The sequence below is a fragment of the Streptococcus sp. SR1 genome, from assembly GCF_000526075.1.
In the GTDB taxonomy this organism is placed as follows: Bacteria; Bacillota; Bacilli; order Lactobacillales; family Streptococcaceae; genus Streptococcus; species Streptococcus halitosis.
The window spans coordinates 57672-115342 of sequence record NZ_JATR01000008.1 but is presented as its reverse complement, the minus strand read 5'-3'; the positions used below and the strand labels follow the sequence as shown (position 1 = coordinate 115342).

Here is a 57671-nt window from a genome sequence, read left to right as displayed (position 1 = left end):
CACATCAAAAAAATCGTAGAAGAAACAAAAGCACATTACGAAGAAACTCGTTTCCCAATGGACACTCGTCCAACATCTATTGCTGATATTCCTGCTGGATTTATCGACAAAGAAAACGAATTGATTTTTGGTATCCAAAACGATGAACTCTTCAAATTGAACTTCATGCCAAAAGGTGGTATCCGTATGGCTGAAACTACTTTAAAAGAAAATGGATACGAACCAGATCCAGCTGTTCACGAAATCTTCACAAAATACGTAACAACAGTTAACGACGGTATTTTCCGTGCTTACACTTCAAACATCCGTCGTGCTCGTCACGCTCACACTGTAACTGGTCTTCCAGATGCCTACTCTCGTGGACGTATCATTGGTGTTTACGCACGTCTTGCTCTTTACGGTGCAGATTATTTGATGCAAGAAAAAGTAAACGATTGGAATGCAATTAAAGAAATTGATGAAGAAACAATCCGTCTTCGCGAAGAAGTAAACCTTCAATACCAAGCATTGCAACAAGTTGTTCGCTTGGGTGACCTTTACGGTGTTGACGTTCGCAAACCAGCGATGAACGTCAAAGAAGCGATCCAATGGGTGAACATCGCCTTCATGGCTGTCTGCCGTGTTATCAATGGTGCTGCAACATCTCTAGGACGTGTGCCAATCGTACTCGATATCTTTGCAGAACGTGACCTTGCTCGTGGTACATTTACTGAATCAGAAATCCAAGAATTCGTTGATGATTTCGTTATGAAACTTCGTACAGTTAAATTTGCTCGTACAAAAGCTTATGACCAATTGTACTCAGGTGACCCAACCTTCATCACAACTTCTATGGCTGGTATGGGTAACGACGGTCGTCACCGTGTTACTAAGATGGACTACCGTTTCTTGAATACTCTTGACAATATCGGTAACTCTCCAGAACCAAACTTGACAGTTCTTTGGACTGACAAATTACCTTATAGCTTCCGTCGTTACTGTATGCACATGAGCCACAAACACTCTTCAATCCAATATGAAGGTGTTACAACAATGGCTAAAGACGGATACGGTGAAATGAGCTGTATCTCATGTTGTGTATCTCCACTTGACCCAGAAAATGAAGAACAACGTCACAACATCCAGTACTTCGGTGCTCGTGTTAACGTATTGAAAGCCCTTCTTACTGGTTTGAACGGTGGTTACGACGATGTTCACAAAGACTACAAGGTATTTGACATCGAACCAATCCGTGACGAAGTTCTTGAATTCGAATCAGTTAAAGCTAACTTTGAAAAATCTCTTGACTGGTTGACTGACACTTACGTAGATGCTTTGAACATCATCCACTACATGACTGATAAGTACAACTACGAAGCTGTTCAAATGGCCTTCTTGCCAACTAAACAACGTGCAAACATGGGATTCGGTATCTGTGGATTTGCCAACACTGTTGATACATTGTCAGCAATCAAATACGCTACCGTTAAACCAATCCGTGATGAGGATGGCTACATCTACGATTACGAAACAATCGGTGAATACCCACGTTGGGGTGAAGATGACCCACGCTCAAACGAATTGGCAGAATGGTTGATCGAAGCTTACACAACTCGTCTACGTAGCCACAAACTCTACAAGAACGCAGAAGCCACAGTATCACTTTTGACCATCACATCTAACGTTGCTTACTCTAAACAAACTGGTAACTCACCAGTCCACAAAGGCGTATACCTCAACGAAGATGGTTCTGTGAACTTGTCTAAACTTGAATTCTTCTCACCAGGTGCTAACCCATCTAACAAAGCTAAAGGTGGATGGTTGCAAAACTTGAACTCACTTGCTAGCCTAGACTTTGGTTACGCAGCTGACGGTATCTCATTGACAACTCAAGTTTCTCCACGTGCTCTTGGTAAAACTCGTGACGAACAAGTGGACAACTTGGTAACAATCCTTGATGGTTACTTCGAAAACGGTGGACAACACTGTAACTTGAACGTAATGGACTTGAAAGATGTTTATGACAAGATTATGAATGGCGAAGATGTCATCGTTCGTATCTCAGGATACTGTGTAAACACTAAATACCTCACTCCAGAACAAAAAACTGAATTAACACAACGTGTCTTCCACGAAGTTCTTTCAATGGATGACGCACTGAGCTAAGATTCAATTAGAATAGTAAGAAAGCCAGTCAAAATTGACTGGCTTTTTACTATAAAAATCAGAGATCTATCTAATTGTAGATGCACCATATACTTAGTTGTAAACATTAGTTAGTTGATATAAATAGCTCAAAATTGACTGGCCAACTTATAGAATGATCCAAATATGTGTATTTTGAAGTTATTATACTTGAATAGATTGTATTGAGATGTTATAATATAATGGGTAAACTCTAGTTAGTGATAGGGGTTGTCAAAATGGTATGATGTAATCTCTTAGGGAGATTAGAAATAAAAATTTCATATAGAAAAGAGGAGAAGAGATGTCGAAAAGCAAAGCGTTAAACATGCTTTCTAAATTTTCTGCGTTAGCTTTTGCTATTTTAGGTCTAGCATCTGTTTTGATAGGCATTGTTAAAGCAGATAATCCTGTTTCAAAAGAATTGACACAAGTAATTACAGGTATTGATCTGTTAGATGCTTCAGATACTAAGCAAAATGTGAGTTCAGAAGGAGATTTCTCGCTTCGTACGAATTTAGCATATAAGCTTCGCGTGACGTTCGATCTCAAGCAGTACAATGAGAACTTGAATAACGGGGATTATTTTACTTTTGATATTCCGGCTCCCATGACGGTTTATAATGGTAATCAGGAGTTGATTGATCCGGTTACTCAAGTAGCTATAGGAGAGGCAGTAGTCACATCAAATGGTAATGACCAAGGTGGCAAGGCAAAGATAACCTTGAAGAACCTGGATAAATACTTGGCTAAAACTGGAGGAGACAAAGTAAAGGATGTATCTGGTAACTTTTCTGCATCATTTAGATTTTTAAAGGATCAGAAGATGACTTTAATTAATTTTAATTCCTCTTCAATGAAGCAAGAAATTAAACATGTTTATAGTTCAAAAACGATTTCAGGTCCCAAAGTTGGTACTGAAAATTATGCTAAAATTGGGGGACGTGCTACCCTTGAAAGTTGGAACTCTCCAAAACTGGCTGAGATTGGTTCGGTTAGCAAGGGAGATGCATGGTCTACCTGGCGTGTACGTGTAAATACAGAGAAACAAGACTTAGGACAAAATATTGTATTACATGATACTATACCAAATGATGATACTAGTTATACTCCCGCACAGTATATTCCTGAGACTCTAAAAGTGTATAAGGCAAATATCACTGTTGGGACTTCTGCTGTTCCAGATGATGCAGTTTTGCTAACTAAGGGACAAGACTATACCGTTTCGTGGAACGAAAACTATACTTCATTTGATATCATTTTTAAAGATGGAACGACCTCTTATATAGTATCTTATAACACAACAACTCCTAATGATGGAAGTAAAGTAGGAAATAGGGTTGCTCTGTCATTGGCTGACGGGACTAAATTAGCACAGAATACAAGTCGTCCGGGAGCCCTTGATATGACAGCTGAGGCGACTTCCTTGATTTCAGGGACTATCGTAGCTTCTACAGCTTACCAAATTAAGATTAATAAGACAGATGCCTTCACTCTTGCACCTGTTCCAGGAGCAGTTTATACTGTAACTGCAACAGATGATGCAAGTGAAACAACAGAAGTGACTACAAATGAAAAAGGAGTAGCACTGACTAAAACTTATGATCAGAAATGGGAAGGTAAAACTTTCAAGATTAAAGAGAAGACAGCTCCAGCTGGTTATAAGCTAGATGAGAAAGAGTATACAGTTAAACTCGGAGCAGCAGGTTCTACTATTCATCTTAAAGACGAACCTGTTCCAGCTGTATTCAATGTGACTGCTAAGAAAGTGGTAGAAGGTCGTACAGATAAACTTCCTAAAGCAGATGAGTTCACATTCAACCTATACACAGCTGAAAACTTGAAGGATCCAGTAGCAACAGCAAAATCAAAAGCTGACGGAACGATTACCTTTGAGAATATTGAGTTGAAAGGTGCGGGAGCTTATCACTACATCATCAAAGAAGATACTTCTAAAGCAATTGATGGTATCACATTTGATGAGGAAGGCAAGGAAGTTACTGTAACAGCAGCATTCCAAGGTGGAGTATTGACAGCTTCTGTTACTTCAGCAGAACCAACTTTCACTAACACTTATAAAGCCGCTTCAACAAATGCGACAATCAAAGCAACTAAGAAGATTGCAGGTAATAAAGAGCTTGTGGCTGATGCTTATACTTTCGAATTGAAAGAAAAAGATGCAGTTGTAGCTACTGCTAAGAACACTGCTTCAGGAGAAGTTGTCTTCAAGGTCGACTACACAGAAGCAGGAGAGCACACTTACACTATTACTGAAAAAGCAGGAACAGAAGCAGGTGTGACCTACTCAACAGAATCTTACACAGTTAAAGTGACTGTAGTAGATAACGGTCAAGGTCAATTGGTTGCGACTGTAGAAAATCCGGATGCAGAGCGTGTCTTCACTAACACTTATAAAGCCGCTTCAACAAGCGCGACAATCAAAGCTAAGAAAGTCTTGACTGGTAAAGACCTTGTGGCTGATGCTTATACTTTCGAATTGCAAGAAAAAGATGCAGTTGTAGCGGAAACTAAGAACACTGCTTCAGGCGAAGTTGCCTTTAAGGTCGACTACACCGAAGCAGGAGAGCACACTTACACTATCACTGAAAAAGAAGGTAGCGAAAAAGGTGTGACATACTCAACAGAATCCTACACAGTTAAAGTGAACGTAGTGGATAACGGCCAAGGTCAATTGGTTGCTACTGTAGAAGATGCGGACGCGGAACGTGTCTTCACTAATATCTATACAGTACCAGTACCAACAGCTACATCAGCAACACTTGAGTTTACGAAAGAATTGACTGGTCGTGCCTTGGTTGATGGTGAATTCCAATTTGAATTGTATGAAGGTACAAAACTAGTTGATACAAAAACAAACCAAGCTGGAAAAGTAACATTTAAAGCAATCAACTATGATGCAGAAGGTGTTCATACTTATACTGTAAAAGAAGTGAATGCCGGAGCAACTGGTATTACTTACGACACAGAAAAGACTGCAGTGGTAACAGTAACCAAAGATGCAGCAACAAATGCCTTGAAGGCAACTGTTGAATACCCAGCAGGTAGTGTCTTCACGAATAGCTTTAAAGCACCAGCAGTAGAAGCTACGATTGAAGCAACTAAGAAACTTGAAGGTAAAGAACTTGCGGCTGATGCTTATACTTTCGAATTGAAAGAAAATGGTGCAGTTGTAGCGGAAACTAAGAACACTGCCGAAGGTAAAGTAGCCTTTGTTCGTTCATTCGAAGAAGCAGGTACTCACACTTATACCTTGGTTGAAAAAGTTGGTACTGAAGAGGGTGTTGAATACGATAAGACTGAGCATACTGTAACAGTCACTGTAGTTGCGGATGGTCAAGGTTTCTTGACTGCGACTGTCTCATATGCAGATGGTAAAGCAGTTGTATTTACAAATAAATACACTGTTCCAAATCCAACACCGGATCCAAACCCAACACCAAATCCAAATCCAACACCGGATCCAAATCCAACACCGGATCCAAACCCAACACCAAATCCAAATCCAACACCGGATCCAAACCCAACACCGGATCCAGATCCAAATAAACCAGGAGAAAAAGAGGAACCAAAACCAACACCTCCAGCTACGGAGACTAAAGGTAAAGCTGAACTTCCAAAAACAGGTGAAGCAACATCTATCTTCTCAGCAATTGGATTTGTAGTCTTGGAATTGAGTGGACTGGTATTCTTCGTAAAACGTAAAGCTTAAGCTTTCGTAGAAGAAACATGAAACTTGGTAAGTGAGAATTCTACTTCTCTCTTAAACCTGATAGAGAAAGTCTCTAGAAAATTCGTTTTCTAGGGGCTTTTTTGTACTTCAAAATAATTTTTTAAAAATAGTCAAATTTGGTCAAAAAGTTATTGACTTTTACTGACCAATGTGATATAGTAGAAACATAAGGAAAATGACTTCCTTAGAAAAACTCATTTTCAATGATTCTATTTCTTGAAAATGTATAATAGATACCCTAGAAAGGGGTGAGGCCTATGTTAAATCTAACAGACTTTGAAAAGAAAATGATAAAAGGCTTATTTAAAAAAGAAAAACCAGAAGTTATTCTTAGGGTAGCAAGTTAGCTAGTCTAAAATTTTTAAAACAAAGGTCAAAGATAGTCAATATCAGAGATCGCATCTAATTAAGAATAAACGAGGTAAAGAATATGAACAACAACTTTAATAACTTTAACAACATGGATGATTTATTTAACCAATTGATGGGTGGCATGCGAGGATACAGTTCTGAGAACCGTCGCTACTTGATTAATGGACGAGAAGTGACACCTGAGGAATTCGCTCACTATCGTGCAACTGGTCAATTACCAGGAAATGCAGAATCTGAGGTGCAAATGCAACAACACGCTTCAGGTATGAAACAAGACGGTGTCCTTGCTAAGCTAGGTCGTAACTTGACAGCAGAAGCTCGTGAGGGCAAGTTGGATCCTGTTATCGGACGAAACAAAGAAATTCAAGAAACAGCTGAAATCCTCTCACGTCGTACGAAAAATAATCCTGTTCTGGTCGGAGATGCAGGTGTTGGTAAAACAGCAGTTGTCGAAGGTCTAGCACAAGCGATTGTGAACGGAGATGTCCCAGCTGCCATCAAGAACAAGGAAATTATTTCCATTGATATCTCAGGTCTTGAGGCTGGTACTCAATACCGTGGTAGCTTTGAAGAAAATGTTCAAAATCTAGTCAATGAAGTAAAAGAAGCAGGAAATATTATCCTCTTCTTTGATGAAATTCACCAAATTCTCGGTGCTGGTAGCACAGGTGGAGACAGTGGTTCTAAAGGGCTTGCAGATATTCTCAAACCAGCTCTCTCTCGAGGTGAGTTGACCGTTATTGGGGCAACGACTCAAGACGAATACCGTAACACCATCTTGAAAAATGCAGCTCTTGCTCGTCGTTTCAACGAAGTGAAGGTCAATGCTCCTTCAGCAGAGGATACCTTTAAAATCCTTCAAGGGATTCGTGATCTCTATCAACAACACCACAATGTCATTTTGCCAGACGAAGTCTTGAAAGCAGCAGTTGATTATTCTGTCCAATACATTCCTCAACGTAGCTTGCCAGATAAGGCTATCGACCTTGTCGATGTAACGGCTGCTCACTTGGCAGCTCAACATCCTGTAACAGATGTGCATGCTGTTGAACGTGAAATTGAGGCAGAAAAAGACAAGCAAGAAAAAGCAGTTGAGGCAGAAGACTTTGAAGCAGCTCTTAATGCCAAAACACGCATTGCAGAATTGGAGAAAAAAATCGAAAACCACACAGAAGACATGAAAGTGACTGCAAGTGTCAACGATGTGGCTGAATCTGTGGAACGAATGACAGGTATTCCAGTGTCACAAATGGGAGCATCAGACATCGAACGTTTGAAGGATATGGCTCATCGCTTGGAACACAAGGTTATCGGCCAAGATAAGGCAGTAGAAGCTGTAGCTCGTGCTATCCGTCGTAACCGAGCAGGATTTGATGAAGGCAATCGTCCAATCGGTAGCTTCCTCTTTGTAGGGCCTACTGGGGTTGGTAAGACAGAGCTTGCTAAGCAGTTGGCATTGGATATGTTTGGGACTAAGGATGCGATCATCCGTTTGGATATGTCTGAATACAGTGACCGCACAGCCGTTTCTAAGCTAATCGGTACAACAGCAGGTTATGTGGGGTATGATGATAATAGCAATACCTTGACAGAACGTGTTCGTCGCAATCCTTACTCTATCATTCTCTTGGACGAAATTGAAAAGGCTGATCCTCAAGTAATCACCCTTCTCCTCCAAGTATTGGATGACGGTCGTTTAACTGATGGTCAAGGAAATACAGTGAACTTCAAGAACACTGTCATTATCGCAACATCAAATGCTGGATTTGGCTATGAAGCCAACTTGACAGAAGATGCGGACAAACCAGAATTGATGGATCGTTTGAAACCATACTTCCGTCCAGAATTCCTCAATCGCTTTAACGCAGTTATCGAGTTCTCACACTTGAATAAGGAAGACCTTTCTAAGATTGTGGACTTGATGTTGGCGGAAGTCAACCAAACTTTGGCTAAGAAAGACATTGATTTGGAAGTTAGTCAAGCAGCTAAGGACTTTATCACAGAAGAAGGCTATGATGAAGTTATGGGTGTTCGTCCGCTCCGCCGCGTGGTTGAACAACAAATTCGTGATAAAGTAACAGACTTCCACTTGGATCATCTAGATGCCAAACATTTGGAAGCAGACATGGAAGATGGCGTTTTGGTCATTCGTGAAAAAGCCTAACTCAAGATTTTGAGAATAAAAAAGAAGGAACTAGCTAAAAGCTGGTTCCTTTTTGTGTTTAGATAACATGACGCTCAAAGGCATCATCTGAGATTCCTTGTTCCAGGATGAGTTTCGCCCATTCTTTAGCTGAAAAGAGGCTGTGGTCCTTGTAGTTTCCGCAAGATTCGATGGTTGTTCCAGGGACATCTTCCCAAGTAGTGGTTTCAGCAATTTCCTTGAGCGAATCCTTGATAACGGCCGCAATTTCAGCGCTAGTATGGCGTCCCCACATAATCATGTGGAAGCCTGTGCGGCAACCAAATGGTGAGCAGTCAATCATGCCGTCAATGCGGGTACGGATGAGTTTTGCCAAGAGGTGTTCGATAGTGTGAAGGCCAGCGGTAGGGATAGAGTCCTCATTTGGCTGTACCAAGCGAATATCAAAGTTGGAGATGACATCTCCCTTTGGCCCTGTTTCTTCCCCAATCAAGCGAACATAGGGTGCTTTAACAATAGTGTGGTCAAGTTCAAAACTTTCAACAATAACTTCTTTTGACATGGTAGTTCCTTTCAGTTTTCTTTTTTCATTATATCATAAAGGGTGCTGTTGATGGAGTTTGATAAATAACTTTTTGAGACTAGAATGATAATAAAGTCTCTATACATAAACCTCAGAATTATAAAAAAGAATGGAGTAAAGGAAAAGAAAAACTGAGTTCTTTCTAATGAAGCTAGAGCGACTTTTGAAAAGTGGATCAACTTTTTCTGAAATTTCTGTTTAATCTCTGAACTAATTCTGAACTAGATTGGGTATACTGGAGAAAATAAAGATAAAGGAGTTCAGTATGGAACATATGGTGAAAATAGAAGGCGTCTGCAAAAAGCATGGCAGCAAGCAGATTTTAGAAGATATTTCTTTTACAGCTAGAAGCGGTCGGATTACAGCTTTTCTAGGCCCAAATGGTGCAGGGAAAAGTTCGACCTTGAGGATTCTCTTGGGGTTAGATTGGGCGACAGCAGGAACTGCGACTTTTGATGGACAAACCTATCAGTCAATGATTTATCCTCTCAAAACAGTAGGTGCAGCTTTTGACGGTATTGGAGGTCTGCCAAATAGAAAGGTTTACGACCATCTGCATATTATTGCTGCAAGTAATGCTATTCCGAAGTTTCGGATTGATGAGGTATTGGATATGACTGGGATCGCTCATAAGAAAAAGGATTTCTTATCAAGCCTGTCTCTGGGGGAAGGTCAACGCTTGGGTTTGGCAGCAGCTTTGCTGGGTGATCCTCAGTTTCTTATATTAGATGAGCCGACTAATGGGCTGGATCCAAGTGGGATTAAGTGGTTTAGAAAGTTCATCCGTCAGCAGGTTGATTTAGGGAAAACGGTACTTCTATCTTCCCATATCCTATCAGAGGTGCAAATGGTGACAGATGATGTGGTCTTGATTCATCATGGGCGAATTATTGAGCAAGGACGATTGGAAGAGGTGCTGCAAGATTCAGACAGTCTAGAAGATCTCTTCTTTGATTTGACAGAGGAGGTTTAAGATGAAAGAAACGATGTCCTTATTGCATTCAGAATGGTTGAAAATCCGATCAATCAAGGCTTTCAAAGTGAGTGTGGCCCTCATGCTGCTATTGGTGCCTGTCGTATCCTGGTTGGAGGGCCGACAGTATCTGTCTATCGGCTTGGATGCTACGCCTGAGACGGTTCCTAATCTGATAAACGCCATTGATCCGCTGGAATATCTAGGTCTCAACGGGGCTTCTATGGCGGTCATGGTTTTGGTCATTTTAGCTGGAATTTTGGGAGCTATGGAATTTCAGTCTCATAGCTTGAGAACCAGTCTTTTAACCTGTAATAACCGCCTGAAGCTGCTTGTGGGGAAACTCATGACCTTTACTTGCTTTTCTCTTGCCATTAGCTTTTTATCAATTTACTTTAGTTATATGGTCATGCATTTCGCTTTAGGAAAGGAAGGGCTTGATCCGATTCTGCTCAATCAAGCAGCTTGGAGTCTGATTTTGTGGAAAACCTTATCTCTAACCTTATTGGGAATCCTTTCATTTTTGATAGGTTTATTGGCTCGGACCATGCTAGTTCCTCTGCTTTTTCTCGTACCCCAAATCTATAATTTAGGAAACTACCTAGCTGCTCACACGAGTTGGGGAGCTTATTTGCCACAGCCAGCAGGAGAGTTGTTTGCTGCAACGCCAACTTCCCAATATGCTAACAATCCCTTGCAAGGGCTGTTGATACTTGGTGCATGGTTGCTAGTCATCGGCGGCATGGCTTCTCTGCGCTTTTTGAAGACGGATTTAGGAGGGCGATACTGATGATAAAAGCTCTGCTTAGAAGTGAATGGATTAAGTTCCGTTCTTACTATCTCGCTCTTGGTGCAGCCTTGGTGGTTCTGGTAGTCGTTCCTTTTTTCCTGATGAATCTTGACTATAGTCAGACAGCAGTTGGTCAGACGAAGGCTCTGAGCGAGGTTTTGCATGCTCTCTATCTGGCGCAGCCTGTCATCGTCATCTTCACTTCTCTCTATTTTGCCCAAGAGTTTGTCAAGTCTGGGATGCGAACGAATTTTCTAACCGTATCAAATAGAAAGGCTTGGTTGGCTGGGAAATTCCTTTTTCTGGACTTGCTGCTCTTGGTTCTCTACAGTGTCATGATAGGCAGTTGTTTCCTTGTTATGCTGGCTCGTTTTGACCTAAGCTTTAGCTGGTCCTTACTAGGGAAATTTCTTTATTACAGCTCTTTTGGTCTTTTCAGCAATATTTTTCTGGCTTTTTTAACTGCCGGCCTCGCTTTGCTCTTTCAATCTTGGGTTGTGCCGGTGTCGGTGCTCTTTCCTCTCTTGATTGGTCTCAGCCGTTTATTGGCAACGTTCATCAAGGAGGCAAAGTACCTGCCCGATCTGGCTACCCTAAATCTTTTTGAGTATGAAGGGCTTCAGCAGTCAATAGATCTCTCAGGGCTGGGGATACAGCTTTTATGGTTAGCTTTGGTTTGGAGCTCTGCTATATTCTTAACCTTGAAACGAGATGTTCGCTAGAGGTATGCTATAATGGAAATCATGAGACAGTATCGTATTTTGGTGGTTGATGACGACCAGAGCATTTTGAAGCTGGTGAAAAACGTCCTAGAGCTAGATGCCTATGATGTGACGACGCTTGATCGGATAGAAGACCTAGAGCTGACGCATTTTGTCGGATATGACTTGATTCTGCTGGATGTGATGATGGAGCCTGTTAACGGTTTTGAGCTGTGTTCCTACATTCGTCCTCATCTTTCGTGTCCGATTATCTTTTTGACGGCTAAGGAGTTAGAGGCGGACAAAGTGGAAGGACTCTTTCGCGGAGCAGATGACTATATTGTCAAGCCTTTTGGAACCAAAGAATTGCTGGCGCGTGTCAGAGCTCATCTTCGGCGGGAGGAAAGACGTGAGGAGCGCTATTCTGAAATTGCTTCTTGTCAATTTTATCCAGAGCGCTATGAAGTTGCCTGTTTTGGTAAAGTCTTGAAATTTTCAGAGCGTGAGTTTAAGTTACTGCATTTACTTGCTAGCAATCCCAAGCAGACCTTCTCAGCTGAACGCCTGCATACCTTGCTTTACCCAGAAAGCTCAGAAACACAGCTTCGCTCCATCTCAGAATACGTATATCAGATTCGCCAAAAATGCAAACAAGAAGGGTTGCAAGCAATCGCAACAGTGAGAGGAGTAGGCTATAGATGGCAATTAGAACCCGAAATTTCAAAAGCCTAGTCTGGACAACCAGTTTAAAGATCGTCTTTTTTCATGTTTTGATTTTTGTGCTTATAGGTTATGAATTTACGCAAGGAAGTGATCACGTTCTTTTCACCTTGTTCTTTTGGGCAGGGAGCTTGCTGCTGATTACTTTTTATCATATTTTGAAATTGCTCCGAAAAATCGACAGGGAAATAAAAATGCTAACGAGCGAGAAGCTTCTAGAAGAAAATCAAAGCCAGTTTTTTCGGATTGAGGAAATGCTAGAAGTCTATAGCGATTTACGGAGCAGCCACCAAGAAAATGCTCGTCTTCTAGAAAAAGAGCAGCAGCATAATCAGGAGTTGATTTTACAGCTATCAGCGACATCGCACGATTTGAAAACACCCCTAACTGTGATTAAGGGGAATGCTGAGCTCTTGGAGTTGGCGCAGTTGGGCCAGCCACAGGCAGACTATGCTGCTGAGATTTTGCAGGCTAGTCACAAGATGGAAGAGTATTGTGGATCTTTGATTGATTACGCTAAGACTTTTCAGATTGATGCTAATCAGTTCATTCAGCTTTCCTTAGGGGACTTTTTGGCTTATCTACAGGATGATTGGGCACTGTTCAGCAAACAGGAAAGTCATCGTTTCTACCTCCAAGAAGATTGTGAGCTTAGTCTGATTTTGTCAATTCATTTGGACTATCTCAAGCGAGCTTTGCTCAATATTTTACTGAATGCGCTTGAACATGCAGACCAGAATCAAAAGGAAGTGAAGCTGATGGTATCAGTGCAGCAGGATCAGTTGGTTTTTGCTATCTGGAACAACGGTCCAGCATTTTCAGAGGAGATGCTGCTGGGAGCGGAACAGCTCTTTTACCAGAGTGACCAAAGCCGCAATTCAGCTAATCCCCATCATGGTATCGGCTTAGCCTTTTCTAAGCAGGTAGCTCTCTTGCATGGTGGCCGTCTGACCCTGCTCAATCCAGATCAAGGAGGAGCCTCTGTCGAGTTGACAATTTCATTAAAATAAATGAGGATGGAAGATTATAAAAACGCATAATACCAAGTGTCCAAAAGGCTTGATATTATACGTTTGATTTTTTTATTATGTAAAGATTTACTGGATTTTTCTCTCAAATTGAGTTTTTGTCCAGCCTTGTTTATTTACTTACGATACAGGCGATCGTATTGGTAGTATGGGTCAAAGGTTACGTTGATGCCTAGCTTGCGAAGGACATTCTTGTCTTCATCGGTCAAGATGATGGTTGAGTGGGCTTCGCTTCCTTTGAGGTTCCCAAGTTCTTCCATGGCACGCGCAGCATCTGGATTTTCCATAGCTGTGATGGCTAGCGCAATCAAAATTTCATTTGAGTGGAGGCGAGGATTGCGGCTACCTAGATGATCGATTTTAAGACCTTGAATTGGCTTGACGACTTCAGGCTCGATTAGTTTCACTTCCTTAGCGATATCAGCTGATTTTTTGATGGCATTGATTAAGGCGGCAGCTGTAGGACCAAAGAGTTCAGAGTTTTTACCAGTCACGACTTCCCCGCTTGGCAATTCAAGGGCTAGGGCAGGACCACCAGTTTCTTCTGCTTTTTGGCGTGCAGCAACAGCAACCTGACGGTCTGCAGGAGTGATACCGAGGTCGTTCATGAGCAGTTCAATTTTCTTGACAGCAGTTTCTCCGACTTTTTCAGCTTTAAAATCAAGTACAGTCTGATAGTAGCGACGGATGATTTCTTGTTTCGAAGCTTCGATAGCAGATTCATTATCAGTAATAGCGAAGCCAACCATGTTGACACCCATGTCTGTTGGTGAAGCGTATGGAGATTCACCGAGAATGCGTTCCAACATACGTTTTAGCACTGGGAAGATTTCGATATCACGGTTGTAATTGACAGTAGTTTCTCCGTAAGTTTGAAGATGGAAGGGGTCAATCATGTTGACATCATCAAGGTCTGCGGTTGCAGCCTCGTAGGCCAAGTTGACCGGATGATGAAGGGGAAGATTCCAAACTGGGAAGGTTTCAAACTTAGCGTAACCAGACTTGATGCCATTGAGTTGGTCATGGTACATATTGGACATACAAGTGGCCAATTTTCCAGAACCAGGTCCAGGAGCGGTTACGACAATCAAGTTGCGACTGGTTTTGATGTAGTCGTTTTTCCCCATACCTTCTGGAGAAATGATGTGGTCCATATCCGTCGGATATCCTTTGATTGGATAATGAAGATAAGAATCAATTCCGTTTTTATCTAACTGGTTGCGGAAGGCATCTGCAGCTGGTTGGCCAGCGTATTGTGTGATGACAACCGAACCAACAAAAATTCCCAGCTCATTGAATTTGTCAATCAAACGGAGAACTTCTTGGTCATAAGAAATGCCCAGGTCGCCACGCGCTTTAGAATGCTCGATGTTGCTTGCGTTAATGGCGATCACAACCTCAACCTGCTCTTTCAATTCTTGCAAGAGCTTGATTTTGTTGTCAGGCTCATAACCAGGAAGAACGCGAGCAGCGTGGAAATCTTCTAACATTTTGCCACCAAACTCCAAATAGAGTTTGCCGTCAAATTGGTTAATGCGCTCCAAAATGTGGTCGCGCTGTAGATTCAGATATTGTTCAGAACTAAAAGCTTGTTTTTTCATTTTTTTACCTCTGACCTCTATTATAATAAAAAAATGGGAGTTAGGAAACTACGGAGCTAAAAAAGAAATCAAAAAGATTAGGCAAACGCTTGCACTAAGTTTAAAAAAGCGCTATCATAGACTATAGATTATTAAAATAATGAGGTAAACAGATGCAAGAAAAATGGTGGCACAATGCCGTAGTCTATCAAGTCTATCCAAAGAGTTTCATGGACAGTAACGGAGATGGGATTGGTGATTTGCCAGGAATTACTAGTAAGTTAGACTACCTAGCTAAGTTAGGAATTACAGCGATTTGGCTTTCTCCCGTTTATGACAGTCCTATGGATGATAATGGCTATGATATTGCTGATTATCAAGCGATTGCAGCTATTTTTGGGACTATGGAGGATATGGACCAACTCATCGCAGAAGCTAAGAAGCGCGATATTCGAATTATCATGGACTTGGTGGTCAATCATACCTCGGATGAGCATGCTTGGTTTGTCGAGGCCTGTGAAAATCCTGATAGCCCCGAGCGTGACTACTATATCTGGCGGGATGAGCCCAACGATTTGGATTCCATCTTTAGTGGATCTGCTTGGGAATACGATGAAAAGTCAGGTCAATACTATCTCCATTTTTTCAGTAAGAAACAGCCTGATCTCAACTGGGAGAACGAAAAACTTCGCCAGAAAATTTACGAGATGATGAACTTCTGGATTGATAAAGGTATTGGTGGTTTCCGTATGGATGTCATTGATATGATTGGCAAGATTCCTGATGAGAAAGTAGTTAATAATGGTCCTATGCTCCACCCCTATCTCAAGGAGATGAACCAAGCCACCTTTGGAGACAAGAATCTCCTGACAGTAGGAGAGACCTGGGGAGCAACGCCAGAGATTGCTAAGCTTTACTCGGATCCAAAGGGACAAGAATTGTCAATGGTCTTCCAGTTTGAACACATCTGTCTTCAATATCAGGAAGGGCAACCTAAGTGGCACTACCAAAAAGAGTTAAATGTAGGGAAATTAAAAGAGATTTTTAACAAATGGCAGACAGAGTTGGGAGTTGAAGACGGCTGGAATTCCCTCTTTTGGAACAACCATGACCTTCCTCGCATCGTCTCTATCTGGGGAAATGACCAAGAATACCGTGAAAAATCCGCCCAAGCCTTTGCAATCTTGCTTCATCTCATGAGAGGGACTCCTTATATCTACCAGGGTGAGGAGATTGGGATGACCAACTATCCGTTTGAAACCCTGGATCAAGTAGAAGATATTGAATCCCTCAACTATGCGCGTGAAGCTCTTGAAAAAGGCGTTCCGATAGAAGAAATCATGGATAGTATCCGTGTCATCGGTCGTGACAATGCCCGTACTCCAATGCAATGGGATGAGAGTAAAAACGCTGGCTTCTCAACAGGTCAACCGTGGTTGGCAGTTAATCCAAACTACGAAGAAATCAACGTTCAAGAAGCACTGGCAAATCCAGATTCTATTTTCTATATTTATCAAAAACTCGTTCAAATCCGCAAGGAAAACAGTTGGCTGATTCGCGCTGACTTTGAATTGCTTGATACGGTTGATAAGGTCTTTGCCTATATTCGTAAAGATAGAGACCGTCGTTTCTTAGTTGTGGCTAACTTGTCCAATGAAAAACAAAACTTTTCAGTAGAAGGAAGAGTTAAGTCAATCTTGATTGAAAACACTACTGCTAAAGAAGCAGTTGAAAAACAAACCTTGGCTCCATGGGATGCTTTCTGTGTGGAACTAACGGATTAAAATAAGTGAACCTCAAGTCTTTGATGCTTGAGGTTCTTTTACTAAAAAAATATGTAGAAAAGTCTTTAAAAATATTTGTTAGAATTTTCTAAAAAATCTGTCGAAAGCCCTTGCTTTTATGAAAAAATAGGGTATAATGGTGAAAACACTATCTTTAAGGAGATTACTTATGAGATCGAAAAAGTGGCTCTTAGGAGCAGGTGCCGTCCTGAGCACAGCCCTTCTTTTAACTGCTTGTGGGCAAAGTGAAAAGAAGGCTGATGCACCCAAGACATTCTCTTATGTCTATGCTATGGATCCATCATCTTTGGACTATAGTGTGACGAGCAAGAGTTCAACTTCTGACGTTATAGCGAACGTCGTCGATGGCCTTTTGGAAAATGATAAGTATGGAAATTTAATTCCATCGCTTGCAGAAGACTGGTCCGTTTCTAAAGATGGCTTGACCTATACCTACAAACTTCGTAAGGGTGTAAAATGGTATACTTCTGAGGGAGAAGAGTACGCTGAAGTCAAGGCTCAGGATTTTGTTACTGGTCTAAAACACGCAGCTGATGGGAAATCAGATGGTCTTACTTTGATTCAAGATTCTATCAAAGGATTAGCTGCCTACATCAGTGGAGAAAGCAATGACTTTTCTACAGTAGGAGTCAAGGCTGTTGACGATTACACGGTAGAATATACGCTCAACAAGCCAGAAAGTTTCTGGAACTCTAAAGTCACAACTGCGACCATGCTTCCAGTAAATGAAGAGTTTTTGAATTCTAAAGGGGGCGACTACGGTGCGCCAACTCCATCAAGCATCCTTTATAACGGTCCTTATTTCTTGAAATCATTGACTTCAAAATCAGCCATTGAATATGAAAAGAATCCAAATTACTGGGATAAGGACAATGTTAAGATTGACAATGTCAAATTAACTTTCTACGATGGATCTGACCAAGAATCTTTGATTCGTAGCTTTACACAAGGTGCCTATACAACAGCTCGTCTCTTCCCAACAAGCTCAAACTTTGAGTCAACTAAAAAAGAGTATGGCGATAAGATTGTTTACAGTCCACAAGAAGCGACAAGCTACTATCTTACTGTTAACGTAAACCGTCAATCTTACAATAAAACAGCCAAAACAGACGAAACTCAAAAAACATCAACGAAAGAAGCTCTTCTCAACAAGAACTTCCGCCAGGCGCTGAACTTTGCTCTTGACCGTCATTCTTATACTGCTCAGTTGAATGGTGAAGAAGGTGCAGACAAGATTATCCGTAACAGCCTAGTGCCTCATGACTACGTTCAAGTGGGCGAAAAAACCTTTGGAGAGTTGGCGCAGGCAGAGCTCGTTTCATATGGAGACCAGTGGAAAGATGTAGCCCTTACAGATGGCAAGGATACGATTTACAGCCCTGAAAAAGCCAAGGCAGCCTTTGCTAAAGCTAAGGAAGAATTGCAGGGCAAGGGGGTTACTTTCCCAATCCATTTAGATATCCCGGTTGAACAAACAGATGTAATCGCGGTTCAACAAACTAACTCACTCAAGCAGTCTATCGAATCATCACTTGGTACTGAAAATGTCATTGTCGATGTTCTTCAAATGACCGATAATGAAAAAATGAGCATTACGTCTCAAGCCAAAGTTCCATCCCAAAAAGACTATGACTTGAACGGAACTGGTTGGGGACCAGACTATCAAGACCCAGCTACCTACCTCAATATTCTTGATGCCAAGAAGGGTTCTGCCCTTAAACACTTGGGGATTACTCGCGGAAAAGATCCAGAAGTGATGGCTCAAGTCGGTCTAGACGAATATAAGAAACTCTTGGATGATGCCGCAGCTGAAACAAGCGACCTCAATAAGCGTTACGAAAAATATGCTAAAGCTCAAGCTTGGGTATCGGATAGTTCACTTTTAATCCCAGTTGCTTCTTCAGGTGGTTCTCCAACTGTTAGCCGTACTGTACCATTCACAAAAGCATACTCTCAAGTCGGAATCAAGGGAGACCCATTTGTGTTCAAAGGTTTGGAGTTGCAAAATGACGTTGTGACTGCAAAAGAATACGAAGAAGCCTTCAAGAAATGGCAACAAGAAAAAATCAAGACAAATGCCAAATACCAAAAAGAACTTGAAAAACACGTCAAGTAATCTATAAATAGAAAAGGAAGTTGCAGGAAACTGTGCTTCCTTTTTTGTTTTAGACACCAGTTGTCATAAAGGCAGTAACTTTACATTTTTGAATAAATTTGATAAAATATGGTTATGTTATAAAAACTGACATAAAGGAGTGAATGATGATCAAACTGAAAAAAAGACTAATCGGGACAGGTCTTGTCTTAGCGACAGGGATTTTGCTCTCTGCATGTGGACAGTTCAACACAAATACTAGCACTTATTCATCAACATTTAGTGCGAATCCAACAACTTTTAACTATCTTCTAGATTATTATGCAGATAACACTGCCGTTATTACCAATCTCGTAGATGGTTTGTTAGAAAATGACAGCTATGGGAACCTCGTACCTGCTCTTGCGGAGGATTGGTCTGTTTCATCAGATGGTTTGACCTATACCTACAAGCTTAGAAAAGATGCCAAGTGGTATACAGCTGATGGTGAGGAATATTCTTCAGTTAAAGCTCAGGATTTTGTCACTGGGATCAAATATGCCGCGGACAACAAGGGGCAAGCCATGGATCTGATCCAAAATTCAATCAAGGGATTGAATGACTATGTGACGGGTGTGACCAATGACTTTTCAACTGTCGGTGTCAAAGCCTTGGATGATTACACAGTCGAGTACACTTTGACTCGACCAGAACCGTACTGGAATTCAAAGACAACCAATAGTATCCTTTTCCCAGTCAACGAAGAGTTCTTGAAATCAAAGGATAAAGATTTTGGTACCTTGACACCAGACAGCATCCTTTATAACGGTCCATATCTGTTAAAAGATTTCACATCAAAATCTTCGATCGAATATGTGAAGAATCCACACTATTATGACCATGATAAAGTGACCATTGAAAAAGTTAAGTTAGCCTACTTTGATGGGTCCGATCAGGAGATGACCATTCGAAACTTTGAAAATGGCGCCTACTCAATTGCGGGAGTCTATCCAAATAGTTCGAACTATGCCAAGACAAAAGAAAAATACCAAGACAATATCGTTTATAGCCTACAAGACAAGACATCTTGGTACTTTAACTTTAACGTCAACCGCAAAACCTATAATCATACCGCTAAAACAACGGATGAACAAAAGAAATCAGCTCAAACAGCTATCTTAAATAAAAATTTCCGTCAGGCTATCAACTTTGGTATTGATCGAACAGCCTACTCTGCTCAATCTAACGGTGAAGAAGCAGCAAGCAAGACCCTCCGTAATACTCTAGTTCCTCCAACATTTGTCCAGGTGGGAGATAAGACCTTTGGAGAAGTAACAGCTTCTAAGCTTGTGAACTACGGGACTGAGTGGGCAGGTATCAATTTGGCGGATGCTCAAGATGCTTACTTCAACAAGGAAAAGGCCCAAGCAAAATTTGCAGAAGCTAAAAAGGAATTGGAAGCCCAAGGCGTGGCTTTCCCAATCCATTTGGATGTCCCTGTTGATCAGACGAATAAAAATGCGGTTTCTGGTATGAACTCGATTAAACAAACCCTTGAAACAGTACTAGGTTCTGACAATATCGTCATTGATGTTCAACAGCTTTCTACGGATGACTTTGGAAATGTTGCCTTCCTAGCACCAAATCCAGCAGCTCGTGACTACGACCTAAACTTTGATGGTTGGGTTGGTGATTACCAGGATCCATCAACTTATCTAGACCCCTTCAATGCTGAAACTGGCTTCTATCTCAAAATTTTTGGTCTTGATGCCAAGGAAGACCAAGAGCTCATTAAGAGTCTAGGGTTAGATACCTATACACAACTCCTGAAAGAAGCAGATGCCGAGAACAAAGATGTCGCTAAGCGTTATGAAAAATACGCTGAAGCTCAAGCTTGGATGATTGACAATTCTCTAGTCATGTCTGCTATGTCAAATGGTGGTACAGCCTCTGTAACTAAAGTAACTCCGTTTACACGTGCCTACTCCCTAGTAGGTATCAAGGGTGACGGAAATAATTACAAGTACATGAGATTGCAAAAAGACCCTGTTACCAAGAAACAATTTGATGAAGCCAAGGCTAAGTGGGAAGCAGAAAGTAAAAAGGCTATCGAAAAGAGCCAGAAAGAGTTTGAAAATCATATCAAATAAAAACAGAAATGGGGCCCCATAATAAGGGGCCTTGTTTTTGTTTTATCAAGGATTCCGTTAATAGAAGTCATAAATTCAAAATATAGCTAAGAAAAAATGAATGAAAACGCTGATATTAGCAGGAATGGATGGAATTTCTTTCATGATTGTGATATAATAATTATAATTATTAACGTGTATAGGGGATTACCATGAGTAGACGTTCAAAGAGAAATCGTTCAGGAAATGTGAAGCGAAGTATTAACATAGCCTTATTAGCCATTTATTTATTATTGAGTGGCTCTTTGTTGTTCTTAATTTTTAGACATAATATCCTAGCCTTTAGGCATCTCAATATCTTAGCTACTGTTCTAGTTTTACTATCTGCTATCGTAGCTCTACTTTTGATAGTATATAAGAAAGCTGAAAAGTTCACGATTTTCTTTTTGGTACTTGCGGTGTTGACTAGTTCGGTTTCGCTATTTGCTCTGCACCAATTTGTGGGCTTGACTAATCACATCAATGCGACATCAAACTACTCAGAGTATTCGATGAGTGTTGTGGTTTTAAAAGATAGTGAAATTAACAACGTTACCCAGTTGGATAGTGTGACAGGTCCGACTGAAACGGATAATGACAATATCCAAAAATTGATAGCGGATATTAAGACGACTCAGAGCAAAGACTTGGCGGTTGAACAAAGTGCATCTTACCTAGCAGCCTATAAGAGCTTGATTTCAGGTGATGCGAAAGCGATTGTCTTGAACAGCGTCTTTGAAAATATCATTGAAGCAGAGTATCCAGATTATGCTTTGAAGATTAAGAAAATCTATACGAAAAAACTAACCAAGGATGTTGCGGCACCAAAGGTATCTAAGAATCAATCCTTTAATATTTATATCAGTGGTATTGATACCTACGGACCTATCAGTTCCGTTTCACGTTCAGATGTCAACATCTTGATGACTGTAAATCGAGATACTAAGAAAATCCTTCTCACTACAACACCTCGAGATTCCTATGTTCCGATTGCGGACGGAGGAAATAATCAAAAGGATAAATTGACTCACGCAGGGATTTATGGAGTGGACTCATCGATTCATACCTTGGAAAACCTATATGGAGTTGATATTAACTACTATGTTCGTTTGAATTTTACCTCTTTCTTGAAATTGATTGACCTTCTAGGTGGTGTGGATGTTTATAATGACCAAGATTTCACTTCTTTGCATGGGCAGTACCATTTTCCTGTTGGGAATGTCCATCTAGACTCTGAAAAAGCCCTTGGTTTTGTCCGCGAACGCTACTCTCTAGCGGATGGAGACCGCGACCGCGGTCGGAACCAGCAAAAAGTCATTGTTGCCATCATTCAGAAGTTAACATCAACGGATGCTTTAAAGAATTATGACAATATTATTCAAGGATTGCAAGATTCTCTTCAAACCAATATGCCTTTGGAAACCATGATGGACTTGGTTAATACCCAGTTGGATAGTGGTGGTCAGTATAAGGTCAATTCCCAAGACTTAAAAGGAACTGGTAGAACGGATCTTCCATCCTACGCTATGCCAGATAGCAACCTCTATATGATGGAAATTGATGAAAGCAGCTTGGCCGCAGTCAAGGCAGCTATCAAAGATGTGATGGAGGGCAAGTAGCATGATAGACATCCATTCACACATTGTTTTTGATGTGGATGATGGTCCAAAGTCGATAGAGGAGAGTAAAAACCTTTTAAGAGAAGCCTATAGTCAAGGGGTTAGGACCATTGTTTCCACGTCTCATCGTCGGAAAGGGATGTTTGAGACACCAGAAGAGAAGATAGCAACTAACTTTTTGAAAGTTCGCGAAATGGCCAAGGAGGTGGCAGATGATCTTGTCATCGCCTATGGCGCAGAAATATACTATACGCCAGATGTTGTCGAAAAATTGGAAAAGAAATTGATTCCAACCCTCAATGATAGTCACTATGCTTTGATTGAGTTTAGCATGAATACACCCTATCGAGATATACATAAAGGACTGAGCGATATTCTCATGTTGGGGATCACACCAGTTATTGCCCATATTGAGCGCTATGATGCTCTAGAAAATAATGAAAAGCGAGTTCAGGAACTGATTGATATGGGGTGCTATACCCAGGTCAATAGTTCTCATGTTTTGAAACCAAAACTCTTTGGAGAAACCTACAAATTCATGAAAAAGAGAGCTCAGTATTTCTTGGAACGTGATCTAGTTCACGTCATCGCTAGTGATATGCATAACTTGGATCGCAGACCACCTCATATGGAAGAAGCCTATGATATCATTGCTAAAAAGTATGGTGAAGATAAGGCGAAGGAACTCTTCAAAGATAACCCACGAAAAATAATAATGGATCAATTGATTTAGGAGAAACAATGAAAGAACAAAATATGATGGAAATTGATGTATTTCAATTACTTAAAATCCTTTGGAAACGGAAAGTTCTAATTGCACTGGTAGCAATCGTAACTGGGGTAGTAGCCTTTGCCTACAGTAGCTTTATCGTAAAACCTGAATATACTAGTACGACACGTATCTATGTAGTTAATCGTAATCAGGGAGATAAGCCTGGATTGACAAACCAAGATTTGCAAGCAGGATCTTACTTGGTTAAAGACTATCGCGAAATTATTCTATCACAAGACGTTTTGGAGAAGGTCGCAACGGATTTGAAACTGGATCTTCCTTCAAAAGGTTTGGCTAGTAAAATCAAGGTGACCGTACCGGCTGATACACGTATCGTATCGATCTCTGTTACAGATCGTGCGCCTGAAGAAGCAAGTCGCATCGCCAACTCATTGAGAGAGGTTGCAGCTCAAAAGATTATAAGTGTTACACGGGTTTCGGATGTGACGACACTTGAAGAGGCTCGCCCAGCAACCTCACCATCTTCACCAAACATTCGTCGTAATACCATGATTGGATTTCTCGCTGGAGCGGTTGTGATGATTGTCGCGGTTCTCCTTATTGAACTCCTAGATACACGTGTTAAACGACCAGAAGACGTTGAAGATGTTATGCAAATTGCATTATTGGGAGTTGTTCCAAATTTGGATAAATTAAAATAGGAGAGAAAAATGCCAACGTTAGAAATTGCACAAAAAAAATTAGATTTGGCAAGAAAAGCAGAGGAGTATTACAATGCGCTTCGTACCAATATACAATTGAGTGGAAATAACTTAAAAGTTATTTCAATTACATCAGTAAAACCAGGGGAAGGAAAGTCAACTACTTCTACCAATATTGCTTGGGCCTTTGCGCGTGCTGGATATAAGACGCTTTTAATTGATGCCGATATTCGTAATTCTGTCATGTCAGGTGTTTTTAAATCACGTGAAAAGATTACAGGTCTAACAGAATTCTTATCTGGGACAACAGATTTATCACAAGGGTTATGTGATACGAATGTTGAAAACTTGTTTGTCATTCAAGCTGGTTCTGTTTCTCCAAATCCAACAGCTTTGTTGCAAAGTGAGAATTTTAAGACTATGCTTGACACTTTGCGCAAGTACTTCGATTATATCATTGTGGACACCGCTCCTATCGGGGTTGTGATCGATGCGGCTATCATCACTCAGAAATGTGATGCTTCGATTTTGGTGACTGCAGCTGGTGAAACAAATCGACGTGATATCCAAAAAGCCAAAGAACAATTGGAACAAACAAGTAAACCATTCTTAGGGATTGTATTAAATAAATTGAATACCTCGGTTGAAAAATATGGATCATATGGAGCTTATGGCTCTTACGGGAAAAAATAAGAGATAGCTTAGGGAAGATATTATGGAAGAAAAAGGATTGAAGATTACTTTGGCGGTAATCCAGAGTTTTCTTGTCATTATATTAGCTTATTTACTTAGTTTTGTAAGAGAAACAGAGATTGTGAACACCTCTGTTATCATCTTGTTCATTCTGCATTTTGTTGTTTTTAGCATTAGTGATTATGAGCGCGATTTTTTTAAAAGGGGTTATTTGGCTGAGTTTATCAGCACTACAAAATATATCGTTTTCTTTGCTTTAGCTATCAGTATTTCAAACTTCTTTTTAGAAGATCGTTTTAGTATCTCTAGACGAGGCATGATTTATTTTTTGACAATACATTCTATTTTGTTGTATTTGTTGAATCTGTGCATTAAACGCTATAGGAAACGTATCTTTCCAAATTTCAAGGGGAGTAAAAAGATATTCTTGATAACAGCTACTTCCAGAGTTGAGAAAGTTGTAGATAGACTGATAGAGTCGGGAGATATTTTTTGGGAATTGGTGGCGGTCAGTGTTTTGGATCAGCCTAATTTTCAGCATGCATCCGTAACCGTTGTACCTGCAGAGAACATCTTAGACTTTGCTACCCATGAAGTTGTTGATGAAGTTTTTATCAATTTACCAAGTGAAAAGTACGACATCGGGGAGTTCATCTCTCTTTTTGAAACAATGGGAATTGACGTGACAGTCAACCTGAATGCTTTCAATAACTATCTAGGTAGCGATAAAAAGATTCGCGGAATGGCAGGCTTGAATGTCATTACGTTTTCTACAAAATTTTATAAGACAAGCCATGTCATTGCTAAACGTTTCATTGATATCATAGGTTCGATTATCGGACTACTTATTTGTGGATTGGTGAGTATTGTTTTGGTTCCGGTGATTCGAAAAGATGGCGGACCCGCTATTTTTTCTCAAACTCGTATCGGAAAAAATGGTCGACATTTCACTTTTTATAAATTTAGATCTATGTGCGTGGATGCTGAGAAAAAGAAACAAGAGCTCCTTGCACAAAATACCATGCAAGGTGGTATGTTTAAAGTCGATGATGATCCTCGTATAACAAAGATAGGGAGATTTATCCGTAAGACCAGTCTAGATGAGCTCCCTCAGTTTTGGAATGTTTTAATGGGAGATATGAGTTTGGTTGGAACACGTCCCCCAACAGTTGATGAGTATGAAAAATATACTCCTGAACAGAAACGTCGTCTTAGTTTTAAGCCAGGAATTACTGGCCTATGGCAGGTGAGTGGACGTAGTAAAATCACGGACTTTGATGATGTTGTCAAGCTGGACGTTGCCTACATTGATGATTGGACCATCTGGAAAGATATTGAAATATTGTTAAAGACCGTCAAAGTGGTATTTATGAGAGAAGGGGCGAAGTAAGAAATGAAAAAAGTCATAACATATGGAACATTTGATTTGTTGCACTATGGTCATATTAATCTTCTTAAAAGGGCTAAATCGTTAGGCGATTATTTAATTGTTGTGATTTCAACTGATGAATTCAACTGGAATGAAAAACAAAAAAAATGTTATTTTACATATGAACAAAGAAAAACACTCGTAGAGGCTGTTAGGTATGTTGATTTAGTAATACCCGAAGAATCCTGGGAACAAAAAGTTACAGATGTCCATGAATATCACATAGATACCTTTGTTATGGGAGATGATTGGAAGGGGAAATTTGATTTTTTAGAGAAGGAAGGAGTTGAAGTGGTCTATTTACCACGGACTCCTGAAATCAGTACAACTGAAATCAAGAATTCATTGGCAACTAGAGAATATTAAAAACGGAGTTTGAGATAACTATATGACAGATGAATTAGAACAGTTACATAACTTAGAACTTTTGTTAGCTTCAGAAGTGTTAAAAATATGTGAAAAATATAATTTAAAAATCGTGATGCTAGCAGGAACTTTTCTAGGAGCTATACGCCATAATGGATTCATCCCGTGGGACGATGATATGGATTTTGGCATGCCAAGAGAGGATTTTGAAAGATTTAAAGAATTATGTGTTTCGGATTTGGATAGGGAAAAATATTTTCTACAGACAGATCAAACAGATTTGAATTATCCATTTAATTTTGTGAAACTACGTCTCAATAATACACATGTTTCTGAGGAATTTTCTTTAGATGCAAATGTTCATGATGGAATTTATATTGATATTTTTCCGATTGATGATATCTGTCCTAAGCCTTTTAGACGATTCATTCAACTTAAAGGATTTTGGTTATTCCGAAATCTATTATGGATAAAATGTGGATATGGGGACAACGATAGAAAAAAACGATTAGTGTATAAGCTAGCTAAGCTTGTCACACATGTGTTCTCAATACCCTTTTTGAAAAAGATGAAGGAAAAGTGTATATTACTAGGACAGAGTACCAATGCTGATAATGTAGTGGTTAGTGATGGTAGTTATGGAATAAAGAAAGAAACTTTTCCAAAAGTGTGGTTAGACGAAGTTGAAAGTTATTCCTTTGAGGATATAAAATTATGGGGAATGAAGAATTATAGAGCATACTTAAAACATATGTATGGTGACTATATGCAGCTTCCACCTGAGAACCAACGAAATCATCACAAACGAATTAAAATTGATTTTGGCCCATACGTAGAAAAATAGGAGAATTCATAACTTTGGCTAAAAAAGAGATAAAACTTTGTCTAGTGGGATCTAGCGGTGGACATTTAAATCATCTCTATCTATTGAAACCATTTTGGCAGGATAAAGATAGACTATGGGTTACTTTTGATAAAGAAGATGCTCGAAGTATTTTATCAAATGAAAAATGTCATTATTGCTATTATCCGACTAATCGTAATATAAAAAATCTAATAAAAAATACATTTCTTGCTTTAAGAATATTATATAAAGAAAGGCCAGATGTTATCATTTCATCCGGGGCAGCGGTTGCAATACCGTTCTTTTATTTAGGTAAAATCTTTGGTGCTAAAACTGTTTATATAGAAGTATTTGATCGTGTAGACGCTCCGACAATGACTGGCAAAATAGTATACCCTGTTACAGATAGATTCATTGTCCAATGGGAAGAAATGAAAAAAATCTATCCCAAGGCAATCAATTTGGGAGGAATTTTCTAATGATTTTTGTAACTGTCGGTACGCATGAGCAACAATTTAATAGACTAATAAAAGAGATTGATGAATTGAAAGAAGAGGGCGTCATTACGTCGGATGTATTTATCCAAGTTGGTTTTTCAGACTATCAACCTCGATTTTGCAGATGGGAACGTTTTCTTTCATATGATGAGATGAATAACCTAATGGAAAAAGCGGATATAGTTATTACTCATGGTGGTCCTGCTACATTTATGAATGTTATTGCTAAGGGGAAAAGACCAGTAGTTGTTCCGAGAAGAAAAAAATTTGGAGAACATGTGAATGACCATCAGTTAGATTTTTGTAATAGGATTGTTCAGGAGGGATATGATTTAGTAGTCATAGAGGATATTAAAAAAATCCAAGAATACCTGAATCCATCTAGTAGTATTGCCGTTAAATCTAATAATGAATGCTTTGTACAACATTTTTCAAATTTGATTGCAGAATTAGTTGAGTAAAAATGACGAAGAGCATAGAAGGAGACACTTGATGAAAATTTTGCATATTCCAACAGGAGGTTTGTTTTCTGATGGGATTGGAACATTTATATATTCATACCTCGAATACATGGACTTGAGTGAAATTGAAGTGACGATTCTAGCTACTAATAAACCGTTGTTAGAAGATAAATTAAAATTTCAAGTATTAGGTGTTCAGATTGTAGAAATTGAAAGAAAGAAATCCTCAATACTGGCATATATGAGAGAATTCCTTGAACTCTTAAAAGTAGGAAAATACGATGTTGTACATGTCCACGGGAGTAGTGCTCTTATGTCAATTGAATTGTTTATAGCAAAAATTATGGGAGTTCCTGTAAGAATAGCGCATAGTCATAATACAACGTGTAATCATATTCTACTAGACAGAATGTTACGTCCTTTTTTTTACACTTTATATACTCAATCTTGGGCGTGTGGTGAAAAGGCAGGAGAATGGCTTTTTAAGGATAAACGATTTAAAGTTATACATAATGCCAGGGATGTAGAAAAATATAGTTTTAATCCTCATCTTCGCCGAGTATTTCGGACAACACATTCATTAAAAGAAAATACACTTGCATTAGGACATGTAGGCAGATTCAATATTCAAAAAAATCATACATTTCTTCTGGATTTAATGGATGAAATGAAATGTAAGCAGAAGGATGTAAAATTGTTTTTGGTCGGTGAAGGAGAAAAAGTAGAGGATGTTAAGAGATGTGTAAAAGAACGAAAATTGGAAAATTCAATTGTTTTTTTGAATCGGTATTCGGATATGCAATCGTTTATCTCTGCTATGGATATAATGCTATTACCGAGTTTATACGAGGGGTTGCCTTTAGTTGCTATTGAGTGGCAAATTAATGGAATTCAATCTATTCTTTCAACGACAATTTCTGATGAGTGCATCTTCACAAATAGTATCCAACAATTACCAATTGACAACGTAAGTACTTGGATAAAAGCTATTGAAGATTTTTCATATATAAACAGATTGGAAAAATCTAGAGAAAATATTGACCTAGCTCAAAAATCAAACTATGATATCAGAATTGAGGCTAAAAAATTAGAGAATGAGTATAAAAAGTTGATTGGGGAGTAAGAATACAATGAATATATCAATTGTATTATCAACATTTAATGGTGATGAATATATTGTTGAACAGTTAGATACTCTAAGAAATCAAACCCGCCTTGCTGAGGAAGTCTTGATTAGTGATGATGCATCTACAGATGATACTGTTCAAATAATTGAAGATTATATTGCTAAATATAAGTTGGATAATTGGTCTATAAAAAAAAATAAAGAAAATCAAGGATGGAAGAATAATTTTGCCATGTTATTAGAGGAGGCGAAAGGAGATATCGTTTTTCTTTGTGATCAAGATGATATTTGGCATTTAGATAAAATTCAAAAAATGTCTAAGATTATGGAGAATAATGATAAGATTTTGTTGTTAGCCTCTAATTACACACCTTTTTATGTTGGTGATGGTGTCAAGATTAAATTGGATAAAAGTGATTTGGATAATAGTGAGGCAGTGTATCAACCAAATTTTTTAGATAACTTCTTTCATATTAGAAGGCCAGGGTGTGTTTATGCGGTGAACAAAAAGATTATTCCATATTTTTTAGAAATCCGAAGTAACGAAGATGCACATGATGCCTTGTTATGGAGGCTAGCTTCGCTTCTTAATGGGTTATACATTTACTCCTACTCTACTATCGATTTTAGAAGACACGATAGCAACGCGACTGGTAGCAGAGAAAGAAGTTTCCTAAGGAGAAAAGAGCAGGTTATTTATTATGATGATTTGCTTCAGAGATTAGATAAATTTAGTAAACAACATGATTTATCACTTTCAAATGAACAAATTAGTGTTTTGAACGACTACATTCTATGGGGAAAAAATCGAAGAGAATTATTTATGAAAAAGAATGTATTTATATTTTTTAAATTATTTAAATATCATAAGTTGTATTGGTCGTTCAGGTCATATATTACTGATTTTATAGTGTTATATATGAAGGAGTAATTCTAGTAATGTTAAAGAGTATTAGTGAAAGAAAAGGGGGGATTCAAAGTGAGTCCATCAAGAGTTAAAACTGATGTAAAATTGAATGAGTTTCTTTTTGGATTAGCTTTTTATCCTTGGCTAATAGCATGGCTGTTTACTTCGACCTTTTATAAAGATTTTATACATCCCTATGGAATAATAAAAATTTGGGAGTATGTGGGGTTGTTTTTTCTGTTACTTAAATTTATGTTAGGTAAATCTAAGATAAAATCGATAATCATTACTCCAATTATACTTCTTATAGGTTTTATTGTAAGTTATGATAATGGTAACGCCTCCTTTGTAGCATATACTTTGACTCTTATATATTCTTCAAGGGATATTAATTTTCGTAATTTGGTAAGGAATACAATGTTTTGCCAGATTGGAGTTGTAGGAACTGTTGTAGTAAGCTCTTTACTTGGTATTATTCCAAACGAGCTAACCTTAACATATTCAGGAGGTGTGATCCGCTCACGGTATGGGCTAGGTTTTAATTACACATCATTTACTCCGAATTATTTCCTGAGTATATTGCTGGAATATGTGTATTTAAAAGGTGAAAAATATTGGACAATAAAAGAGCTTTTTATTTGTGTACTATTAAATATAGTTATTTATAAATACACAGATACCCGTCTTACTTTTATTATGGTATTTATCCTTCTTTTGATATCGTTTTCGAGAAGATTTATATCAATCAATATGAATTTTAAATTTCTGAAATATTTACTTACTCTTATTTATCCAATTATGGCGTATATGACTTATTGGCTGACAGCAAAATTTGATAGTAGAAATAGTTTATTATCTTTAATAAATAACTTATTGAGTCAAAGGTTGAGATTTGGTCAAGAAGGTTTAAGGAGGTACCCTCTAAGATTATTTGGAACTCATGTTCAATGGGATACTTCGGCAAATTCTTATTTTTATGTAGATTCGTCGTACATCAATATACTTATAAGCTATGGAACAATAATTTTTTTCCTTATGTTAATAAGCTATTCAATTATAATGAGAAAAGTTATAATTAATCAAAATAAAACTTTATTGATTGTGTTAATTTTTTGGTCAGTAAGAGCTTGTATTGACCCACAATTATTTTTATTGTGGTTTAATCCATTTTTGTTTTTAATTGCGAGAACGTTTTTAGATGAAAGAGAGGGAATTGGAGATGATATCACTTATATGCGTATCGAATAATTACGATAAGTTAAATACAATTCTTAAATCATCTTTATCTAGACAAAAAGATGTTAAATATGAACTTATTATAGTGGATTCCAATAAATATGGATTTAATTCTGCTGCTGAGGCTTTGAATTTTGGAGGCAAACAAGCAAAAGGTGATTATCTATTTTTTGTTCATCAAGATATTAGTTTTCAAGATGACTTTGAGTTAGCAAAACTAGAATCTTATTGTAGAAATTTCATATTTGGAGTAGCAGGAGTAGCAGGGGTAAAGAATATTGAGGGAAAGGTCGTCAGTTTTTCAAATATTTTTCATGGGGACCCGAAAACAAAAGCGGCTAGTAAATCTATAAGTACCCCTGTTGAAGTTGATGCAATTGATGAGTGTTTGATTATTATTCCGAAAAAAGTTTTTAGTACGAATCAATTTAGTATAATCGGTCCTACCTGGCATTTATATGGAACAGACTATGCATTACAGATGAAGTTAATCAATTCGCCAGTATTAGTTTTTCCAAGTGAGTTATGGCATGTGTCAGATGGGAAATCTTTAAACCTTAATTATTTTGATGCGATACAATGGTTATTGAAAAAATACTCTAAAAATTATTCAGTAATATACACTTTTTTTGGAGTTTGGCCCAGTAATCCTGTTCTATTAAAATTTAAATGTCTTTATAGGAAATTAAGGTTTTATATTAAGGGAGTGTAATGGAAGTGAAGCTATACGTCGCAACACATAAATCTTATAATCAAGTTCAAGACCAGGACCTATATATCCCTATATTGGTGGGCGCGAATAAGAATATTGGAGAAAAGAATTATTTAAGAGATAATCAGGGAGATGATAATATTTCTGATAGAAACTTTACATTTTGTGAATTAACAGGATTGTATTGGATTTGGAAAAATTCTAAAGATGATATTGTTGGTTTATGCCATTATAGACGTTATTTTGGGAAAAACAAGCGTTTTTTTAAACAGAATTCTATTTTAACAAAGAATGATATTCTAAAACAATTAAATGATTATGATGTAATATTACCATCAAAGGGTATGAACGAGTATAACGGGTATACCGCTGAAGAGTTTTTTAACAAGAATCACGATCATGAAGTTTGGGAAATGTGTAGACAGATTATTTCAGAAAACAATAAAGATTACCTTGATGCTTTTAATTGGTTTTCTAAAGAAAAAACAGGATACTGTTATAATATGTTTATAATGTCTAGAGAAATGATGGATGAATATTGCAGTTGGTTATTTCCGATTCTTTTTGAATTAGATAAGAAGATTGATTACTCAAGATATGATAGTTACAATACTCGTATGATTGGTTTTGTTGCCGAACGTTTAATTAATGTATGGGTACATAAGAAACAACTAACTGTAAAAGAGTTTCCAGTTTTTTCAACAGAAGAACCAGGACTCTTACAAAGAATTCAGAAGAAATTATTTAATAAGTAGTAGTTTATTTATAAAAGTAGATTGTTAATAAATCTTTCAAGGTGCTATTCTCTCTTTTCTAATTAAGTTTTATTGCACTGTCTTTATAAATACTCCTAGAAAGACTAAGTTAATTAAAGATGAAGATTTTAAAGAATTATGTTTATAATTTGTCATATCAGATACTAGTAGTTGTTCTCCCAATAATAACTACACCCTATATTACTAGAATCTTTAGTTCTCAAGAGTTAGGTGATTATGGATATTATAGTTCTATAGTAACTTACTTTATATTGCTCGCTACTTTAGGTGTCGCCAACTATGGGACCAAGGTGATTTCTGGACATCGTAATGAGATTAATAAAAACTTTTGGGGTATCTACTTTTTACAATTAGGTGCTACAATCCTTTCAATCTCCTTATATTGTATTTTTTGCGTTAACCTTCCTTCAATGCAAAACCCAGTAGCCTATATTTTGGGATTGAGTTTAGTTTCTAAAGGTTTAGATATTTCCTGGCTTTTTCAAGGGTTAGAGGATTTTCGTAAAATTACTGTTCGAAATATTACGGTAAAACTCGTTGGGGTAATCTCGATTTTCCTGTTTGTCAAATCTACTAACGACCTTTACCTTTATGTGTTCTTATTAACAATATTTGAGCTATTGGGACAATTAAGTATGTGGTTGCCGGCCCGAGAGTTTATTGGGAAGCCCCATGTTGATTTAAAATACGCTAGGTACCATTTGAAACCAATTATTTTATTATTTCTTCCTCAGATAGCAATCTCTTTATACGTTACTTTAGATCGTACGATGCTTGGAGTTTTAGCCTCTACAAAAGATGTAGGAATCTATGATCAGGCACTTAAATTGGTGAATATTTTATTAACCTTGGTAACGTCATTGGGGAGCGTCATGTTGCCTCGAGTTGCTAATTTATTAGCAACAAACAATCATGAAGAAGTCAATAAGATGCATGAGATTTCATTTCTAGTTTATAATTTGATTATTTTTCCGATTATGACAGGTATGTTGATTGTTAATGACGATTTTGTTCAATTTTTCCTTGGTCAAGATTTTCAAGATGCACGTTTCGCGATAGCAATCATGATCTTTAGGATGTTCTTTATCGGCTGGACCAATATTATGGGAATTCAGATTTTAATTCCACATAATAAAAATAAAGAATTTATGATTTCAACAACGGTTCCCGCAATTACCAGTGTGGGATTAAATTTGTTGTTTCTTCCCAAACTTGGTTATATGGGGGCTGCAATTGTCTCGGTCTTGACTGAAGCCTTTGTTTGGGCAATTCAACTGTTCTTTACTCGCAAATATATAAAAGATGTTCCGATTATCGGATCGATGATGAAGATTATTCTAGCATCAGCTATTATGTATGGCCTCCTGCTAGTTTCAAAAACAGTTATACATTTTTCGCCAATCGTAAATGTTTTAGCATTTGCCGTGATTGGTGGAATCATTTATCTTTTTGCGATTCTATCTCTAAAAGTGGTAGATGTGAAAGGATTAAAACAAATAATTAGGAAAAATTAGAATGCGCAAATATCGAAATATTAACTTAGATCTACTAAAAGTACTTGCATGTGTTGGGGTTGTTCTACTCCATACAGCGATGGGGGGATTTAAAGAGACAGGTTCATGGAATTTTTCGACATATTTATACTATTTAGGAACCTATTCTATTCCTTTATTTTTTATGGTTAATGGTTATTTATTGTTAGGAAAGAGAGAGATTACCTATTCCTATATACTGCAGAAAGTAAAGTGGATTCTGATAACAGTATCGTCATGGTCCGTAATCATTTGGCTTTTTAAACGTGACTTTACAGTTAATCCAATTAAAAAAATTGTGGGTTCTTTGATACAAAAGGGGTATTTCTTCCAGTTTTGGTTTTTTGGTGCGCTTATACTTATTTATATATGTTTGCCTATTTTGAAAAAATTCCTTAATTCAAAAAGAAGTTATTTGTACACTCTATCTGTATTGCTGGTTATTGGTTTGATTTTTGAGTTAACAAATATTGTACTTCAAATGCCAATACAAACATATGTTATACAAACCTTTAGGTTATGGACTTGGTTTTTCTATTATCTTTTAGGTGGCTTTATAGCTCAATTTGACAAAGATATTATCAAAAATAGGTTTAAGAGATGGATGAAAATAATCGTAGTACTTTTGTTCCTGGTTTCGCCTTTAATATTATTTTTCTTAGCAAGAACCACCTACCATAATTTTTTTGCTGAATATTTTTATGATCTTCTATTTGTCAAAGTTGTAAGTTTAGGAATTTTTCTAACTATATTCTCACTTGCATTGAATCAAGATAACAACAAATGGATTGTTTTTCTTTCTAATCAAACCATGGGAGTTTTTATAATACACACTTACATTATGAAGTTGTGGGAAAAACTATTTGGTTTTAGTTTTGTAGGAGCATATTTACTTTTTGTTATATTTACTTTAAGTGTTAGTTTTATTATTGTTGGAATGTTAATGAAAATCCCTTATTTCAATCGAATTGTTAAATTATAAAAAGGAGAACAAAATGTACGACTATCTAATCGTTGGTGCTGGTTTGTCAGGAGTAATTTTTGCTTATGAAGCGACCAAGCGTGGGAAAAAAGTAAAAGTGATTGATAAGCGTAATCATATTGGTGGTAATATCTACTGTGAGGACGTTGAAGGTATTAACGTTCACAAGTACGGTGCCCACATTTTCCATACTTCAAACAAAAAAGTCTGGGATTATGTAAATCAATTTGCTGAATTTAACAACTATATCAACTCGCCTATAGCCAATTACAAGGGCAGTCTTTACAATCTTCCTTTTAACATGAATACTTTCTATGCTATGTGGGGAACCAAGACTCCTCAAGAAGTGAAAGATAAGATAGCTGAACAAACGGCTCATATGAAAGATGTTGAGCCTAAAAACTTGGAAGAACAAGCTATTAAGTTGATTGGTCCGGATATCTATGAAAAGTTGATTAAGGGATATACTGAAAAACAATGGGGACGTTCTGCAACAGACCTCCCACCATTTATCATTAAACGCTTGCCAGTTCGTTTAACCTTTGATAATAATTATTTTAATGACCGTTATCAAGGGATTCCAATTGGGGGTTACAACGTTATCATCGAAAATATGCTGAAGGATTTAGAAGTAGAACTTGGCGTTGACTTTTTTGCCAATCGTCAAGAATTAGAGACTTCTGCTGAAAAAGTTGTCTTTACAGGGATGATTGACCAATACTTTGATTATAAGCATGGTGAGTTAGAATACCGTAGTCTTCGTTTTGAGCATGAAGTTCTAGATGAAGAAAACTATCAAGGAAATGCAGTTGTTAACTATACAGAGCGTGAAATTCCTTATACTCGCATCATTGAACACAAGCACTTCGAATACGGAGCGCAACCAAAGACAGTTATTACGCGTGAATATCCTGCTGACTGGAAGCGAGGTGATGAGCCTTATTATCCAATCAATGATGAGAGAAACAATGCTATCTTTGCTAAATATCAAGAAGAAGCGGCACAGAATGATAAGGTGATTTTCTGTGGACGTTTGGCAGATTATAAATACTACGATATGCATGTGGTAATCGAGCGTGCTCTGAATGTGGTAGAGGAAGAGTTTAGTAATTGAAACATAACGAAGAAAGGTTATTCTATTATGAAAGGTATTATTCTTGCGGGTGGCTCAGGTACCCGACTGTACCCTCTTACACGAGCTGCGTCAAAACAGCTGATGCCGGTTTATGATAAACCTATGATTTACTATCCTTTGTCAACCTTGATGTTGGCTGGGATTAAGGACATTTTGATCATCTCAACACCACAGGATTTACCCCGCTTTAAGGATCTGCTCTTGGATGGTTCCGAATTTGGGATTAAACTTTCTTATGCGGAACAGCCAAGTCCAGATGGACTTGCTCAGGCTTTTCTTATTGGTGAAGAATTTATCGGTGACGATAGTGTTGCTTTGATCTTGGGAGATAATATCTATCATGGACCTGGCTTGAGCAGAATGCTTCAAAAGGCAGCCAAGAAAGAGAAAGGTGCGACTGTTTTTGGTTATCAAGTGAAGGACCCAGAGCGTTTTGGTGTGGTCGAGTTTGATACAGACATGAATGCTATTTCCATAGAAGAAAAACCGGAGCATCCTCGCTCTAACTATGCAGTGACAGGTCTTTATTTCTATGATAATGATGTTGTAGAGATTGCCAAACATATCCAACCAAGCGCTCGTGGCGAGTTGGAAATCACAGATGTTAACAATGCTTATTTGAAACGTGGGGATTTGTCTGTTGAGCTTATGGGACGTGGTTTTGCCTGGTTGGATACAGGGACGCATGAGAGTCTATTAGAGGCTTCCCAATATATCGAAACGGTTCAACGGATGCAAAATGTTCAGGTTGCTAATCTGGAAGAAATTGCCTACCGAATGGGTTATATCAGCCGTGAAGATGTGCTGAAGTTGGCGCAACCACTTAAAAAGAATGAATACGGGCAATACTTGCTTCGTTTGATTGGAGAAATCTAGATGACAGATAATTTTTTCGGCAAAACACTTGCAGTGCACAAGATTGATGCCATTCCAGGTTTGTTAGAGTTTGATATTCCGGTTCATGGTGACAATCGTGGCTGGTTTAAGGAAAATTTTCAGAAAGAAAAGATGCTACCGCTTGGTTTTCCTGAAAGCTTCTTTGCTGAAGGGAAACTGCAAAACAACGTCAGCTTTTCTCGCAAAAATGTTCTCCGAGGCCTCCATGCTGAACCTTGGGACAAGTATATCTCAGTAGCAGATGGTGGCAAGGTTCTGGGTTCTTGGGTTGACCTACGTGAAGGTGAGACTTTTGGAAATGTTTATCAGACCGAGATTGATGCAAGTAAGGGAATCTTTGTCCCTCGTGGCGTAGCTAATGGTTTCCAAGTCCTCTCAGATACAGTTGCTTATAGCTATCTGGTCAATGACTATTGGGCACTTGAACTCAAGCCTAAATATGCTTTTGTCAACTATGCAGACCCAGCTTTGGGCATTGAGTGGGAAAACCTAGAAGCAGCAGAAGTCTCAGAAGCTGATAAACATCATCCACTGCTTAAGGATGTAAAACCTCTGAGAAAAGAAGATTTGTAAGAAAGTTAAGGAATAAAAATGACTGAATACAAAAATATCATCGTGACAGGTGGGGCTGGTTTTATCGGTTCTAACTTTGTTCATTATGTTTACAAGAACTTTCCAGACGTCCATGTGACAGTGCTGGACAAGCTGACTTATGCGGGTAATCGTGCCAATATTGAAGAAATTTTAGGTGACCGTGTTGAGTTGGTTGTTGGAGATATTGCTGATGCAGCCTTGGTAGACAAGTTAGCGGCTGAAGCGGATGCTATCGTTCATTACGCTGCAGAAAGCCATAATGACAACTCGCTCAATGACCCGAGCCCCTTTATCTACACTAACTTCATCGGGACCTACACTCTATTAGAAGCAGCTCGTAAATATGACCTTCGTTTCCACCATGTGTCGACTGACGAAGTCTATGGGGATCTGCCTCTGCGTGAAGATTTGCCAGGTCATGGAGAAGGTCCAGGTGAGAAGTTTACAGCTGAAACCAAGTACAATCCAAGCTCGCCTTACTCATCAACAAAGGCAGCTTCAGACTTGATTGTCAAAGCATGGGTGCGCTCTTTTGGCGTGAAAGCGACGATTTCTAACTGTTCAAACAACTATGGTCCTTACCAACATATCGAGAAGTTCATTCCGCGCCAAATTACCAATATTTTGAGTGGAATCAAGCCAAAACTCTATGGTGAAGGTAAGAATGTCCGTGACTGGATCCATACCAATGACCATTCATCAGGTGTTTGGACAATTTTGACAAAGGGTCAAATTGGCGAAACTTACTTGATTGGTGCGGATGGCGAGAAGAACAATAAGGAAGTCCTGGAACTCATCCTCAAGGAAATGGGACAACCAGCTGATGCTTATGATCATGTGACGGACCGTGCGGGTCACGACCTCCGCTATGCCATCGACGCTAGCAAGCTCCGTGATGAATTAGGATGGAAGCCAGAGTTTACCAACTTTGAAGCAGGTCTCAAAGAGACCATTAAGTGGTACACAGACAACCAAGACTGGTGGAAATCTGAAAAAGAAGCGGTCGAGGCTAACTATGCCAAGACGCAACAAGTAATTAACTAAATGCATACTAAAAAGCAAGAGAACTCAAGGTCCCTTGCTTTTTATGTATGTCGTAATCTTTTATTTTCTTACTTCTTGTTTATAAAACTCTTTAAGTGCATCTTGCCAAGTTGGAATGACGAAACCTGTCGCCTTCGCTTTGGCTAAACTCATGGTTGAGTTGAGGGGACGTTTAGCCTTAGCAGGGAACTTGCTGGAGTCTACTGGTACTACTTCAACATCACTGTCCTTAAGAATTTCAACAGCAAAGTCATACCAAGTGGTGTCTTCAGTTGAGTCATTTGATAAGTGGTAGTAGCCAAATTCTTTTTGATTTTCAGTCAAGTAGGTCATGAACTCAGCCAAGGTACGTGTCCAGGTTGGGCGACCGTGTTGGTCGTTAACTACAGTGAGAGTTTTATGGGTTTTGGCAAGATTTTTCATGGTAAAGACAAAGTTTTTGCCATAATTTCCAAAGACCCAAGCAGTACGGATGATATAATGTTGTGACGTAAGATTTTCAACGAGTTCTTCACCCATTCGCTTGGTACGCCCGTACTCTGTCTGCGGATCGGGTAGGTCATCGACTTCCCATTCTTGTCCGACGGGTTTCTTCCCATCAAAGACATAGTCTGTTGAGATATAGACCAGGGTAGCTCCGTATTTCTCAGAGGCCTTGGCTACATTTTCCGTTCCAGTTACGTTTATGGCAAAATCCAGTTCTTTCCCCTCGTCTTCAGCCGCATCAACAGCAGTGTAGGCTGCACAATGATAGACTAGAGTTGGCTTGACCTCAGCAAAGACTTTCTCAACCATTTCAGCATTAGTGATATCCATTTCGGCCACATCCACTGCAACATAGTTCACATTTCGTTCATCTAGTAAATAACGTAGTTCGGTACCGAGCTGACCATTTGCACCTGTAATTAATATCATTGTCTCCTCCTTAACTTTTCTTCTATCTAATCATAGCAAAAAAATGATAAAAAATCTGATTTTTACCTTTGGTTTGACCGTTTGTATTTTGGAAATCGTAAGTTATACAAATTGGAATTTAATACTATGGCTATCTATCAAAAAAATTTTTTCAGAAAATGCTAAAATCATTCAAAAATTCTGAAAATTCTGTTGACAACTTTCTGAAAAGGGTCTATAATGGGATGTAAATTTTAAAGGAGAAAATGATGAAAAGTTCAAAATTACTTGCCCTTGCGGGTGTGACATTACTGGCAGCTGGTACTCTGGCTGCGTGCTCTGGATCAAGTTCAAGTGCTAAAGGTGAGAAGACATTCTCATACATCTATGAAACGGATCCTGATAACCTAAACTATTTGACAACTGGTAAGGCAGCTACTGCAAATATTACCAGTAACGTTATCGATGGCTTGCTCGAAAATGACCGCTATGGTAACTTTGTACCATCTATGGCTGAGGATTGGTCTGTATCTAAGGACGGCTTGACTTACACATATACGCTTCGTAAGGATGCAAAATGGTATACCTCTGAAGGTGAGGAATACGCAGAAGTCAAAGCTCAAGACTTTGTAACAGGACTTAAATATGCTGCTGATAAAAAATCTGATGGTCTTTATTTAGTTCAAGAATCAATCAAAGGATTGGACGCCTATGTTAAAGGAGAAATTACAGACTTCTCTCAAGTAGGAATCAAGGCCCTTGATGATTATACAGTTCAGTACACATTGAACAAGCCAGAAAGTTTCTGGAATTCTAAGACAACGATGGGAGTTTTGGCCCCAGTAAATGAAGAGTTCTTGAACTCCAAAGGGGATGACTTCGCTAAGGGAACTGATTCAAGCAGTATTCTCTACAATGGTCCGTTCTTACTCAAATCAATTGTTGCTAAATCTTCTGTCGAATTTGCGAAAAATCCTAACTACTGGGATAAGGACAATGTCCATATCGATAAGGTTAAATTATCATTCTGGGATGGACAAGATACCAACAAACCAACTGAAGCTTTCAAAGACGGCAGCTTTACAATGGCTCGTCTCTTCCCAACAAGCGCTAGCTACACAGAGACTGAAAAGGCATTTAAAGACAATATCGTTTATACACAACAAGACTCTACTACTTATTTAGTAGGTACGAATATCGATCGCCAGTCTTATAAGTACACTTCTAAGACAACCGATGAAGAAAAAACATCAACCAAGAAAGCTCTTCTAAACAAGGACTTCCGTCAAGCTCTTGCTTTTGGTTTCGATAGAACGGCCTATGCTTCTCAAGTAAATGGTGCAAGCGGGGCAACTAAACTGCTTCGTAACTTGTTTGTTCCTCCTACATTTGTACAGGCAGATGGAAAGAACTTTGGCGAAATGGTCAAAGAAAAATTGGTGACTTATGGTGACGAGTGGAGCAACGTGAACTTGGATGATGCTCAAGATGGACTCTACAACCCAGATAAGGCCAAAGCAGAGTTTGCTAAAGCTAAGACAGCTCTTCAAGCGGAAGGTGTGAAATTCCCAATCCACTTGGATATGCCTGTAGACCAAACCAATACAACAAAAGTTCAACGTGTCCAATCTTTTAAACAGTCAGTTGAAGAAAACTTAGGATCTGATAATGTGGTTGTCGATATCCAACAACTTCAAAAAGACGATGTCTTGAACATCACTTACTTTGCTGAAACTGCGGCTGGAGAAGACTGGGATATCTCAGATAACGTGGGTTGGTCTCCAGACTTTGCAGACCCTTCTACCTACCTTGATATTATCAAACCATCTGTAGGGGAAAATACAAAGACTTACCTAGGATTTGACTCAGGAACAAACAACGCTGCTGCCAAGCAAGTTGGTTTGGAAGACTACGAAAAAATGGTTGTGGAAGCTGGGGAAGAAACTACTGACGTTTCAAAACGTTATGAAAAATATGCTGCTGCCCAAGCTTGGTTGACAGACAGTGCCTTGCTCATCCCAACAACTTCTCAAACTGGTCGTCCAATGTTGTCTAAGATGGTACCATTTACACTTCCGTTTGCATACTCTGGTAACAAGGGTATGAGCGAAGCCCTCTTGTATAAATACCTAGATGTACAAGACAAGGCGGTAACAACAGAAGAGTACCAAAAAGCTCAAGAAAACTGGTTGAAAGAAAAAGAAGAGTCTAATAAGAAGGCTCAAGAAGACCTTGCAAACCATGTGAAATAATTTTACAAGATATGAGAAAGGATTTAGTATTCCCCTTGGGTGCTAAGTCCTTTTTATATCTTTAAAGCGAGCTTTTAAATTTAGGACATCTTAAGAAATTTTTGCGAATTTTCCTTTTTCCTATTGCTTTCTTAGATATTATTTGTTATATTAAAAGCATAATTATTTTTTATTTATGACAGTTAAGCACGGTACTTTCAGAGAAAGGAGTATTTTTAAAAAAAGAAATGTAAACGCTTACTGTTGAGTGAAAGGATTAAGGAGTTTATGGATAAACAATTTTTTGAAAAACGCTGTAAGTTTAGTATTCGTAAGTTTACGCTTGGGGTAGCTTCGGTGATGATTGGAGCGACTTTCTTTGCGACTGCCCCAGTATTGGCTGATCAAGCAAGGGTTGGTTCAACAGATAATTTGCCAAGTGAACTAGCTGATTTGGATAAAAAGGCTAGTGATGAGGGGCACGATTTTGACAAGGAAGCTGCCGCTCAGAATCCTGGTTCAGCTGAAACTACTGAAGGCCCACAAACAGAAGAAGAGTTGTTGGCTCAAGAAAAAGAAAAGTCTGAAAAGCCAAGCAATCTGCCAAAAGAATTAGAAGATAGGTTGGAGAAAGCTGAAGACAATGGGCGCGAAGTTGACAAGGATCAATTGGCCCAAGATACTGGGAAGCTTGTCCCAGAAGATGTGGCTAAGACTACCAATGGGGAATTAAACTACGGCGCGACTGTTAAGATTAAGACGCCATCAGGAGAAGGTAGCGGTATTGTCGTTGCAAAAGACCTTGTCTTGACGGTTTCTCATAACTTTATCAAGGACAGTCAAGACGGCAATATCCGTAAGGTTGTGGACAATGATCAAGGGGATGGAGATATCTATAGTATCTCTTATCCAGGATTGCCAGATGTCAAGTTTAGCAAGAAAGATATTATTCATTGGGATCGTGAAGGCTACCTGAAGGGCTTCAAAAATGATTTGGCCCTTGTGAGATTGCGTACAGTTCTCGAAAATACGCCTGTTGAAGTAACTAAAAAGCCAGTAGTTAAGAAAATCGGAGATAAACTTCATGTCTTTGGTTATCCAGAAGGGAAATTGAATCCGATTGTCAATACTACAGTTGATTTTGCGGAACCATACGGAGAAGGTGTCCAAGGGATTGGTTACCAAGGAGGGAAACCAGGCGCTAGTGGTGGCGGTATCTTTGATACAGAAGGCAAACTAGTCGGTGTTCACCAAAATGGTGTAGTTGGAAAACGGAGCGGAGGCATTCTCTTCTCACCAGCTCAACTAAAATGGATCCAAGACCACATACAGGGAATTTCAAGTGTGAAACCAGCAGACTTGGAAGAGAAAGAAAAACCGGCTGAAGAAAAACCAAAAGAGGATAAACCTGCAGCTGCTAAACCTGAAACACCTAAGACAGTAACCCCTGAATGGCAAACAGTAGCGAATAAAGAACAACAGGGAACAGTTACGGTTCGTGAAGAAAAAGGTGTCCGCTACAATCAATTGTCCTCAACTGCACAGAACGACAATGGCGATAAACCAGCCTTGTTTGAAAAACAAGGATTGACAGTTGACGCTAATGGAAATGCGACGGTTGATTTAACCTTCAAAGATGATTCTGAAAAAGGCAAATCACGCTTTGGTGTCTTCTTGAAATTTAAAGATACCAAGAACAATGTTTTTGTTGGTTATGACAAGGACGGCTGGTTCTGGGAGTATAAATCTCCAACCGATAGCACCTGGTATAAGGGCAACCGTGTAGCAGCACCAGAACCAGGTTCTGTAAACCGTCTTTCTATCACCCTCAAATCAGATGGACAACTCAATGCAACGAATAATGATGAGAAACTCTTTGATACGGTCACTTTGCCAGCAGCTGTTAATGAAACTCTCAAAAATGAGAAGAAAATCGTCCTAAAAGCTGGTTCCTATGGCAATGAGCGTACAGTTGTCAGCGTTAAAACAGACAATCAAGAAGGTGTAAAATCAGATGATACTCCTGCCCAGAAAGAAACAGGTCCGGCCGTTGACGATAGCAAGGTGACTTATGATACGATCCAGTCTAAGGTACTCAAGGCAGTAATTGACCAAGCCTTCCCTCGTATTAAAGAATACAGTTTGAACGGGCATACCTTGCCAGGACAAGTCCAACAGTTCAATAAAGTATTTATCAACAAACACGAAGTCACCCCTGAAGTTACCTACAAAAAAATCAATGAGACAACAGCAGAGTACGTGATGAAGCTTCGCGATGATGCTAATCTTATCAATGCAGAAATGACGGTCCGTCTGCAAGTTGTTGATAATCAGTTGCACTTTGATGTGACCAAGATTGTCAACCACAATCAAGTTACTCCAGGTCAAAAGATTGATGACGAAAGAAAACTACTTTCTTCTATTAGTTTCCTTGGTAATGCTTTAGTCTCTGTTTCGAGTGATCAAGCTGGTGCTAAGTTTGACGGGGCAACCATGTCAAATAATACCCATGTCAGCGGAGATGATCATATCGATGTAACCAATCCAATGAAAGACTTGGCCAAGGGTTACATGTATGGATTTGTTTCTACAGATAAGCTTGCTGCAGGTGTTTGGAGCAACTCTCAAAACAGCTACGGTGGAGGTTCTTATGACTGGACTCGTTTGACAGCTTACAAGGAAACAGTCGGAAATGCCAACTATGTTGGAATTCATAGCTCTGAATGGCAATGGGAAAAAGCTTATAAGGGCATTGTCTTCCCAGAGTATACTAAGGAACTTCCAAGTGCCAAGGTTGTTATCACTGAAGATGCCAATGCGGACAAGAAAGTCGACTGGCAGGATGGTGCCATTGCTTATCGTAGCATCATGAACAACCCTCAAGGTTGGGAAAAAGTTAAGGATATTACAGCTTATCGTATCGCGATGAACTTTGGCTCACAAGCACAAAACCCATTCCTTATGACCTTGGATGGTATCAAGAAGATCAATCTTCACACAGATGGTCTAGGACAAGGTGTTCTCCTTAAAGGATATGGTAGCGAAGGCCATGACTCAGGCCACTTGAATTATGCTGATATTGGTAAGCGTATCGGTGGTGTTGAAGACTTTAAGACCTTGATTGAGAAAGCGAAGAAATATGGAGCTCATTTAGGTATCCACGTTAACGCTTCAGAAACTTATCCTGAGTCTAAGTACTTCAATGAAAAAATTCTTCGTAAGAATCCAGATGAAAGCTATAGCTACGGCTGGAACTGGCTAGACCAAGGTATCAACATTGATGCTGCTTATGACTTGGCGCATGGACGTTTGGCTCGCTGGGAAGACTTGAAGAAAAAACTTGGTGAAGGTCTCGACTTTATCTATGTGGACGTTTGGGGTAATGGTCAATCAGGTGATAACGGTGCCTGGGCTACCCACGTTCTTGCAAAAGAAATCAATAAACAAGGCTGGCGCTTTGCGATTGAGTGGGGACACGGTGGTGAGTACGACTCTACCTTCCATCACTGGGCAGCTGACTTGACCTATGGTGGCTACACCAATAAAGGTATCAACAGTGCCATCACGCGCTTTATTCGTAACCATCAAAAAGATGCTTGGGTAGGGGACTATAGAAGTTACGGTGGTGCAGCCAATTACCCACTTCTAGGTGGCTACAGCATGAAAGACTTTGAAGGATGGCAAGGACGGAGTGATTACAATGGCTATGTAACCAACTTATTTGCCCATGACGTCATGACTAAGTACTTCCAACACTTCACTGTAAGTAAATGGGAAAATGGTACACCAGTTACCATGACCGATAATGGTAGCACCTATAAATGGACTCCAGAAATGAAGGTTGAGCTAGTCGATGCAGCAGGTAACAAGGTTGTTGTAACTCGTAAGTCAAACGATGTCAATAGCCCACAATATCGCGAACGTACAGTGACTCTCAACGGACGTGTTATCCAAGATGGTTCAGCTTATTTGACTCCTTGGAACTGGGATGCAAATGGTAAGAAACTTCCTGCTGATAAGGAAAAGATGTACTACTTCAATACGCAAGCTGGTGCAACAACTTGGACACTTCCGAGCGATTGGGCAAATAGCAAGGTTTACCTTTACAAGCTAACTGACCAAGGTAAGACAGAAGAGCAAGAATTAACTGTAAAAGATGGCAAGATTACCCTAGACCTTCTAGCAAATCAACCATACGTTCTCTATCGTTCAAAACAAACCAATCCTGAAATGTCATGGAGCGAAGGCATGCACATCTATGACCAAGGATTTAACAGTGGAACCTTGAAACACTGGACCATTTCTGGTGATGCTTCCAAGGCAGAAATTGTCAAATCACAAGGCGCAAATGAAATGCTTCGTATCCAAGGCAACAAGAGCAAGGTCAGCCTTACTCAGAAACTGACTGGCTTGAAACCAAATACCAAGTATGCGGTTTATGTCGGTGTTGATAACCGTAGTAATGCTAAGGCAAGTATCACAGTGAATACTGGCGAGAAAGAAGTGACTACCTATACCAATAAGTCACTCGCTCTCAACTATATCAAAGCTTATGCTCATAACAATCGTCGTGAAAATGCTACAGTTGATGATACAAGTTACTTCCAAAACATGTACGCCTTTTTTACAACTGGATCTGACGTATCAAATGTTACTCTGACTTTGAGTCGTGAAGCTGGTGATGAAGCAACTTACTTTGATGAAATTCGTACCTTTGAAAATAATTCAAGCATGTACGGAGAAAACCATGATACAGGTAAAGGCACCTTCAAACAAGACTTTGAAAATGTTGCTCAGGGTATCTTCCCATTCGTAGTGGGCGGTGTCGAAGGTGTTGAAGATAACCGTACTCACTTGTCTGAAAAGCATGATCCATATACACAACGTGGTTGGAACGGTAAGAAAGTTGATGATGTTATCGATGGAAATTGGTCATTGAAGACCAATGGACTAGTTAGCCGTCGTAACTTGGTTTACCAAACCATCCCACAAAACTTCCGATTTGAAGCTGGTAAGACCTACCGTGTAACCTTTGAATACGAAGCAGGTTCTGACAATACCTATGCCTTTGTAGTTGGCAAGGGAGAATTCCAGTCAGGTCGTCGTGGTACTCAAGCAAGCAACTTGGAAATGCATGAATTGCCAAATACTTGGACAGATTCTAAGAAAGCCAAGAAGGCAACCTTCCTTGTGACTGGTGCAGAAACAGGAGATACTTGGGTAGGTATCTACTCAACTGGGAACGCAAGCAATACTCGTGGAGATGCTGGCGGAAATGCCAACTTCCGTGGTTATAACGACTTCATGATGGACAATCTTCACATCGAAGAAATTACGCTAACAGGTAAGATGTTGACAGAAAATGCTCTGAAGAACTACTTGCCAACGGTTGCCATGACCAACTATACGAAAGAGTCTATGGATGCTTTGAAAGAGGCGGTCTTTAACCTCAGTCAGGCAGATGATGATATCAGTGTGGAAGAAGCGCGTGCAGAGATTGCCAAGATTGAAGCTCTGAAGAATGCTTTGGTTCAGAAGAAGACAGCCTTGGTAGCAGAAGACTTTGAAAGTTTGGATGCGCCAGCTCAACCAGGTGAAGGTCTAGAGAATGCCTTTGATGGAAATGTATCTAGTCTATGGCATACATCTTGGAATGGTGGAGATGTAGGCAAGCCTGCAACCATGGTCTTGAAAGAACCAACTGAAATCACAGGACTTCGCTACGTTCCACGTGGATCAGGTTCAAATGGTAACTTGCGTGATGTGAAACTGGTTGTCACAGATGAGTCTGGCAAGGAGCATACCTTCACCGTGACAGATTGGCCAGATAACAACAAGCCAAAAGACATTGACTTTGGCAAGACAATCAAGGCTAAGAAAATTGTCCTTACTGGTACCAAGACATACGGAGATGGTGGAGATAAATACCAATCTGCAGCGGAACTCATCTTTACTCGTCCACAAGTAGCAGAAACACCTCTTGACTTGTCAGGCTATGAGGCAGCTTTGGCTAAGGCGCAGAAATTAACAGACAAAGACAATCAAGAGGAAGTGGCAGGAGTTCAGGCGAGCATGAAATATGCGACGGATAACCATCTCTTGACGGAAAGAATGGTTGCCTACTTCGCAGACTATCTCAACCAATTAAAAGATTCTGCTACGAAACCAGACGCTCCAACAAGTAGCAAGGGTGAAGAGCAACCACCAGTTCTTGATGTACCTGAGTTCAAAGGCGGCGTCAATGCGGCAGAAGCAGCTGTACATGAGGTTCCTGAGTTCAAGGGAGGCGTCAATGCGGTTGAAGCAGCTGTCAATGAGGCCCCAGAATACAAAGGTGGCATCAATGCAGCAGAAGCAGCTGTACATGAAGTTCCTGAGTTCAAGGGTGGGGTTAATGCAGTTGAAGCAGCTGTCAATGAAGTCCCAGAGTTTAAGGGCGGCGTCAATGCGGTCCAAGCCTTGGTAAACGAGAAACCAGCCTACACAGGTGTATTGGCTACTGCTGGAGATCAAGCAGCTCCAACAGTTGAAAAACCTGAGTACCCGCTCACTCCAAGCACAGTAGCTGATGCCAAAACTCTGGAAGATAAAGAAGAGAAACTTCCTGCTACAGGAGAACATGGTTCAGAAGCTGCCCTCTTCTTAGCAAGTGTGAGCATCGCTTTATCTGCTGCGGTCCTTGCGACAAAACGTAAAGAAGATTAATGAGATTTGATTTTAGCAGTTCAAAGCAACTCGAATCAAAAAGGAACAAACAGCCGGAGAGGACCTCTTGGTTCTCTCCTTTTTCAAAGGAGAAATGATACCGCTTACTCATGTATGCGGATGAAAGGAATAGGAGAAAGATGGATAGACATTTTTTTGAGAAACGCTGTCACTATAGTATAAGAAAATTTGCAATCGGTGCAGCCTCCGTTATGATTGGTGCTAGTATCTTTGGCGCCAATATGGTTCAGGCGGCAGAAACAGTAACACCTTCAGAGACAGAGGGGAGTATCACTCATGTTCAAGCCCTGGATAAGTTACCGGATGATTTAGCCGCTGCGCTTGAAAAGGCGGATGCAGAAGCTGCAACAGAAGCAAGTCATGAAGGAACTCCAGCGACTGATGAGGGAACCAATCCTGCAGCAAGTGAAGAGACAAAACCAGAGATAAGTCCTGCAAGTCCCAAACCAGCAGAAACGCCGAAACCGGTTGAAACACCAAAGGCAGAAAATCGACCTGCGGAAACCACTACACCCGCAGTAAAACCAGCTGAAAAGACAATCGAAGATAGAGAAGATATCAACCATCTCGAAGGTGCTACTGCTCAGGCGAGCAACCATGAGACTGGGACCAACTTTACTGCAGATAAGGCCATCGATGGAGATGACAATACTCGTTGGGCTACAGACAAAGATGTACCAAAACCAACCTTCGAATTAACTCTTCCAAAAACGACCCTCATCAAGCATGTAGAAATTGACTGGGATCGTCGTCTTCGTAATGGGCAAAATGACCCAAATATCAAATCTTGGAGTCTCTACTACGCAGGTCAAGAAGATGTGGGGGCTAACGGAGAAAAACAATGGAAACTCGCTCATACCAAAACCGGAGAACCTGTTTTAGATGAGAAAGTAGATCTAGCTGAAAGTATTCAAGCTAAATATCTTAAGTTAGAAATTAACGACTATCAAGCGGGCACAATGGGTTGGAGAAATGTTGGAATCCAAGAAATTCGAGCTTATTCTAACGTTCCGGACCATAGTAAGGTAACGGATATCCGCCAAGTAACCGAACTAACAGTAGCAGAAGACGGACAGTCTCTTGTCTTACCAACTTTACCAGGGAAAGTTAGCCTTATCGGAAGCAACAAGCAAGGTGTAATTGACCTTCAAAATCGTATCCATAAACCTCTGACAGATCAACGCGTTAAGGTTATGGTGCAGCAAATCAAAGACAGCCATACTTTCACTAAGGAATTTGAAGTAGTCATCAAGGGGCTACATCAGGACGAAGGTGTGGGTGTGAAACCAAAAGTAGCACCAGCTGTTCAACAATGGTATGGGAAAGAAGGCCAATCTTCTATCACTTCAGATACAGTTCTTGCGACAGGAGATTCAGGCTTTGATCAGGCTGCAACCTTCTACCAGTCGGATCTTGCCAGCCGTGGATTGGAACTGGCGACAGGTGACAAGCAGGCTCAAAAACGAATCGAATTTAAAAAGGTTGAAAACAAGGGGTACGGTAAGGAAGGCTACGGCATCACTATCCAAGATGATGTGATTACCATCGAAGCTGCCACAAATACAGGAGCCTTTTACGCCACTCGGACTCTTCTTCAAATGGGAGAAACAGACCTACAAAATGGCGAAATTCGTGATTTCCCAAGTTTCAGCCACCGTGGCTTTATGCTAGATACAGGTCGTAAATTTATCCCTTATGACACTCTTGTAGACATCATGCTCAACATGGCCTACTACAAGATGAACGACTTGCAGTTGCACCTTAATGATAACTATATCTTCCTTAAGGAACACTTGGCAGGTAAGAATTTAACTCCAGAAGAACAACTCAAGTATGTACTTGAACATGCCAAGACTGGTTTCCGTGTGGAGACAGATATTGTCGGTAAGAATGGTCAAAAATTAACATCAGATGAGCATTATACCAAAGAAGAAATGCAAAATCTGATTAAACTTGCCAAGGCCTTGCATATCAACCTAGTGCCAGAAATTGACACACCAGGTCATGCCTTGTCCTTTGTCAAAGTCCGCCCAGACCTCATGTATCAAGGTAGTCTGAGCGATTATGCAGGCAAGCACAATGTTGAGCGCGTAGCCATGCTAGACTTGGATAACAAGTACGAAGAAACTCTTAAATTTGTCAAATCCGTTTATGATAAACTCCTCGATGGTCCAGATGCACCGCTTCATGGCGTGTCCACTGTTCATATCGGAACGGATGAATACTATGGCAGCAGAGAAAGCTATCGCCGCTATGTCAATGACCTTATCAAATACATTAAAGGAAAAGGCTATACCCCTCGTATCTGGGGCTCACTCAGTGCGAAACGAGGTAAAACAGCGGTTGATTGGAACGGAGTAGAAGTTGATATCTGGAGCATTGGCTGGCAGCAACCAAAAGAAGCTATTGCTCAGGGAGCTAAGATTATCAACATCACGGATGTGCCGACGTATAGTGTCCCAAATGGAGATAATCGTCAAGCTGGTTATGGTGATTATGCTAACTATGAAACTCAATATAATAGTTGGACACCGAATGATTTTAGAACAGGTGGGGGTCCACTACTAGAAGCTTCTCATCCAAGTATCCTTGGTGGTGGGCACGCAGTTTGGAATGACAATATCGACCTTCATGAGACAGGTTTGACCTCTTATGACATCTTTAAACGCTTCTTCAAGAGCATGCAAACCACTGCGGAGCGCACTTGGGGATCTGACCGTGCAGCTGCGACCTTTGCAGAACGCACCCTACCAACGAGTCCTTATGCGCCACAGTCAAATCCTGATAAAGAGATTGATCAAAGCGACTTGTTTACCATCAACCCTGAAACAGCCAAGAACTATGCAAGCAAGAAGGTGAAGACAAGCGAGCAAGGATTGGCTTTTGAGAAAGACAGCAGTATCGAAGGATTGGCAGGTGATGTTGGTCCAAGTCACGTCTTGAAGTTTGATGTGACTGTCACTGGAGACGGAGAACAAACCTTCTCAACAAGTGGGGACAACCGTATCTATCTAGCTGATAAAGACGGCTATCTTGCGTATCAATTTGAACAGTTCCATATCCAATTCAAGAAAAAACTTGAAAAGAATAAACGTTATCAAATCTCTATTGTGACCAAACCACAGTCAACTGAAGTCTATGTAGATGGTGAAAAGATTGAACGTATCGCAAATCCAGCTCACCCTCGCTTTGCCCACAATAGCTTGGTACTACCGCTTGAAAGCATCGGTGGATTCAAAGGAATCTTGCATAGTGCAGAGTTGTCAGACAAACCATTTGTAAATCCTCGCTTGATTTCAAATGATAAGATTACAGCAACCGCAAGCAGTCAGCAACTTCCAGGAAACGCGACTGAAGGTGCTGTTGAAAAGGCCTTTGACAATGATCCAAATACCTTCTGGCATACTAAGTGGACTGGTGACACTGCGCCATACACCCTTACTATGACCTTGAAAGAAGCAGAAAAAGTCAATGGCTTGACGTATCTCCCACGCCCAGGTGGTGGAAATGGTGTTGTGACGCGCTACGAAATCTACGCACAAAAAGATGGCCAAATGGTCAAGGTTTCAGAAGGAAGCTGGGACAACAACGCCCAAGAAAAAACAGTCAACTTTGCGGCGGTGCATACCAACAAGATTGAATTGAAAGTATTGGAAGGCGTTGGTGGTTTTGCAAGTGCAGCTGAAGTTCATCTATTGAAACCTGTCAAAGAAGAGCAAGAAACGCCTGCACCAAGTCAACCAGAAAAACCAACTACACCAGAAAAACCAAAAGTAGACCAAACCGGTGATGGAACAGTTGAATTGGCAGATCAATTCACTGCAAGTAAACCAGCTAGCGAAGACAGCATTGCAGCTGCTAGCAAGAGCGCAGACTATCTCAAGAAAGAGTACAAGGTCTTCCCAACTCCACAAAAAGTGACTTATGGAGAAGGTGTCACAGCTCTTCGCAAGCAAGTCAATCTGGTCATGGGCGATCAGCTCGATATCTATACTCGCAATCGCTTGAAGAGTGTTTTGCAGGACAATCAAGTATCTTATACAACTGGTAAGGCAGCAATCGCTGGCGCAACCAATATCTATCTTGGAGTGCATGGACAAGGTTCACAAGCAGAGCAAAACTTGTCCAAGGTTTCAGCAGGTCTCTTTGACAAGATTGACGCCTATGTCTTGAGCATCAAGGATAATTCGATTTCCATCGTCGGAAAAGACACTGATGCAGTTTTCTATGGTTTGACAACCTTGAAACACATGCTCAAGGAAAGCCAAGTGCCAGTCCTTCGCAATGTGACAGTAGAAGATTACGCAGAGCTCAAGAACCGTGGTTTCATCGAAGGTTACTATGGAAATCCATGGTCGAATGCCGATCGTGCAGAGCTCATGCGTTATGGTGGCGATTTGAAATTGAACCAATACTTCTTTGCACCAAAAGATGATCCATATCACAACAAGAAATGGCGTGAACTCTATCCAGAAGAAAAACTAGCTGAAATCCGTGAACTTGCTCGTGTCGGAAATCAAAGTAAAACCCGCTATGTCTGGACTATCCATCCATTCATGAACAACCGCATCCGCTTTGGAAATGAAGCGCATTACCAAGAAGATTTGGCAACCATCAAGGCTAAATTTACCCAGTTGATGAAAGTGGGTGTCCGTGAATTTGGTATCCTTGCAGATGATGCTCCAAGCCCAGTCGGAGGCTACAATAGCTACAACCGCTTGATGCAAGATATGACCAAGTGGTTGACTGAAATGCAGGAAACTTACAGCGGTCTTCGCAAAGAAATGATCTTTGTTCCTGGCCAGTATTGGGGTAATGGACGTGAGGACGAGTTGAAATCCCTCAATGAAAATCTCCCAAGTTCAACATCCATGACCTTGACGGGTGGTAAGATTTGGGGTGAAGTCTCTGAAAGCTTCCTTTCAACTCTCAAGAACAATCTATCCGCAGGTGGCAAGACCTATCGCCCAGTTTCACTTTGGATTAACTGGCCTGTAACAGATAACTCGAAACAACACTTGATTCTAGGTGGTGGTGAGAAATTCCTTCATCCAAATGTGGATCCAAGCTTGCTATCTGGTATCATGTTGAACCCAATGCAACAGTCTGAACCATCTAAAATAGCCCTCTTTGCAGGAGCTCAATACTCATGGAAACAGTGGAAATCGGAAGAAGAAGCTAAGAAAATCAATGATATTGCCTTCAACTTTGTAGAAAATAGTCATTTTGAAGATAGCAAGGTATCGGCAGCCTTCCGTGAACTTGGTAAGCACATGATCAACCAAAACATGGATAATCGTGTCGTCAAACTAGAAGAATCTGTAGACTTGGCTCCAAAATTAACAGACTTCATGACCAAGCTCAAAGCAGGTCAGGATGTGACTGCTGAACGTGCAGCCTTGCGTGCAGAATTTGCCAAGATTAAAGAAGCAGCCGAACTCTATAAAGCATCAGGCGATAAAAAAATGGTTGCCCAAATCCACTATTGGTTAGATAATGCAATCGACCAAATGAATGCTCTCGATGCCTTCCTTACAGGAACTGAAGCCATAGCTACAAACGATGCAGCCAAACTTTGGGATAGCTACTATAAAGGTTTGAAATTGTACGAACAGTCTCAAACTCACACCTTCCATTATGTAGACCATATGGAAAAAGCTGAATTGGGTGTTCAACATATTCGTCCATTTATCCTATCCTTGAAAGAAGTTCTAGCGTCTGAAGTTCAAAAAGTCTTGCACCCAGATCAAATCATCAGCACCTTTATCACCAATCGAACAGGTGTAGAGGGTGGTTTGGCAGAAGTGACGGATGGCGACTTGGCAACTCATGCGATTATTAAATCACCAAATAGCATCAAGACAGGTGATTATATTGGTATGAAGTTCAACAAGCCAGTAGCGATTCAAACCTTGACCTTTGCTATGGGAACGCAGGCAAATCCGCGTGATACTTTTAGTAAGGCAGAAGTGCAGTATCTAGATGAAAATGACAACTGGGTAACCTTGAAAGAGCCAAGCTATGTCGGAAATGAATCCCTGCTTAAGTTTGAGAATCTCAACATCAAGGCCAAGGCAGTTCGCATGATTGCGACAGCAGACCGCGAGAACACTTGGTTTGCAGTTCAGGAAATTGCAGTCAACCGTCCAGTTGAAAAAGCTCGTAGCCAACAAGCAACGACAGTTAGTCTAAGCTCAAATCTAGTTTACAAACTAAATACCTCAGCCCGTCAAATCACTGATGGCAAGGACAATACAGAAGCCATGATGGCAAATGCTGACGGTAGCAATACGACACCAGTAGATGCCTGGGCACAACTTGACCTCGGTGAAGTCAAGTCAGTCACTAAAGTACGACTTCGCCAAGGAACGGGTGATAAGCTTGCCGCAGGTGTACTTGAGTACTCTACAGATGGAACTGCATGGCAAGAGTTGGATCGCCTATCAGGTGAGCAAACCAAGGAAGTGACTAGAGCAATCAATGCTCGCTACATCCGAGTACGCAATACCAAGGCCCTCGACCTCTGGTGGCGTATCCAAGACTTCTCTGTTGAGACACGCTCTGGAAACAGTGAGTTAACGGACACCAACGTTGATGCCTTGAAGGAAACGCCGGTAGTGGATAGCTTGGGACATTATGAACTTCAAATTCCAGCTGGAACCAAACTCCCTGCTCATAGCTATCTAGGTATGAAGCTTGACCGTATCCATCAAATCAAGAGCATCCAGCTCAAAGGTCAGGCCAACCCAGCTCTTAGTCTTGAGTACTCTGCAAATGCGCAAGAATGGATGCCAGCTAGCCAGTTGACTGATAGATCTGCAGCAAGCCACTTAGTACGTTATGTGCGTCTGGTCAATAAAACAGATCAGGAACAAGCTGTGACAGCCACTTCTCTCCTTGTGACGACTAAAGAAGTGCAACCAACCAAACTAGAATCTACAACAATGGGCATTCATCCAACATACGGAAGCAATGATGTTCGTAAGCTGAACAACCTAGATCAACTATTTGACGGTGTTTATAACAACTTCGTTGAGTTTTCAGACTACGCCCATAAAGATGGTCACGTAACCTTGAAACTTGGTAGCGAACGTACCATCAAGAAGATCAGAGCCTACATCCAAGACGGAACTCAAAACTACCTTCGTGATGGGAAGATCCAAGTCAGCCAAGACGGTAAAACTTGGACAGATGTCGTGACAGTAGGAGATGGTGTGGCCAATAGCCAACACGATGATTCATTGACAGATGGTTGGACACATGATTCTAAGATGCCAGGAAATCGCTATATCGAGGGTGAATTGACGACACCAGTTAAGGCTAACTATCTCCGTGTCCTCTATACAGCAGACTATGACGCCCGTTTTGTAGGCTTTACAGAATTGGTCATCAACGATGGTGAATTTGTCAAACCAATCAATGATCCAACAGTAGAAGGAAGTAGTGGAGAAAGCCAGGGCAACCTTTATAATAATCTTGTAGACGGCAAAGTCTTGACCAGCTACAAGTCTGAAAAAGATAAGGGCGAGTTGGTTTATCACTTGTCTGAATCAACCAAAGCGAACCACCTTCGTCTCGTTTCCAGTCTTCCTGAAGGAGCGCAAGCACGTGTTCTTGCTAGAACACTTAAGGATGGCCAAGACAGTTGGCTAGACCTCGGTGCCATTACATCTAGTCTCCAAACTTTTGCTATCCGAAATGGTGGCTCTCTTCTAGACGTCAAATTAGTCTGGGAAGGCGGCAAGGCTGAGTTTTATGAATTGGCGAGCTTCTATCAAGAATTAACAGAAGAAGCTGTTCAATCAAGCAAGGGCGAAGAACCAGCACCCGTTCTTGAGGTTCCTGAATTCACGGGTGGTGTCAATGCAACTGAGGCCTTGGTACATGAAGTACCAGCCTACACAGGCCCATTAGCAACAGTAGGTGACCAAACTGCTCCAACAGTAGAGAAACCTGAGTTTCAAGGTGGTGTCAATGCAGTTGAAGCCTTGGTACATGAGCTTCCAGAGTACACAGGCCCATTATCGACAGTAGGTGACCAACCAGCTCCGACAGTTGAGAAGCATGAGTTCCAGGGCGGTGTCAATGCAGTTGAAGCTTTGGTACATGAAGTACCAGAGTACACAGGCCCATTATCGACAGTAGGTAACCAAGCCGCTCCAACAGTAGAGAAACCTGAGTTTAAACTTAGCTCTTTAGCTTCCGATCAAGGTAAGATGCCAGATTATAAGCAAGAAATAGCTAGACCAGAAACAGCTGAACAAAGCTTGCCAGCAACTGGTGAAAGTCAATCTGACACAGCCCTCTTCCTAGCAGGTGTTAGCCTAGCCCTATCTGCTCTCTTTGTAGCAAAAACAAAGAAAGACTAGTATTCAACAAAACCTCTTAACAAGATTGCAAAATCCGTTTCCTATCTTTTCCAATGAGGTTTATAGTACGCAGAAAGCCTGAGAAGATTTCTTCTCAGGCTTTTGCTAATCATATAAATACGATACTGCTATGAAAAAATCACCCAGAATACTCTGGGTGATAAATGTTATGGTTGTGCTGGTTGCGGATTCTGGTTTTGTTGGCCAGGGGTTGTATTTGATTGTTGCGTATTATTGTTAGGATTGGTAGTCGTACTATTATTTGTGCTTGTATTTGTGCTTGGAGTAGTTGAGCTAGACTGTGAAGTTGAGCTTT

38 protein-coding genes (2 of these 38 cut by a window edge) are annotated in these 57671 nt (G+C 40.0%); 34 read left to right on the top strand and 4 right to left on the bottom strand.

All coding sequences use genetic code 11. The features are described 5' to 3' along the window. From pflB to HMPREF1518_RS02300, 3 genes are all read left to right on the top strand, one after another. Positions 1-2145: the 3' portion of a formate C-acetyltransferase gene (pflB, locus tag HMPREF1518_RS02310; RefSeq protein ID WP_033583856.1), read on the top strand. The gene continues 171 nt to the left of window position 1, outside the view; the window shows 2145 of its 2316 coding nt (coding positions 172-2316); its start codon lies off the left edge, out of view; the stop codon is at positions 2143-2145. A gap of 322 nt (positions 2146-2467) precedes the next feature. Then, on the top strand, positions 2468-5893 hold the full coding sequence (locus tag HMPREF1518_RS02305; protein WP_033583854.1) for a Spy0128 family protein: 3426 nt from the start codon (positions 2468-2470) through the stop codon (positions 5891-5893). 451 nt (positions 5894-6344) lie between these two features. Next, positions 6345-8450: an ATP-dependent Clp protease ATP-binding subunit gene (locus HMPREF1518_RS02300; RefSeq protein ID WP_033583852.1), complete on the top strand. Its 2106-nt coding sequence runs from the start codon at positions 6345-6347 to the stop codon at positions 8448-8450. Positions 8451-8508: 58 nt separating this feature from the next. Here HMPREF1518_RS02300 and HMPREF1518_RS02295 read toward each other — a convergent pair whose 3' ends face one another. Beyond that, positions 8509-8991: an S-ribosylhomocysteine lyase gene (locus HMPREF1518_RS02295; protein WP_000032557.1), complete on the bottom strand. Its 483-nt coding sequence runs from the start codon at positions 8989-8991 to the stop codon at positions 8509-8511. Between the two features lie 286 nt (positions 8992-9277). Here HMPREF1518_RS02295 and HMPREF1518_RS02290 point away from each other — a divergent pair, with 286 nt between their 5' ends. Genes HMPREF1518_RS02290 through HMPREF1518_RS02270 form a run of 5 tightly spaced genes read left to right on the top strand, consistent with a single transcriptional unit; the run spans position 9278 to position 13206 of the window. Further along, positions 9278-9985, top strand: a complete 708-nt coding sequence (locus tag HMPREF1518_RS02290; protein ID WP_033583850.1) for an ABC transporter ATP-binding protein — start codon at positions 9278-9280, stop codon at positions 9983-9985. A 1-nt stretch (position 9986) separates the two neighbouring features. Then, entirely contained in the window at positions 9987-10775 is a 789-nt protein-coding gene (locus HMPREF1518_RS02285; protein WP_033583848.1) for a lantibiotic ABC transporter permease, read from the top strand. Continuing rightward, positions 10775-11497: a lantibiotic ABC transporter permease gene (locus tag HMPREF1518_RS02280; protein WP_033583846.1), complete on the top strand. Its 723-nt coding sequence runs from the start codon at positions 10775-10777 to the stop codon at positions 11495-11497. Before HMPREF1518_RS02285 ends, HMPREF1518_RS02280 begins: the two co-directional genes overlap by 1 nt. 12 nt (positions 11498-11509) lie before the next feature. After that, positions 11510-12208: a response regulator transcription factor gene (locus HMPREF1518_RS02275; RefSeq protein WP_033583844.1), complete on the top strand. Its 699-nt coding sequence runs from the start codon at positions 11510-11512 to the stop codon at positions 12206-12208. Beyond that, complete coding sequence (locus HMPREF1518_RS02270) at positions 12175-13206, top strand: sensor histidine kinase (protein ID WP_033583842.1); 1032 nt, start codon at positions 12175-12177, stop codon at positions 13204-13206. Before HMPREF1518_RS02275 ends, HMPREF1518_RS02270 begins: the two co-directional genes overlap by 34 nt. A gap of 134 nt (positions 13207-13340) precedes the next feature. On the opposite strand, the gene HMPREF1518_RS02265 is transcribed toward HMPREF1518_RS02270, so the two are convergent. Then, positions 13341-14825, bottom strand: coding sequence for a DUF1846 domain-containing protein (locus tag HMPREF1518_RS02265; RefSeq protein WP_033583840.1), 1485 nt, complete (start codon positions 14823-14825; stop codon positions 13341-13343). A 152-nt stretch (positions 14826-14977) separates the two neighbouring features. Here HMPREF1518_RS02265 and HMPREF1518_RS02260 point away from each other — a divergent pair, with 152 nt between their 5' ends. The 23 genes from HMPREF1518_RS02260 to rfbB all read left to right on the top strand — a co-directional run bounded on the left by HMPREF1518_RS02260 (position 14978) and on the right by rfbB (position 39135). Next, positions 14978-16588, top strand: coding sequence for a glycoside hydrolase family 13 protein (locus HMPREF1518_RS02260; protein ID WP_033583838.1), 1611 nt, complete (start codon positions 14978-14980; stop codon positions 16586-16588). 169 nt (positions 16589-16757) lie between these two features. Continuing rightward, positions 16758-18725 (top strand): peptide ABC transporter substrate-binding protein, encoded by a 1968-nt coding sequence (locus HMPREF1518_RS02255; RefSeq protein WP_033583836.1) that lies wholly within the window; start codon positions 16758-16760, stop codon positions 18723-18725. A gap of 146 nt (positions 18726-18871) precedes the next feature. Continuing rightward, positions 18872-20833, top strand: a complete 1962-nt coding sequence (locus HMPREF1518_RS02250) for a peptide ABC transporter substrate-binding protein (RefSeq protein WP_050589079.1) — start codon at positions 18872-18874, stop codon at positions 20831-20833. Positions 20834-21024: 191 nt separating this feature from the next. Beyond that, positions 21025-22470: an LCP family glycopolymer transferase CpsA gene (cpsA, locus tag HMPREF1518_RS02245; protein ID WP_033583834.1), complete on the top strand. Its 1446-nt coding sequence runs from the start codon at positions 21025-21027 to the stop codon at positions 22468-22470. A gap of 1 nt (position 22471) precedes the next feature. Then, positions 22472-23203, top strand: coding sequence for a capsular polysaccharide biosynthesis protein Cps4B (cps4B, locus tag HMPREF1518_RS02240; protein WP_000565336.1), 732 nt, complete (start codon positions 22472-22474; stop codon positions 23201-23203). Positions 23204-23211: 8 nt separating this feature from the next. Next, positions 23212-23904: a capsular polysaccharide biosynthesis protein CpsC gene (gene cpsC, locus HMPREF1518_RS02235; RefSeq protein WP_000664132.1), complete on the top strand. Its 693-nt coding sequence runs from the start codon at positions 23212-23214 to the stop codon at positions 23902-23904. A gap of 9 nt (positions 23905-23913) precedes the next feature. Continuing rightward, positions 23914-24597: a tyrosine-protein kinase gene (locus HMPREF1518_RS02230; RefSeq protein WP_001142501.1), complete on the top strand. Its 684-nt coding sequence runs from the start codon at positions 23914-23916 to the stop codon at positions 24595-24597. A 22-nt stretch (positions 24598-24619) separates the two neighbouring features. Further along, positions 24620-25987 (top strand): sugar transferase, encoded by a 1368-nt coding sequence (locus HMPREF1518_RS02225; RefSeq protein WP_033583831.1) that lies wholly within the window; start codon positions 24620-24622, stop codon positions 25985-25987. A gap of 3 nt (positions 25988-25990) precedes the next feature. Further along, on the top strand, positions 25991-26392 hold the full coding sequence (gene tagD, locus HMPREF1518_RS10815) for a glycerol-3-phosphate cytidylyltransferase (protein WP_000756020.1): 402 nt from the start codon (positions 25991-25993) through the stop codon (positions 26390-26392). Positions 26393-26414: 22 nt separating this feature from the next. After that, positions 26415-27236: a LicD family protein gene (locus tag HMPREF1518_RS02215; RefSeq protein WP_033583830.1), complete on the top strand. Its 822-nt coding sequence runs from the start codon at positions 26415-26417 to the stop codon at positions 27234-27236. A 29-nt stretch (positions 27237-27265) separates the two neighbouring features. Continuing rightward, on the top strand, positions 27266-27715 hold the full coding sequence (pssD, locus tag HMPREF1518_RS02210; RefSeq protein WP_025172328.1) for a PssD/Cps14F family polysaccharide biosynthesis glycosyltransferase: 450 nt from the start codon (positions 27266-27268) through the stop codon (positions 27713-27715). Beyond that, complete coding sequence (locus HMPREF1518_RS02205; protein ID WP_033583828.1) at positions 27715-28194, top strand: glycosyltransferase; 480 nt, start codon at positions 27715-27717, stop codon at positions 28192-28194. The genes pssD and HMPREF1518_RS02205 overlap by 1 nt, the downstream gene beginning before the upstream one ends. A gap of 31 nt (positions 28195-28225) precedes the next feature. Further along, the gene (locus HMPREF1518_RS02200; RefSeq protein WP_033583826.1) at positions 28226-29317 is read left to right on the top strand and encodes a glycosyltransferase family 1 protein; all 1092 of its coding nucleotides are present in this window, start codon (positions 28226-28228) and stop codon (positions 29315-29317) included. Between the two features lie 7 nt (positions 29318-29324). After that, positions 29325-30251: a glycosyltransferase gene (locus HMPREF1518_RS02195; RefSeq protein ID WP_049479869.1), complete on the top strand. Its 927-nt coding sequence runs from the start codon at positions 29325-29327 to the stop codon at positions 30249-30251. 24 nt (positions 30252-30275) lie between these two features. Next, the gene (locus HMPREF1518_RS02190) at positions 30276-31475 is read left to right on the top strand and encodes a hypothetical protein (RefSeq protein WP_033583824.1); all 1200 of its coding nucleotides are present in this window, start codon (positions 30276-30278) and stop codon (positions 31473-31475) included. Next, the gene (locus HMPREF1518_RS02185) at positions 31447-32175 is read left to right on the top strand and encodes a glycosyltransferase family 2 protein (RefSeq protein WP_033583823.1); all 729 of its coding nucleotides are present in this window, start codon (positions 31447-31449) and stop codon (positions 32173-32175) included. Before HMPREF1518_RS02190 ends, HMPREF1518_RS02185 begins: the two co-directional genes overlap by 29 nt. Beyond that, positions 32175-32930, top strand: coding sequence for a DUF4422 domain-containing protein (locus HMPREF1518_RS02180; RefSeq protein ID WP_033583821.1), 756 nt, complete (start codon positions 32175-32177; stop codon positions 32928-32930). The genes HMPREF1518_RS02185 and HMPREF1518_RS02180 overlap by 1 nt, the downstream gene beginning before the upstream one ends. A 119-nt stretch (positions 32931-33049) precedes the next feature. Beyond that, positions 33050-34465 carry a flippase gene (locus HMPREF1518_RS02175; RefSeq protein WP_033583819.1) on the top strand — a complete coding sequence of 472 codons (1416 nt, stop codon included), beginning with the start codon at positions 33050-33052 and terminating at the stop codon, positions 34463-34465. Between the two features lies 1 nt (position 34466). Next, a complete protein-coding gene (locus HMPREF1518_RS02170; protein WP_033583817.1) occupies positions 34467-35465 on the top strand; it encodes an acyltransferase in 999 nt (332 codons plus the stop codon). Between the two features lie 13 nt (positions 35466-35478). After that, positions 35479-36579 (top strand): UDP-galactopyranose mutase, encoded by a 1101-nt coding sequence (gene glf / locus HMPREF1518_RS02165; RefSeq protein ID WP_033583815.1) that lies wholly within the window; start codon positions 35479-35481, stop codon positions 36577-36579. 27 nt (positions 36580-36606) lie between these two features. Next, positions 36607-37476 (top strand): glucose-1-phosphate thymidylyltransferase RfbA, encoded by an 870-nt coding sequence (gene rfbA, locus HMPREF1518_RS02160; RefSeq protein WP_033583813.1) that lies wholly within the window; start codon positions 36607-36609, stop codon positions 37474-37476. Further along, entirely contained in the window at positions 37477-38070 is a 594-nt protein-coding gene (locus HMPREF1518_RS02155) for a dTDP-4-dehydrorhamnose 3,5-epimerase family protein (RefSeq protein ID WP_000131466.1), read from the top strand. An 18-nt stretch (positions 38071-38088) separates the two neighbouring features. Next, the gene (gene rfbB, locus HMPREF1518_RS02150; RefSeq protein ID WP_000141510.1) at positions 38089-39135 is read left to right on the top strand and encodes a dTDP-glucose 4,6-dehydratase; all 1047 of its coding nucleotides are present in this window, start codon (positions 38089-38091) and stop codon (positions 39133-39135) included. Between the two features lie 60 nt (positions 39136-39195). On the opposite strand, the gene rfbD is transcribed toward rfbB, so the two are convergent. Then, a complete protein-coding gene (gene rfbD / locus HMPREF1518_RS02145) occupies positions 39196-40050 on the bottom strand; it encodes a dTDP-4-dehydrorhamnose reductase (protein ID WP_033583811.1) in 855 nt (284 codons plus the stop codon). A gap of 248 nt (positions 40051-40298) precedes the next feature. Between rfbD and HMPREF1518_RS02140 the strand changes: the two genes are divergently transcribed. The 3 genes from HMPREF1518_RS02140 (at position 40299) to HMPREF1518_RS02130 (ending at position 57355) form a co-directional block, all read left to right on the top strand. Next, complete coding sequence (locus HMPREF1518_RS02140; protein WP_000842598.1) at positions 40299-42281, top strand: peptide ABC transporter substrate-binding protein; 1983 nt, start codon at positions 40299-40301, stop codon at positions 42279-42281. Positions 42282-42548: 267 nt separating this feature from the next. Next, positions 42549-48965: a SpGH101 family endo-alpha-N-acetylgalactosaminidase gene (locus HMPREF1518_RS02135; RefSeq protein WP_081730786.1), complete on the top strand. Its 6417-nt coding sequence runs from the start codon at positions 42549-42551 to the stop codon at positions 48963-48965. A 140-nt stretch (positions 48966-49105) separates the two neighbouring features. Next, entirely contained in the window at positions 49106-57355 is an 8250-nt protein-coding gene (locus HMPREF1518_RS02130; protein WP_033583810.1) for an SIALI-17 repeat-containing surface protein, read from the top strand. A gap of 167 nt (positions 57356-57522) precedes the next feature. Here HMPREF1518_RS02130 and pbp1a read toward each other — a convergent pair whose 3' ends face one another. Further along, positions 57523-57671 carry the end of a penicillin-binding protein PBP1A gene (gene pbp1a / locus HMPREF1518_RS02125; RefSeq protein ID WP_033583808.1) on the bottom strand. It continues 2026 nt past the right edge of the window, so the window shows 149 of its 2175 coding nt (coding positions 2027-2175); its start codon lies beyond the right edge, outside the window; its stop codon occupies positions 57523-57525.

What these genes read in the sequence shown, in the direction of transcription:
- HMPREF1518_RS02305 (WP_033583854.1), top strand. Translation starts at nt 2,468, where the DNA reads ATGTCGAAAAGCAAAGCGTTAAACATGCTTTCTAAATTTTCTGCGTTA.
- HMPREF1518_RS02300 (WP_033583852.1), top strand. Translation starts at nt 6,345, where the DNA reads ATGAACAACAACTTTAATAACTTTAACAACATGGATGATTTATTTAAC.
- HMPREF1518_RS02295 (WP_000032557.1), bottom strand. Translation starts at nt 8,991, where the DNA reads ATGTCAAAAGAAGTTATTGTTGAAAGTTTTGAACTTGACCACACTATT.
- HMPREF1518_RS02290 (WP_033583850.1), top strand. Translation starts at nt 9,278, where the DNA reads ATGGAACATATGGTGAAAATAGAAGGCGTCTGCAAAAAGCATGGCAGC.
- HMPREF1518_RS02285 (WP_033583848.1), top strand. Translation starts at nt 9,987, where the DNA reads ATGAAAGAAACGATGTCCTTATTGCATTCAGAATGGTTGAAAATCCGA.
- HMPREF1518_RS02280 (WP_033583846.1), top strand. Translation starts at nt 10,775, where the DNA reads ATGATAAAAGCTCTGCTTAGAAGTGAATGGATTAAGTTCCGTTCTTAC.
- HMPREF1518_RS02275 (WP_033583844.1), top strand. Translation starts at nt 11,510, where the DNA reads ATGGAAATCATGAGACAGTATCGTATTTTGGTGGTTGATGACGACCAG.
- HMPREF1518_RS02270 (WP_033583842.1), top strand. Translation starts at nt 12,175, where the DNA reads ATGGCAATTAGAACCCGAAATTTCAAAAGCCTAGTCTGGACAACCAGT.
- HMPREF1518_RS02265 (WP_033583840.1), bottom strand. Translation starts at nt 14,825, where the DNA reads ATGAAAAAACAAGCTTTTAGTTCTGAACAATATCTGAATCTACAGCGC.
- HMPREF1518_RS02260 (WP_033583838.1), top strand. Translation starts at nt 14,978, where the DNA reads ATGCAAGAAAAATGGTGGCACAATGCCGTAGTCTATCAAGTCTATCCA.
- HMPREF1518_RS02255 (WP_033583836.1), top strand. Translation starts at nt 16,758, where the DNA reads ATGAGATCGAAAAAGTGGCTCTTAGGAGCAGGTGCCGTCCTGAGCACA.
- HMPREF1518_RS02250 (WP_050589079.1), top strand. Translation starts at nt 18,872, where the DNA reads ATGATCAAACTGAAAAAAAGACTAATCGGGACAGGTCTTGTCTTAGCG.
- cpsA (WP_033583834.1), top strand. Translation starts at nt 21,025, where the DNA reads ATGAGTAGACGTTCAAAGAGAAATCGTTCAGGAAATGTGAAGCGAAGT.
- cps4B (WP_000565336.1), top strand. Translation starts at nt 22,472, where the DNA reads ATGATAGACATCCATTCACACATTGTTTTTGATGTGGATGATGGTCCA.
- cpsC (WP_000664132.1), top strand. Translation starts at nt 23,212, where the DNA reads ATGAAAGAACAAAATATGATGGAAATTGATGTATTTCAATTACTTAAA.
- HMPREF1518_RS02230 (WP_001142501.1), top strand. Translation starts at nt 23,914, where the DNA reads ATGCCAACGTTAGAAATTGCACAAAAAAAATTAGATTTGGCAAGAAAA.
- HMPREF1518_RS02225 (WP_033583831.1), top strand. Translation starts at nt 24,620, where the DNA reads ATGGAAGAAAAAGGATTGAAGATTACTTTGGCGGTAATCCAGAGTTTT.
- tagD (WP_000756020.1), top strand. Translation starts at nt 25,991, where the DNA reads ATGAAAAAAGTCATAACATATGGAACATTTGATTTGTTGCACTATGGT.
- HMPREF1518_RS02215 (WP_033583830.1), top strand. Translation starts at nt 26,415, where the DNA reads ATGACAGATGAATTAGAACAGTTACATAACTTAGAACTTTTGTTAGCT.
- HMPREF1518_RS02205 (WP_033583828.1), top strand. Translation starts at nt 27,715, where the DNA reads ATGATTTTTGTAACTGTCGGTACGCATGAGCAACAATTTAATAGACTA.
- HMPREF1518_RS02200 (WP_033583826.1), top strand. Translation starts at nt 28,226, where the DNA reads ATGAAAATTTTGCATATTCCAACAGGAGGTTTGTTTTCTGATGGGATT.
- HMPREF1518_RS02195 (WP_049479869.1), top strand. Translation starts at nt 29,325, where the DNA reads ATGAATATATCAATTGTATTATCAACATTTAATGGTGATGAATATATT.
- HMPREF1518_RS02185 (WP_033583823.1), top strand. Translation starts at nt 31,447, where the DNA reads ATGATATCACTTATATGCGTATCGAATAATTACGATAAGTTAAATACA.
- HMPREF1518_RS02180 (WP_033583821.1), top strand. Translation starts at nt 32,175, where the DNA reads ATGGAAGTGAAGCTATACGTCGCAACACATAAATCTTATAATCAAGTT.
- HMPREF1518_RS02175 (WP_033583819.1), top strand. Translation starts at nt 33,050, where the DNA reads ATGAAGATTTTAAAGAATTATGTTTATAATTTGTCATATCAGATACTA.
- HMPREF1518_RS02170 (WP_033583817.1), top strand. Translation starts at nt 34,467, where the DNA reads ATGCGCAAATATCGAAATATTAACTTAGATCTACTAAAAGTACTTGCA.
- glf (WP_033583815.1), top strand. Translation starts at nt 35,479, where the DNA reads ATGTACGACTATCTAATCGTTGGTGCTGGTTTGTCAGGAGTAATTTTT.
- rfbA (WP_033583813.1), top strand. Translation starts at nt 36,607, where the DNA reads ATGAAAGGTATTATTCTTGCGGGTGGCTCAGGTACCCGACTGTACCCT.
- HMPREF1518_RS02155 (WP_000131466.1), top strand. Translation starts at nt 37,477, where the DNA reads ATGACAGATAATTTTTTCGGCAAAACACTTGCAGTGCACAAGATTGAT.
- rfbB (WP_000141510.1), top strand. Translation starts at nt 38,089, where the DNA reads ATGACTGAATACAAAAATATCATCGTGACAGGTGGGGCTGGTTTTATC.
- rfbD (WP_033583811.1), bottom strand. Translation starts at nt 40,050, where the DNA reads ATGATATTAATTACAGGTGCAAATGGTCAGCTCGGTACCGAACTACGT.
- HMPREF1518_RS02140 (WP_000842598.1), top strand. Translation starts at nt 40,299, where the DNA reads ATGAAAAGTTCAAAATTACTTGCCCTTGCGGGTGTGACATTACTGGCA.
- HMPREF1518_RS02135 (WP_081730786.1), top strand. Translation starts at nt 42,549, where the DNA reads ATGGATAAACAATTTTTTGAAAAACGCTGTAAGTTTAGTATTCGTAAG.
- HMPREF1518_RS02130 (WP_033583810.1), top strand. Translation starts at nt 49,106, where the DNA reads ATGGATAGACATTTTTTTGAGAAACGCTGTCACTATAGTATAAGAAAA.